The organism is Glycomyces paridis, assembly GCF_004912155.1.
GTDB classification, from domain to species: Bacteria; Actinomycetota; Actinomycetes; order Mycobacteriales; family Micromonosporaceae; genus Glycomyces; species Glycomyces paridis.
The window spans coordinates 57,412-105,674 of the sequence record NZ_STGX01000023.1; the positions used below are offsets into that span (position 1 = coordinate 57,412).

Consider the following 48,263-nt stretch of genomic DNA (forward strand, 5'->3'; position numbering starts at 1 on the left):
GAAGAACAGTTCGAGCCAGGTCGCGTGGCGGTCGGAGGTCATCTGCTCGGTCACGAACGGAGAACCTACCCCTCCCGCATCGCGGACCGCGGGAAGGCCTTGCGGGGGCGTCTAGGGGGTGTTTACAAGCCCCTAAGCGTCGGGGGCGGTGGAGCCGCGCACGACGACTCGGCATTGGACGGTGCGGGTGCCCTTGGCGTGGTCGGCGTCGAGGGCCTCGAAGAGGGTGCGGGCGGCGGCGCGGCCGAGTTCTTCGAGGTTCATGTCGACGCTGGTCAGGCGCGGCCGGGCGCCGGTGGTCATGACCTCCCAGTTGTCGAAGCCCATGACGGCGACGTCCTCGGGGACGCGGCGGCCGCGTTCGCGCAGCGTGTCGAGGACGCCGCGGGCGACCTGGTCGGAGCCGCACAGGACGGCGTCCACATCGGGGCGCCGGTCCAGGAGCATTCCTGCGGCGGCGCGTCCCCAGCCCTCTTCCCAAGTGCCGTAGGCGACCTCGCCGACGAGCGGGATGCCGGCCTCCTCCAGGGCGGCGAGGGCGCCGGTGACGCGGTCGCGGGCGGCGCTGTAGTGCCGGTCGCCGCTGATGTGGGCGATCCTGGTGCGCCCGCAGGCGATGAGGTGCTCCACGGCCATGCGGCCCGCGCCCACGTTGTCGGGCACGATCGAGAGGTCGTCGGGGGCTTCGGAGGGCGCGTACGCGTAGATGACCGGCACGTCGACCGAGTCGGCCAGGGGCGGGCGGGGGTCGGTGGAGGAGCCGACGACGATGAGGCCGTCCACGCGGCGCGACAGGAGGGCCCGGACGTGGTGGCGTTCGCGGATGGCGTCGCCGCGGGCGTCGCACAGGAACACCGAGACCTGGCCGGCGCCGAAGGCGTCCTCGGCGCCCATGAGGATCGGGAGGCTGAAGCGGCCCACCAGGTCCGAGGTGAGGAGGCCGACGGTGCCGGTGCGCCCGGCGAGGAGGCCGCGCGCGAGGGAGTTGGGGGAGAAGGAGAGCTGCGCGGCGGCCTGGAGCACGCGTTCGCGGGTCTGGGCGTGCACGTGGTTGCGGCCGTTGAGGGCCTTGGAGGCGGTGGCGACGGAGACGCCCGCCAGTCGGGCCACATCGGACAGTGTGGCGGCGCGGGTGCCGCGCGGGGCCGGGTTGCGGGCCACCTCGTCCTCCTTCGTCGTCCTTGCGTCCGTGATTGCGGACCGTGCCGCCCGTCGGTTTCGCCGCGGCGTTTCCGATGGGACCGTTCGACTGTAGCCGACCAGCCGAAACGCCGCAGCACCGGCTTTCGTGCGACGGAAGTCCAGCTCAAGCGTGCACTCTAGGATTCATGCTTGTCAATGCATTGACACCTCGCGGATGAGAGCCTTAACATCGTGGGCGACGAACGAACCGAAAAGGTTTTCGGTCGCTTTCGGAACTCCGGCCCCACCCGACAGTCCCGAGCCACCCCATCGGAGGCACCGCAATGAAGCACCGCCCCCCGGCCACCCGACTCCTCGCCACGGCCGCCGTCGCGGCCCTGACCGCGGGTCTGCTCGTCACCGGCGCGCCCGGCACCGCCGCCGCGCAGCAGACCATCGGCTACCCCGAGTTCACCGGCGGCGACGCCGTCCCCGACGAACCCGCGCCCTACACCACGCACGGCATGATGCCCGCGATGTTCGACGCCGAGTCCGACGGTACCGACTACTGGATGGACCGCCTCCTCGCCCGCGAAGGGGCCGACCCCGCCGGCGACCAGTGGCTCATGACCCGCGGCAGGGCGCTGCTCATGCGCGTCCACGACCCCGAGGTCATCGGCTTCGGCGGCCAGCTCGCCTACTACGACCCCTACTTCGACCGCGCCTCCAACACCGACGGCTTCACGATCGCGATCGGCGAGGGCGGCTTCGAAGAGGACGTCGACCGGCGCCGCCAGACCCCCAGCCACTGGACCAGCGTCCACGGCAACGGCACCCTCACCGCCGAGGTCGAGAAGTTCATCACCGACAACAACGTCGCCGTCGCCAACGTCACCGTGACCAACGACGGCGCCGACGCCTCGGTGCCCCTGCGCGTCGAGTCCGACTTCGCGCAGACCGCCGACGGCGCCGAGCTCACCGGCGTCCTCGACGTCCAGAACTCCCGCGGCGAGCGCCTCACCACCGTCTTCCCCCGCCTCTCCGGCACCGGCCTCGCCCCTGAGGACGGGGCCCTCACCGGCACCCTCGAACTCGCCCAAGGCGAATCGGCCACCTTCAAAGTCCAGCTCGGCATGATCACCGACGAGATCCCCGCCTCCGCGAGCGACTACGAGGCCTACCGCGACGCCGCCCCCGCCGACGCCTTCGCCGCCCACGTGCGCACCTACAACCAGTGGTGGGCCGACAACCTGCCCTACTTCGACGTCCCCGACGAGGCGCACAAGAAGTTCATCTACTACCGCTGGTGGCTGATGCGCTACAACTACCTCGACGCCGACATCCCGGGCAACGACTTCCAGTTCCCGACCTCCATCGAGGGCGTCACCGGCTACAACAACGCCATCGCGCTCACCGTCCCGATGTTCATCGACGACCTCAAGTACCTGCGCGACCCCGCGTACTCCTACGGCCCCTGGGTCTCCACCGGCGAGTCCTCCGAGGGCGGGCGCTTCATGGACAACCCCGGCGACCCCGAGAACTGGTCGAACTCCTACACCCAGTACATCGCCGAGGCCGCCTGGCGCTCCTACCAGATCCACGGTGGACCCACCGCGATCGCCGAGAACCTCGCCCGCTACGCCGAAGGCGACGTCGAGGGCCAGCTGGAGACCTTCGACTCCAACGGCAACCACCTCATCGAGTACGACTGGGGCGCGATGACCGGCAACGACGCCGACGCCGTCTCCTTCCACTGGAGGGACGGCGCCCTCGACCGCGCCGAATCCGCCTACCAGTACTCCGGCGCCCTCGCCGCCGCCGAGGCCTACGAGCTCGCCGGGAACGGCGCCAAGGCCGACGAGATGCGCGACCTCGCCGCGAACATCCAGGGCGCGATCACCGACGTCCTGTGGAACCCCGAGACCGAGCTGTTCGAGCACGTCCACGTCGAATCCGGCGACCACGTCCCGTGGAAGGAGATCAACAACTACTACCCGTTCGCCGTCGGCGCCGTCCCCGACGAGGCGCCCTACACCGACGCGCTCCGCCTCCTCGCCGACCCCGACGAGTACCCCGTCTTCCCCTTCTACACCGCCAACCAGGCCGACAAGGCCGAGGCCGCCGACGCCGGGAACCCCGGCTCCAACAACTTCTCCCAGATCAACTCCACCGTCCAGTTCCGGCTCTTCTCCTCGGTCCTGCGCGACTACGACCAGGACGCCGTCACCGCCGAGGACTACAAGAAGCTCCTGTACTGGAACGCCTGGTCCACCTTCATCGGCGGCGACACCGCCTGGCCCGACTCCAACGAGTTCTGGGCCGACTGGGACGGCGAGGAGATCGACTACCGCTCCTGGATCCACCACACCACCCTCGGCTCCAGCATCTGGACCTACGTGGAGGACGTGGCCGGGCTGCGCCCCCGCACCGACGACAAGATCGAGCTCTCCCCGATCGACATCGGCTGGGACCACTTCACCGTCACCGACCTGCGCTACCGCGACGCCGACCTCACCATCGTGTGGGACGAGCCCGGCGACGGCACCGTCCACTACCCCGGCGTCCCCGAGGGCTACTCCGTGTACCTCGACGGGCAGCGCGCCTTCACCGTCGACAGCCTCACCGCCACCGTCTGGGACCCCGACACCGGCAAGGTCCGCACCGACGACGGCCGCACCCTCTACAAGCGCAAGATGAAGGACCTCGCCGCCCCCGAGGACGTCGCCCTCGACGGCCGCGTCGCCGACGTCTTCGCCAAGGCCGGCGCCGACCTCTACGGCGACGCCGAGAACCTCGCCGAAGGCCGCGACACCAGCGCCTCCTTCACCGCCGAGGGCTCCGGCACCGCCGGGGCCGTGGACGGCACGACCATCAACGCCCCCTACTGGTCCAGCGAGGGCACGACCAGCGGCGCCGACTGGTACGAAGTGGACCTCGGCTCCCAGCGCGAGGTCGACGAGGTCCGCCTCTACTTCTACCGCGACCGCACCGCGGGCGGCCTCGCCGAACCCTCGGTCTACCAGGTCCAGTACCACGACGGCACCGACTGGGTCACCGTCGAGGACCAGGTCAAGACCCCCGCCGTGCCGCGCGCCAACTACAACCTGGTGCAGTTCCCCGAGGTGTCCACCGACCGGGTCCGCATCCTGCTCGACCACCAGGACGGCCACGCGACCGGCCTCAAGGAGGTCCAGGTCTTCCACACCGGCGAGGGCGCCGACCCGCCCGCCAACACCGCCCCGTACGCGCTCGCCCGGCAGGACCTCGCCTTCCGCCAGCCGATGCAGGCGCTGCTCACCGGCACCGTGAAGGACGACGGGCTGCCGCTGTCCGGAAGCCTCAGCGCCGCATGGGAAGTCGTGGACGGGCCCGGCACGGTCGTCTTCGCCGACGCCGGCGCCTCCAGCACCGTCGCCACCTTCACCGAGGCGGGCGCGTACACGCTGCGCCTGACCCCGGGCGACGGCGACGCCACGAGCACCTCCACAGTGGAAGTCGTCGTGGAGGCGCCCGACGACCGGACCAACGCCGCGCTCTTCGCCGAACCCACCGCCTCGTACACCTCCCCGTGGGAGAACACCACCGCGATCAACGACGGCATCGAACCGCCGCGCTCCAACGACGGGAACAACCCCCGCTGGGGCACCTGGCCCGAGACCGGCGAGCAGTGGGTGCGCCTGGACTGGGACACGCCCGTCCGCCTCGACGCCTCCGAGCTGTACTTCCTCGACGACGGCGGCGGCGTGCGCGTCCCGGCGAGCTGGAGGATCCAGTACCTCGACGGCGACCAGTGGACCGACGTGGACGCTGCGGGCGCCTACGGCACCGAACCCGACCGGTACAACGAGGTCGCCTTCGACCCCGTCACCACCACCGCCGTCCGCGCGGTCCTCCAGAGCGGCGCCGGCAGCGTCGGCGTCCTCGAATGGAAGGTCTTCGCCGAAGCGCCCGAACAGGTCCGCGCCGTCCACCAGCCGACGCTCGTCGGCGAGGTCCCCGCCCTGCCCTCCACCGTCGCCTGCGTCTACGCCGACGGCACCCGCCTCGACCTGCCCGTGGTCTGGGGGCCGGTCACCGCCGAGGACGTGGCCGAGCCCGCCACCGCCGTGGAGGTCGCGGGCCTCGTCACCGGCCTCGCCCTCCCCGCCCAGGCGACCGTCCACGTCAGACTCACGAACGCGGTCGAGATCACCGCGATCGAGACGGAGGAGGTCGCCACGGCGGCCGGGGCCGCGCCGCAACTGCCGGCCACCGTCACCGCCGTCTACAACGACGGGTCCAAGGACAACGTCGGCGCCGCCGTCTCCTGGGACCCCATCGACCCCGCCGACTACGCCGCGCCCGGGACCTTCACCGTCCAGGGCACCCTCGCGGGCACGGTGCTGCGCGCCGAAGCCCTCGTCCACGTCACCGCAAGCTGAACTCCCACCGGCACCAGGAGCAAGCCATGCAACGCAACGCAACCGCACCGATGAGACGAACCGCCGCCGCGCTCGCCGCGGCCCTGACCGGAGCCCTGCTCCTCGTCGCCTCCCCCGCGCAGGCGCAGCAGGCGAACGTCGCCCGCTCGGCGACGCCCAGCGCCTCCTACACCTCCTCGTGGGAGACCGTGAACGCGGTCAACGACGGGATCGAGCCGCCCCGGTCCAACGACGCGGCGAACCCGCGCTGGGGCACCTGGCCCGAGACCGGCTCCCAATGGGTGCAGCTCACCTGGAGCAGCCCCGTCACCGTGTCCTCTTCGGACCTGTACTTCTTCGACGACTCCGCGGACAACGGCCCCGGCGGCGTCCGCGTCCCCGCGAGCTGGCGCATCGAGTACCTCGCCGGTTCCGTCTGGACCCCCGTGAGCGGCGCGAGCGCATACGGCGTCAACGCGAACCAGTACAACCACACCGCTTTCGACGCCGTCACGACCACGGCGGTGCGGGCGGTCCTCGCCAGCGGCGCCGCCAGCGTCGGCGTCCTCGAATGGAAGGTGTGGGGCGAGGGCTCGGCCTCCCAGGCGGGCAACCCGATCGTCACCGACATCTACACCGCCGACCCGGCCACGCTCGTCGTCGGCGACACCTTCTACATCTTCAGCGGCCGTGACGAGGCCGCCGCGGGCCAGGACGCGTTCGTCATGGACGAGTGGCACGCCTTCTCCTCCACCGCGCCCGAGAGCGACCCTGCCGCCTGGACCGACCACGGCGCGCGGCTCTCCCTCGACGTCTTCGACTGGGCAGGGGCGAACGCCTGGGCCTCCGAAGTGGTCGAAGGACCCGACGGGCGCTACTACTGGTTCGTTTCCGTCGACGGCGCGACCGACAACGGCTGGATGAACATCGGCGTCGCCGTCGCCGACGACCCGCTGGGCCCCTATGAGGACGCCATCGGCGGCCCGCTCGTCTCCGACTCGACCCCGAACTCCTCGGCGCTCAACATCGACCCGACCGTGTTCATCGACGACGACGGCCAGATCTACCTCTACTGGGGCTCGTACTGGCAGCCGCGCATGGCGAAGCTCAACCAGGACATGACCTCCCTCGCGGGCGCGGTCACGACCCCCTCGGGCCTTACCGACTTCTGGGAGGCCCCCTGGCTGTTCGAGCGCGACGGCGTCTACTACATGGCCTACGCCTCCAACGGCGGCTCGGGCTGCGTCACCAGCTCCGCCTACGCCTGCATCAGGTACGCCACCGCGTCGAGCCCGGCCGGGCCGTGGACCCACCGCGGCGTCGTCCTCGGCCAGGTCACCTCCACCACCAACCACCCGGCGATCGAGGAGTTCGACGGCCGGTGGTGGATGGTCTACCACACCGCCGACGCGCCCGGCGGCGGGAACTTCCGCCGGTCGGTCGCCATCGACCCGGTCCACTTCAACGCGGACGGCACCATGCAGCAGGTCGTCCAGACCACCGGAGCCGCCTGATGCGCCTCAACCGTCGCAACGCACTCCGCTTGGGCGCCTTGGCGTCCGCGGCCCCCGCCGGGTTCCTTCTCCAGGGCCCGGCGGGGGCCGCCCCGGCGGCGCCCGCCGCCTGGGACGTCCGCCCCTTCGGCCTCGACCGGGTCGCCCTCGGCGAGGGGATCTTCGCCGAGAAGCGCGACCGGATGCTCCGCTACGCGAGCGGCTACGGGGCCGACCGCGGCGAGCTCGCCGGACCCGACCGGATGCTCTACAACTTCCGCGCCAACGCCGGGCTCCCCAATCCCGACGGCACCGCCCCGCCCGGCAGCTGGGACGACGCCAACGGCTACCTGCGCGGCCACTACTCCGGGCACTTCCTCTCCATGCTCGCCCAGGCGCACGCGGGCACCGGCGAGGACCTGTACCGCCGCAAGGCCGACCACCTCGTGGCCGGACTCGGCGAATGCCGCGCGGCCCTGGCGGACGCCGCCGCCCGGCCCACGCCGCGCGTCCCCGGGCGCACCGGCACCGCACTGCGCCTGACGGGTTCCCCGCTCGGCCACGCCGAACACGTGTCCCTCCCCAGTGGACTCCTCGACGGCCTGACCGAACTCACCGTCGCCGCCTGGATCAACCTCGCACCGGTCGACCGCACCCGCCTGCCCGACCCGAACCAGGACCCCGCGCCGCTCGCCAACGGCGCCAAGGTCTTCTCCTTCGGCGCCGACGCCGACCGCCAGATGCACCTGACGGTGCGCGCCGACAACGCGAACCCGTACCCGCGTTTCGCCGCCACCGCCTCCGGCGCGGCGGGGGAGCAGCGCGTGACCGCGACCGCGCCGCTGCCGACCGGCACCTGGACCCACGTGGCCGTCGCCCTCGGCGGCGGCACCGCGACCCTGTACGTCGACGGGGCGCCCGTCGCCTCCGGCCCGGTCGCCCTCACTCCGGCGGACCTCGGCGCCACCACCGCGAACTGGATCGGCCGCGGCCAGTACCCGCAGGGGAGCGTCCAGTACCTCGGCGCCGACCTCGACGAGTTCCACGTCCACTCCACCGCCCTGGACGCCGACCAGGTCGCCGCCCTGGCGGCCGGCACGGGGCCGACCGGCGACGTCGCCGCCTACCGCTTCGACGAGGACCCGGGGCCGGTGTGCGCCGACGCCTCCGGGAACGGGCGCGACGCGCACGTCCTCGCCCCCACCGACGGCCGCCGCCACCCCGGGTTCCTCGCCGCCTACCCCGAGACGCAGTTCCTGCGCCTGGAGGAGTTCGCGACCTACGGCGGCAACGCCGGGATCTGGGCGCCGTACTACACGACGCACAAGATCATGGCCGGGCTCCTCGACGCCCACCGCCTCACCGGCAACACCGACGCGCGCGACCTCGCCACCGGCATCGGCGAGTGGATCCACTCGCGACTGTCCGTCCTCGACCGCGACCGCCTCGACCGCATGTGGTCGATCTACATCGCGGGCGAGTACGGCGGCGTCAACGAGTCCCTCGCGAACCTCGCCGCCCTCCACCCCGACCGGCCCGAGTTCCTCGACACCGCGCGGCTGTTCGACAACACCGCGCTCCTGGCCGCGACCGTCGCGGGGGAGGACCGGCTCGACGGCAGGCACGCCAACCAGCACATCCCGCAGTTCACCGGCTACCTGCGGATGCACGAGCAGGGCGCGGGAGAGGACTACCTGACCGCGGCGGCGAACTTCTGGGACATGGCGATCCCGCACCGCGCCTACGCGCACGGCGGCACCGGCGTCGGCGAGATATTCCGCGCCCGCGGCGCGATCGCCGCCTCCCTGTGGCAGTACCCGAACGACCCCAACCACGCCGAGACCTGCTGCGTCTACAACCTGATCAAGCTCGCTCGGAACCTCTTCCTCCACACTCGCGACCCGAAGTACATGGAGTACTGCGAGCGGGCCCTGTTCAACCAGATCCTTGCCTCCCGCAAGGACGCCGACAGCACCGAGGACCCCGAGGTCACCTACTTCGCGCCCGTGCGGCCCGGGCGCGGGCGCGACTACGGCAACACCGGCACCTGCTGCGGCGGCACCGGCATGGAGAACCACACCAAGCACCAGGAGTCGGTCTACTTCGCCGACGACGACGGCCTGTACGTCAACCTCTACATCGACTCGGCCCTCGACTGGTCCGAGCGGCGCACCGAGATCCGCCTGACCACCGCCCTCCCCTTCGAAGGGGCGAGCCGCCTCGCCGTGAGCGGGCGCGGCGGCCGGTTCGACCTGCGCCTGCGCGTGCCCTCCTGGGCGAGCGAGTACACCGTCGCCGTCAACGGCCGCAGGCAGCGCATCGAGGCCGAACCGGGCACCTACGCCACCGTCTCCCGCCGCTGGCGCGACGGCGACACCGTCGACATCGCGATGCCACTGCGCCTGCACACCGAAGCGGCACTGGACGACCCCGAGATCCAGTCCGTCTACTTCGGCCCGACGGTCCTGGCGATCAAGCACGAACCCGTCGGCGACGACCTCGCCACCGGCCTGGTCGACCTCGCCGTGGGCGAGGACCTCGAAGCGGCGTTCGAGCCGACCGGCGAGCCCCTGTGCTTCACCGCGGACGGGTACGCGTTCGCACCCCTGCACCTCGGCGACGAGGACCCGTACCACCTCTACTGGCGGCGGCGATAGCCGTCCGCCCCAACCCCTCACGAAGAAGGAGCAGACCGATGAGATTCCCGAGACGCCGAGCGGCGGTGGTCCTCGCCGCCGCCACGGCACTGGTCGCGGCCGCCTGCAACGGCGGCGGAGGCGCCGCCGACCAGGAGGTCGTCCTCGAAGGCGTGGACGACGGCACCACGCTGACGATGTGGACCCGGGCGGCCACCGAGGCCCAGTCGCAGCGGCTCGTGGACGCCTACAACGCGAGCCACGAGAACCAGGTCGAACTGACCGTGATCCCCACCGACGACTACCAGACCCGCGTCGGCACTGCCGCGGGCAACCAGGAGCTGCCCGACCTGTTCGCCCTCGACGTGGTGTTCGCCCCGAACTTCACCACCGCCGGGGCCTACCTCGACATCACCGACAGGATCGCGGCCCTCGACTTCGCCGACGCGCTCGCCCCCTCCCACCTGGAGGTCGGCAGCGTCGACGGCCGGCAGTACCTCGTGCCGCACACCCTCGACCTGTCGGTCCTGTTCTACAACAAGGACCTGTACGAGCAGGCGGGCCTCGACCCCGAGGCGCCGCCGACCACGCTCGCCGAGTTCGCCGAGCAGGCCCGCGCCGTCGACGCCCTCGGCGGGGACGTCAGCGGCACCTTCTTCGGCGGCAACTGCGGCGGCTGCTTCGTCTTCACCTGGTGGCCCACGATCTGGGCCTCCGGCGCGGAGGTCATGAACGAGGACGGCACCGAGTCCCTTCTGGACTCGCCTGAGGCCCAAGAGGTCTTCGCGACCTACAGGGGCCTCGTGGAGGACGACGCCGTGGCCCCCGGCCACAACGAGGAGACCGGCGCGACCTGGGTGTCGTACTTCCCCGAAGGGAACATCGGGGTCATGCCCATGCCCTCGACCATGCTCGGGCTCATGCCCGAGGACCTCAACCTCGGCGTCGCCCCGATCCCGGGCATCGACGGCGGGCAGTCCACGTTCGTCGGCGGCGACTCGATCGGCATCAGCGCCAACTCCGAGCACCCCAACCAGGCGTGGGACTTCCTCCGCTGGAGCCTGGAGGAGGAGCAGCAGGTCGGGCTCATGGCCGCCAACGGCGACGTCATGGCCCGCACCGACCTCGGCGACAACGAGTACTACGCCTCGAACCCCAACGCGGTCATCATGAACGACCTCGTCGCGGTCGGGCGCACCCCGTACTCGCTCAACTTCGGCCAGACCTTCAACGACCCGCAGGGCCCCTGGCTCCCGCTCGTCCGCGAGGCGGTCTACGGCGACGCGAACGCCGACCTGGCCGCGCTGAACGACGACGTGACGGCCTCCCTCGCCGGATAGACGGGACGAAACTCCATATGCGACATTCGCGCAAGCTGGCCGGAGCCGCGTACGCCGCCCCCGTGGCGCTGTTCGTGCTGGTCTTCTTCGTCGCGCCGCTGCTGCTGGTCGGACGCATGTCCGCGTCCGACTGGCCGCTGCTGGCCGGCTACCGGGGCCTCAACCTGCCCGAGAACTACGAGGGCATCGGCGACGACCCGCTGTTCTGGCCCGCGGTCGGTTTCACGCTCAAGTACACCGGCATCGTGGTCGTCATCCTCATCGGACTCTCGTTGCTGCTGGCCCTCATCGTCGCCGACCGACGCCGCGGCACCGGGTTCTTCCGGACCGCGTACTTCCTGCCGACCACGCTCGGCCTCGCCTCGGCCTCGCTGCTGTTCTTCGGCTTCTACAGCCCCGCCATCGGCCCGCTCGACCCGATGCTGGAGGCCCTCGGCCTCGGACCGGTCTCGTGGCTGGGCACCCCCACCGCGGCACTTTGGTCCACAGTGGTCCTCATCGTGTGGAAGTTCGCCGGGTTTTTCATGATCATCCTGCTCGTCGGCCTCCAGTCGATCCCGCCCGACGTCTACGAGGCCGCCCGCCTCGACGGCGCGAACCGCTGGCAGTCCTTCGCGCACATCACCGTCCCGCTCCTGCGCCCCGCCCTCGGCCTCGTCCTCATCCTCTCGGTCACCGGCTCCCTCCTCGCCTTCGACCAGTTCTTCATCCTCACCAAGGGCGGCCCCGACAACTCCACCGTCACCGTCGTCCAGCTCATCTACCGCGAGGCCTTCCAGCGCTTCGACCTCGGCGCCGCCGCCGCGATCTCCGTGGTCGTGCTCGCCGCGCTCCTGGTGCTCAACATCGCCCAGTTCCGGGCCCTGCGAAAGGACCATTGATGCGCACGCGCCTGTGGACCACCTCGTACTACGCGCTCGCGGGGGGCCTGTCGGTCCTGTTCCTGTTCCCGCTCGTGTGGACCGGCTACGCCTCGGTCGCCCCCCACGGGGCCACTCACCAGCAGGACGGCTTCGGGTTCGGCAACTACACCGCCCTCCTCGACTACGACGCCGGGCTCCTGCGGTACCTGTGGAACAGCACCTTCGTCTCGCTCCTCACCGTCGCCTTCACGCTCGCCCTGTCGATCCTCGGCGGCTACGCGTTCGCCCGCTTCACCTTCCGCGGCCGCGACACCCTCTTCGTGCTCACCCTCGCCATCCTCATGGTCCCCTACTCGACGCTCCTCATCCCGCTCTACTCGATGCTCGGGGACCTCGGGATGCGCGGCAGCCTCGTCGGGCTCTCGCTCGTCCTCACCCTCTACCAGCTGCCGTTCGCGGTGTTCATGATGCGCATCTCCTTCGAGGCCGTGCCCAAGGAGATCGAGGAGTCCGCCATGTGCGACGGCGCCGGCACCTTCGGCGTACTCACCCGCATCATGCTCTTCGCCGTGTGGCCCGGCCTCGTCACCGTGGGCCTGTTCTCGTTCCTGGCCGCCTGGAACGACTTCATCGCCCCGCTCATTCTCGTCAGCGAGGCCGACAAGGCCGTGCTGCCGGTGGCCATCGCCAACCTCCGCCAGCAGTCGATGGGCGCCATCGACTTCGGTGCGACACAGGCCGGCGTGGTCGTCATGGCGCTGCCGTGCCTGGTGCTCTTCGCACTGCTCCAGCGCCACTACGTCCGAGGATTCATGTCAGGAGCGATCAAGGGATGACCACGTCCACACCCGTACTGCCGCCCACCGGGACGCTGCGCCCGCTGGGCCTCGACGAGGTCCGCATCACCGGCGGGCACTGGGGCGAGCGGCAGGCGGTCAACGCCGGGGCCACCATCGGCCACTGCCTCCACTGGCTCGAGGCCCTCGGCTGGATCGGCAACTTCGACCGCGCCGCCGAGGGCGCGCCCTTCGAGCGGGCCGGCCGCGAGTTCGCCGACTCGGAGGTCTACAAGCTCGCCGAGGCCATGGCCTGGGAGATCGGCCGCACCGGCGACCCCGCGCTCGAAGCCGAGTTCGTCCGCCTCACCGAAAGGATCGGCGCCGCCCAGCACGCCGACGGCTACCTCAACACCAGGTTCGGGGGCCCCGGCCAGGAGCCTCGGTACGCGAACCTCGAATGGGGCCACGAGCTCTACTGCTACGGGCACCTCATCCAGGCCGCCGTCGCCCGCCTGCGCACCCGCGGCGAGGACGCGTTCACCGCGATCGCCCGCCGCGCCGCCGACCACGTGTGCGAGGTCTTCGGTCCCGGCGGCGTCGAGCGCATCTGCGGCCACGCCGAGATCGAGGTGGCGCTGGCCGAGTTCGCCCGCGCCACCGGCGAGGCGCGCTACCTGGAGCAGGCCCGGCTGTTCGTCGAGCGGCACGGCGCCAAGACCCTGCCCGAGGCCGGGTTCTACTACCAGGACGACGTCGCGGTGCGCGACGCCGAGGTCCTGCGCGGCCACGCCGTGCGCGCCCTGTACCTCTCCTCGGGAGCGATCGACGTCGCCGTGGACACCGGCGACACGGCCCTGCTGGAGGCCGTACGCCGCCAATGGGACCGCACCCTCGCGCGCCGCACCCACCTCACCGGCGGCATGGGCTCGCAGTACCAGGACGAGGCGTTCGGCCGGGACTTCGCGCTCGGCCCCGACCGGGCCTACGCCGAGTCCTGCGCCGGGATCGGCGCGGTCATGACCGCCTGGCGGCTGCTCCTGGCGACCGGCGAGGCCTCCTGCGCCGACCTCATCGAGCGCGTCAGCTGGAACGTCCTCGCGGGCGCGGTCGCCCCCGACGGGCGGTCGTTCTTCTACGCCAACCCGCTCCACCAGCGCACCGCCGACGCCGACCCGCCGCCCGACGCGGCGCTCCCGCACGTGCGGGCCGGGGGTCGCCGCGCCCCCTGGTTCGACGTCTCCTGCTGCCCCACGAACCTGGCGCGCACCTTCGCCCAGTACGCGGTGTACCTCGCGACCGCCGACGACCGCGGCGTGCAGCTCCACCAGTACGCCCCCGCCGCGATCGACACCGAGGTCGCCGGGAAGCGCCTGGCGCTCTCGGTCGCGACCGCCTACCCCGAGGACGGGGCCGTGACGGTCCGAGTCGAGGCCAACGGCGGCGGCGAGCGCACCGTGTCGCTGCGCGTCCCGGCCTGGGCCGAGGGTGCCCGCGTCACCGGCCCGGACGGCACCGCGCGCCCCGCCGCGCCCGGGACGTACGCCGAGGTCACCGCCGCATTCGCGCCGGGCGACGAGATCCGCCTCGACCTGCCCGTGGCACCGCGCTGGAGCCTGCCGGACCCGCGCGTCGACGCGGTGCGCGGCTGCGCCGCCGTCGAACGCGGACCGGTGGTCTACTGCGCCGAGTCGCTCGACCTCCCCGGCGGCGACCTCGACGAGCTCACCGTCGACGCCGCGACCGCCCCGATCGAGCGCGGGGGCCGCGTCCTGGTGGCCGCCACCGTCCACGACCGGCCCGACGGCTGGCCCTACGGGCCGGCCGCCCCCGAAGGCGAGGGCAAGCCCGTCGAGCTCGTCCTCGTCCCGTTCCACCTGCGGGCCACCAGGGGCCCCGCCGCGATGCGGGTGTGGCTGCCGCAGGAGTGAGGGAGGCGGGGCCGGCGCGCGCCGCGATCCGGCGCGGGCCGGCCCCGTGTCTTGAAGGCCCTGTGTCTTGACGGCCCGGTGTTGACGGCCCAGTGCTGATGGGCCCGTGTCGTCACCGTGACCCGACTTCCTTCGAGAATCGCACCGGGAGTCCAAGGGCCGCTTGGTCTTGCACCTTTAGGATGAGGTCCGTCGGGTGGGTCAGACGGAGACGAGGAACAGAATAATGAGCGATCTGCTGGAATTCCTGGGCACGGCCGAGCAGGCGGTCGAGGCGGCGGTGGCGACGATCCGGTCGGGGATCGGACGGGAGCGCTCGATCAGCGGCAAGGGCGACCGCGACTTCGCCACCGATCTCGACTACGCCGTGGAAGACCAGATCAGGGCCTTCCTCGACCAGGAGACCCCCGGCATCCCGCTGCTGGGGGAGGAGCGCGGCCGCACCGGCGACGCCGAGTCGCACTACGAATGGGTGCTCGACCCCATCGACGGCACCGTCAACTTCGCCCACCGGTCGCCGCTGTTCGGCGTCTCGCTCGCGCTCACCCGCAACGGGATGCCCGTCGTCGGCGTCGTCCAGGCCCCCCTGGCCGACGAGCGCTTCAGCGCCGCGCTCGGCCACGGCGCGGCCCTGAACAAGCAGACCCTCACCACCACCGGACCCGGCGACCTCGCCGACGCGGTCGTCGCCGTCGCCGACTTCCCGTTCGGGCCCGACGCCGAACGGCGCACCCAGCGGCGGTTCGCGCTGCTCCAGCGCCTGGTCCCCAAGGTCCAGCGCGTCAGGATGCTCGGCACCGCCGCCCTCGACCTGTGCTGGCTCGCCTCCGGCCGCGTCGACGCGGTCCTCCACGACCGCATCAACCTGTGGGACGTCGCCGCGGGCACCGTCATCGCCCGCGAGGCAGGCGCCCTGGTCACCGACCTCGACGGCGTCGACTACGGCTCCGGCGCCATGTCCGTGCTCGCGGGAGGCCCCGCGGTGCACCGCGCCCTCCTCGCCGAGATCGCCTGAGCGCCTAGGCGGCCAGCGCCTGGTCGTAGGCCCGCCGTGCCTCGATGATGTCCGGCTGGTGCCGTTCGGCCCAGGCGAGCAGGCCCGTCAGGTGCCCGTAAAGCTCCCGCGCGCTCTCGGTCGCGCGGTACTCGACCTTCGGCGGGACGGTCGGGTAGACGGTCCTGGTCAGCAGGCCGTCCCGTTCGAGGTTCCGCAGCGTCAGCGTGAGCATCCGGCGGCTGATGCCGGGGATCGAGCGCTCGAGCTCGGTGTAGCGCACGGGCTCGCGGATGGCCGCGACCAGGATCGACACCGACCACTTCCCGGCCACCCGGTCGATGATCTGCACGATCGGGCAGGCCTCGGCCTGGACGTCGGACAGCGGGGTCTCGCAGTCGTCGCTCATCGGTGTGCCTCGAATCACTCTGGTCTCGGATGCCGTTCGACCTGGACGGGAACATCCATGTCCCCCCAGGCACATGAAAGTGCCTTCTTACGGATTCCTTCATTGGAACACATGATGGCTCCAGGAACAAATAGTTCCCCGTTGAACGAAGGAGCCCCCGAATGCCGACCGCGACGCAGGCGAGCCTCAGCCGCCGCTGGCTCACCGTCATGGTCCTGCTCGCCGCGCAGGTCATGATCATCCTCGACCAGAACATCGTCACCATCGCCCTCCCCGCCATCCGCGACGACCTCGGCTTCTCCCAGTCGAACCTCGTGTGGACCGTCAACGCCTACGTCATCCCCTTCGGCGGCCTGCTCCTCCTCGCCGGCCGCCTCGGCGACCTCATCAGCCGCAAACGGGTCTTCCTCGCCGGCCTCGCGCTGTTCACCCTCGCCTCGGCCGCCATCGGCTTCGCCGACACGCAGTCGCTCCTCCTCGCCGGGCGCTTCGTGCAGGGCATCGGCGGCGCCGTCGCCTCCGCCGGGCTCCTCGGCATGGTCGTCATGCTCCTGCCCGAACCCGCGCAGCAGGCCAAGGGCATCGGCGCCTTCGGCTTCGCCTCCGCCGGCGGCGGCGCACTCGGCAGCGTGATCGGCGGCCTCCTCACCGAGGCCGTCGGCTGGGAGTCGATCTTCTTCATCAACGTCCCGCTCGGCGTCGCCGTCGCCGTCCTCGCCTGGCGCCTGCTCGACGACGACCGCGGCATCGGCCTCAAGGCCGGGGCCGACATCGTCGGCGCCGTCCTCGTCACCGCCGGCGTCATGCTCGCCGTCTACACCCTCATCGAGGTCGAACACCAGGGCTGGAACTCCCCGCGCACCCTCGGCCTCGGCGCCCTCGCCGCGCTTCTCGTCGCCGGGTTCCTCCTGCGCCAGGCCAAGGCCGCCACCCCGCTCGTCCCGCTGCGCATCCTCTTCTCCCGCACCGTTGCCGGAGCCAACCTGACGCAGGCGCTCATGGTCGGCGCGGCCTTCGGGTTCATGTACTTCACCGTCCTCTACCTCCAGCAGGTCCTCGACTTCGCCCCCGCCGCCGCCGGCCTCGCGTTCCTGCCCGCGCCGCTGGTCATCGCCTCGGTGTCCATGTGGGTCGCCCCGCGCCTGCTCGCCCGGTTCGACCCGCGCCGCATCGCGATCACCGGCCTCGCCGTCATGATCGCCGGGTTCGCGCTCTTCGCCCAGATGCGCGCCGACGGCACCTACCTCGCCGACGTCCTGCCCGGCATGATCTCCGCCCCGCTCGGCTTCGGCCTCACCATGCCCGCCCTCATGACCCTCGGCATGGCCGGCTCCCGCCCCGAGGACGCCGGCGTCACCTCCGGCCTGTTCAACACCGCCCAGCAGGTCGGAGGCGCTGTCGGCCTCGCCGTCCTGAGCACCGTCGTCGCCGCCCGCACCGCGGGCCTCGCCGAAGGCGGCGCGAGCGAGGCCGAGGCGCTGGCGGGCGGCTTCCGGCTCGGCTACGGAGTCGCGGGGGTGTTCGTGGCGGTGGCGCTGGTGATCGCGGCGACGCTCATGCGCCCGCGCCGCGAGGCGCCCGTGGCGGAGCCGGTCCCGGCGGGCGTGGCGTAGCGCAGCGAAGGGGCCGCCGTCCGATCCGGACGGCGGCCCCTTCGGCGTCTGCGAGGTTAACGCCTGCTGCTGCGCGGCGACGATGACCTGGACGAGCTTCGCGACGTCCTCGGGGTTGCCGGCCTTGAGGTTCACCTTGCGCTGCTTGCCGCTCTGCTGGAGGCGCAGCACGTTCTGGCCGTCGAACCACAGGCGCTCGCCCTTGGGCGCGCCGTAGGTCCGGGCCCGGTAGCCGAAGAGGGCGTGCATGTACAGGCCGCCGGTCGTGAAGTCGAAGCTGTACACGGGCATCGTGAACGAGAGGACGCCGCCGACGGTGAACAGCGCGCCGAGGAAGAGGTAGAGCGAGAGGTAGCCGCCGACGAGGGCGATGAGGCCGATGACGAGGAACAGGGCCCCGGCGACGACGAAGAGGATCGAGTACAGGGACTTGTAGCGGACCTTCAGGATCGGCTGGGCGGGCGGCTGGGGCGCGGGCGGGTACATGAGGGCTCTCCTGGTGACGATGGGGCGAGGGGGTGCCGCCAGACTAGCAGCGGCCCGCTCACAGCTGCGTGAGCGCGAACACCAGCGCCAGCGCGGGCAGAATCCCCTGCTTGAGGGCGGCGGCGACCATGAAGCGGTTCGCCTTGTAGAGGATCAGTGCGGCGGCGACCATCGAGGCGCACGAGAAGACGATGAGGGTCCAGCCGACCTCGGGCTGCCAGCGCACGACCGCGACCCCGGCGATGGCGCCGACGGCGAGGAACAGGTTGTACCAGCCCTGGTTGTAGGCCCAGAGGCGGACCGCTCCGACGTCGGGCGTGGCGACCTTGAAGACCCAGCGGTGCACCCTCGGATCGGCGAACCGCAGGCTCTCCATGCCCCAGATGTACACGTGCACGAGCCCGGAGAGCGCGGCGAGGACCTGAACGACGACCAGCATGGTCGCATTCTCGCCGATCGGACGCCACTGAACCGGCAAATGCGTCGAAACACTCCGAAATCCTTCGATGCCGCCGGTCCCCTCGCGGGGACCGGCGGCGAAGGCTCACTCGTCGGGCGCGAACTCGCCCACGAGGTGGAGGATCTGGATCGCGGCCAGGCCCCACTGCGCCATGTCGTTCGTGCCGCCGTTGGGCCACCACTCGACGGTGTTGAGGGTGCCGGTGACGGTCTCGGTCTCCAGCGGCGAGTAGTCCGGCGCGTCCTTGGCGCCCCGGAACCGGTCCCAGGCCAGGCGGGCCTGCGACTCGTCGCCGGTGCGGGCGTAGACGAACGCGTTGGCGCGCGTGTAGGAGTAGAGGAACAGGTCGCCGAAGCGGCCGCCGTACTCGGCCTCCTGCTCCGCGCGGGTCGCGGTGTAGAAGCGCGAGTACTTGAGCCAGTCGGCCTCGAACGCGGGCATGTCGACCTGCTGGATGAGTTCGGCGCAGATCTCGATGCGGCCGAAGGAGTTGGAGAGGTTGCTCCGCTCGGTCACCGGCTCGGCCTCGATCGCGTACCGGCCGGTGTCCAGGTCGTAGTCGGCCGAGCCCTGCGCGAACCCGTTGGGCTGCGCGGCGATCGTCTCCATGGTGCCCAGGACCTTGTCGCGGCAGAACTCCCAGTCGGGGCCGCGCCGCTCCCACTCGGTGAGCCAGGCCGCCGCGAGGGCCGCCCAGCTCGTCCCGAACCCGATGCCCACGGCGTTGCGGTCGGGGTTCCACGGGTCGTCCTCGGCGCGGATCTTGCGGCCGGTGTCGAGGACGAGCGCGGTCTCCTCGCTGGAGGCGAGCGAGCGCAGCAGGTCGCCGGTGCGCTCGTCGGCGGTGAGGTAGTAGAAGTACCTGCGGTAGTTCGCGTTCGAGACGCGCACCTGCTTGGAGGAGTCGCCCCAGTGCTGGACGCCGTGCCTCGTGCCGAGCCCGGCCCAGTCGCCGGTGTGGTAGCAGTTGACCTCGCTGGTCTTGCGGGTCAGCGCCTCGGCGAAACGGAAGACGTCGGCGCGGTTGGTGTGCAGGTAGTGCATCCAGAACCACTGGTCGGGGGAGATCTCGGAGTTGTCCCACGCGTAGCCGCCGATGTCGTAGCGCCAGATGCGGCGGTCGACGTCCTTGGAGTGCATGAAGTCGCCGAAGTCCCAGAAGCCGTACCAGTGCCGCTGGTCCTGCTCGGTCCGGTAGTGCTCGAACAGGAAGTCGAGGGTGTCCTCCACTTCGGCCTTGACCGGGTGGGAACGGTCGACCGGCCCGAAGAGCCCGCCGAAGGCGCCCGCGGCGCTCATGTGCTCGGTCGGGGCGATGACCTGCGGCTGCGCCCGGACCGCGTCGGCCATGGCGCCGAGGCGCTCGGCCGTGGGCGTCGCCTCGACGGCCCAGAACTGGAGCTCGGTGGTGCGGGCGACGCCGTTCGGGGTGCCGAAGCCGGGCTCGTAGTCCTCGTAGGTGATCTCGAGGGCGTCGAGCTGCTCCGGGTAGGTGTCCTGGCCGAGGCCGTCGTGGTAGAAGCGCGTGTCCATCGGCTGCGCCTCGGGGGACCACATCCACACGGTCACGGTGGCCTCGTCGGTGTGGGCGTCGCGGATGTCGAGCCCGGTGGGGTGGCGCTGCCAGAAGTCCTTCATGCCGAACCCGAACCCGCCCGAAGGACCGCCGAGGTAGGCGAACCCGGAGGCGCGGCGGCCCTGGTCGACCGGAACCCACCCGTGCCCGGCCTTGGTGCGCTTGCGGATCGCGAAGCCCTCCGAGTTGAGCTGGGCCAGCGAGTAGTCGCCCCAGGCGGGAATCCAGTGCAGGCGCGTGGTGACGCGCTGGTCCCAGGTGGCCGGATCGGGGAGGGCCTGCCCGGCGATCTGCGCGTCGCGCACGGCCTGGCCGGGGTCGCGGCGCAGGCCGGTGATGCCGCGGACCGCCTCGGTGAGCTGGCCGTGGCCTTCGCCGACGAAGCGGATGTGGCGGTCGTAGAGCTCGTCGGTGAGCGCGACTTTGAAGCGCACGCCGAGGCCCGCGATGAAGGCGTCCTCGCCGTCGGAGTCGTACACGAAGGTGTGGACCATCCGGAAGGACTCGCCGCCGGCGTAGAAGTACAGGCGCACGGTGAACGGCAGCCAGGACTTGCCGCGGCCCTTGGTCCTGCGGTGGGTGCCGGTCACCTTGACGACCGCGCGCACCGGGCCGGTCTGCTCGACCTCGACGTCGTCGACCTCCGAGACGTACCGGTCCCGCGAGACCGAGCCGGTCTCGGGGTCGGGCGCCTCCTTCTGCGTGATGTTGACGAGCTGGCCGTCCTTGGCGATGGTGCGGCTGCCGCGCTTGACGTACTCGATGAGGTCGGTGCCGGACTTGGGGAGGCGGACGGTGATGACGCCGGTGTCGACGTCGACGTGCCGCTTCGTGTCGGAGACCGAGACGGCGAACGCGGGCGCGGCCGGCTCTCCCGCGGTGAGCGTGAAGGACTCCTGCCGCGCGGCCGGGCCCACGGCGTGGCCGGTCCACTTGAGCGAGCCGTCGGGCCAGTAGGCGAGGGGCCAGGTCTGGACGGGGACGGCCGCGCCGTCGTCGCCGGTGAGCTGGAAGGCCTGGTCGCCGGGGAAGCGACCCGGGCCCCAGGGCACGCCCCAGGTCGAGCCGGGCGATTCGGCGGGGGCGCCCTCCAGCCACGTGAGCTGGACGGAGTCGGGGCCGGGGTCGGCCCCGGTCGCGCCTTGGGCGCGGGCGGGGGCACCGTCGAGGAAGGCGGCGGCAGCGGCGACGCCCGCGGTGGTCGCGAGGACGCTGCGCCGCCGCACGCCGCCGGGGGCGGTGTCCTCGGCGGCGGTGTGGTGATGGGTGACGGGGGATTCGGGTACGGGGCCGGGCATGGTTCCTCCAGAGGATCGACGCCGGTAGGGGTTAAATCGTTTTAATGACGAGCGTCGTCAATATAGCCACGCGTCGATCGATCGTCAACCCTCGGCCCCGGATGCCGGGATCGGCGGGCGCGGACGAGAACGGCCGAGAACGCCGACCCAGCGCCCCGCACAGGCCGTCGCGTCAAGCCACGATCGACACTTTCGGCGCTTTGATAGCGCGTATTACCAGGTGAAATGAATCTTGTCATCTAGATTCGTCTATGTTTAGATATGTGGGTCGATGCGCCCTTCCGTGTTCGCCGGAGCGGCGCCCTCCGCCCCGCGGGCCGCCTCGCGTGCGCCCTGGCGGAGCGATTTCGGTTTGAACGATTCAATTCTCAAGTGCAGATCCCAGGATCGAGGCAAAGATGAAAACGTTTACGCGACTTCGAGTCGCCATCGCGGTGACCGGCCTCCTGGCCGGCGGCGGCGCCTTCGCCGTCAGCACCACGACCTCCCACGCCGAGGACCTCGGCGCGCAGCAGCTCGTGCGTCCGATGGAGGACCTCGGCCGCGGCGTTGTCGCGGTGCGCTCCAGCGCCACCGCCGTCCAGGTCGGCTGGCGCCTGCTGGGCCTGGACCCCGCGGGCACCGGCTTCAACGTCTACCGTTCCGCGGCCGGCGGCGCCTGGACCAAGCTCAACTCCCAGACCCTCACCGGCGGCACCAACTTCACCGACACGACCGCGAACCTCGCGCAGTCCAACGCCTACCGCGTCACCGCCGTCGTCAACGGTGCCGAACAGTCGCCCAGCGAGGCGTTCACCTTGAGCGCCGACCACGCCGAAGAGCCCGCCGTGCGCATCCCGCTGCGCGACGGCGGCGCCGTCAAGTTCGTGTGGACCGGCGACCTCGACGGCGACGGCGAGTTCGACTACGTGATCGACCGCCAGACCTCCCCGCAGTCCATCGAGGCCTACACCGGCAAGGGCGAGTTCCTGTGGGAGGTCGACCTCGGGCCCAACTCCACGAACCAGAACAACATCGAGCCCGGCTCGGCCACGATCGACGTCGGGCACAACGACGGCGTCACCGTCTACGACTTCAACTCCGACGGCTACGCCGAGGTGGCGCTGAAGATCGCCGACGGCGTGACCTTCGGCGACGGCCAGACCTGGACGCACGCGAACGACTCGCGCCAGTGGATGGCGATCCTCGACGGGCGCACCGGCGCGCTCCTGAACTACTCGAGCGTCCCCCAGGACTACCTCGGCGACGGCCCGATGGCCGCCCGCTTCGGCGTCGGCTACCTCGACGGCGTCACCCCGAGCCTGGTCGCCTACATGAAGAACCGGCGCGACGACGGCGGCTTCAACCTCATGATCGCCGCCTGGAAATGGAGCGGGCAGAGCCTCACCCAGCAGTGGAAGTGGCTGCGCGGCGGCACCGACGCCCCCGACGGGCACAACACGCGGATCATCGACGTGGACGGCGACGGCAGGGACGAGATCGCCGAGATCGGCTTCGTCCTCAACGGCGACGGCACCCTCCGCTACTCCCTCGCCGGGCAGGGCATCGTGCACGGCGACCGGTTCCACATCGCCGACATGGACCCGAGCCGCCCCGGCCTGGAAGGCTACGGCGTGCAGCAGAACAACGCCAGCGGCCTGCGCGAGTACTACTACGACGCCGACACCGGCGCGATGATCTGGCAGCACGTCCTCCCCGGCACCGGCGACATCGGCCGCGGCATGGCCGGGGACGTCGACCCGCGCTTCCCCGGCATGGAGGTCTGGTCCTTCGACGGGCTCTACAACGCCGCGTCCAACCAGCTCACCGAACCCGACACCTCCCTGCGGCCCTGGCCGCAGCTGGGCCTGTGGTGGGACGGCGACGCGACGATGGAACTGCTCAACTCCGGCAAGATCGAGAAGTGGAACCCCGCCGACCCCAGGCCCACCAACAGCCTGCCGCGCCTGGAGACGGTCGGGAACTTCGGCGCCGTGACCGCCGCGCAGGGCGGCCCGACCCTCGTCGCCGACCTCTTCGGCGACTGGCGCGAGGAGGCGGTCTACACCAACGCCGCCTTCGACGAGCTGATCATCTTCACCACCGACCGGCCCAGCGACATCCGGCTCTACACGCTCGCGCACAACCCGGCCTACCGCAACGCCATGACCCTCCACGGGTACATGCAGTCGCACCACGTCGACTACTTCCTCGGCGCGGGCATGAGCACCCCGTCCCGACCCGCCATCACCTACTGATCCGTTTTCCCAGCTCAGGCCTGCCGCGGCGGTCCGTCATACGGACCGCCGCGGCAAGGATGACGTTTGCCGACCCTCGATCCGGTGATAGCGTGTGCCACTGTGACTTCGCCGCTACGGGCCTTCGGCCCGCTCGAACCGACCCGCGACGGCTGGGAATCCGCAGCCCTCGCCCTGGCCCGACCGGCCGTCGACCTCGCGTTCGCCGGACCCGACGCCATGCCGGTGACGATGTCGAACCACTCCCACCCGGAGAACTGGTTCGAACTGCTGACCAGGCCCTTGTGGGGCCTCGCCCCCGCCGCCGACGCCGTCCCCGACGAGGTCTGGGCCGCCGTTCGCGGCGCCCTCGCCCGGGCCCTTGACCCCGACGACCCCTGGTACGTCGGCGACCCCGCCCATGCCAGCCAGCGCCTCGTGGAGGCCGCCGCGGTCGGATACGCCCTGGCCCTCGTCCCCGAACGACTATGGGAGCCCTTGGCCCCCAAAGCGAAAGACCAGATGTCGGCCTGGCTCTCGGCCGCCTACGCGACCGGCGTGGTCGACAGCAACTGGCACTACTTCCCGGTCTTCGCCGGCCACGGCCTCAAACGCCTCGGCATCGCCCACGACCCGGGCACGGCCGCCGCGCACCTCGACCGCATCGGCGAACTGACCCTCGACGACGCCGCCTTCGAGGACGGTCCGGGTGGTCGTGTGGACTACTACAATCCGTTCGCGTTCCACACCTACGCGCTCTTGCATTTCCGGCTCGGTGGTGACGACCGGTTCGTGGCGAATGCGGCCGCGTTCGCCCGCCGGTTCGGTGCCTGGTTCGGCGCCGACGGCGCCGCCGTCCCCTACGGGCGGAGCATGGGCTACCGGTTCGCCCAAGGGTCCCTGTGGTCCGCACTGGCCGCGGCCGACGTCGAAGCCGTCCCGTGGCCTGAGGCCGCCGGATACGCCCGCCGCCACCTCGAATGGTGGTGGGACAAGCCGATCCTCGACCCCGAAGGACGCCTGACCGTCGGCTACGGCTACCCCAACAACGCCGTGGTCGAGCAGTACCTCACCGCAGGCTCACCGTGGTGGGCGATGAAGCTGTTCACCGGTCTGCTCGCCGGACCCGAGCACCCGTTCTGGACCGCCACCCCCACCCTCCCCGGCCCTGTCGTCGCCCCGCACAAGGCCGCTCGCGCCGTCCACATCAGAGACGAGACCGGACACGTCACCCGCCTCAACGGCCAGTCGCGGCACGTCAAGATGCGCGGCAGCCGGGCGAGCTACGCGAAGTTCGCGTACTCGACCCTCGCGGGCTTCTCCCACGCCAACGCGGACCCGGGCCTGGAGGCCGCCGCGCCGGACGGCGAACTGGTGCTCTCCGAGGACGGCCTGCACTGGCGCGGGCGCGAGGGCGCCGGGGACGGCGCGGTGGACGAGTCAGGCACGGTCATTGTCGAGTGGCGGCCGTGGCCGGACGTGTCGATCACGACCACTCTCGAAGGCGCCGTGGACGGTTCGCACACCCGCGTCCACGTCGTCGAGACCGGTCGCACCCTCCACACCGGCGAAGGCGGCTGGTGCGTCCCGCTCCACGGGCGCCTCGCCGAGGCGGGGGAGGGTAGGGCGGTGGTGACCGCGGGCGGTATCCGCAGCGAGATCGCCGACCTGGACGGCGTCCGCGAGGCCGCGGTCATCGCGCCGATGCCCGGCACCCACCTGTACTGGCCGGGCACGCTCTTGCCGGTGCTGCGCGGCGTGATCGGACCGGGCCGCCACGTCCTGCGGACCCGCGTGTTCGCGGGCAGGGCGTAGCGCCCGCCGAAAAGGCGCGGCGGGACCTTGACAGTGCTGGAAAGCGCGTTCTAGGGTGATGCAACGAAAAGTTAAAACGATTTACCTCCCTGGTTCCGACGAATCGCCGCCGCTCGCGGCGACACGTCGGCCCCAGTCCGGTCCGGCGACGGTCCGACAACTGAATCGTTTCAGGTCGGCTCCGGCGCACCCCCGCGCCGGCGCCGACCCGAACCCGACGACCCGCGGACGCGGGACCCCTTGCACGAGAAGGAGCAATCAACGATGATGCGCGACCCCTACCGGCTCCGCCGCCGGTCCCTGCTCACCGGCGCCTCCGCCGCGGCCGTGGTCGGTGCGGCCGCCGCCTGCGGCGACGAGGGCCCCGCCGGCACCGCCGACGACCCGATCGAGATCAGCTTCGAGTGGTGGGGCGACGAGGCGCGGGCCGAGGTCACCCAGAAGGCCGTCGACCTGTTCCACGAGAAGAACGCCGGCATCAAGGTCACCACCAACTTCGCCGACTACCCCGCCTACTGGGAGAGCCTGACCGGCCGCATGGCCTCGCGCGACCTGCCCGACGTCTTCCAGATGGACTACCCGCGCCTGCGCCAGTTCGGCGGCTCCGGGATGCTCCTGCCCCTCGAAGGGGTGGTCGACACCGCCGACTTCCGCGACGGCGTCCTCGACACCGCCGTCCTCGACGGCGAGCTCGTCGCCGTCCCCGTGGGCACCAACGTCTTCGGCCTCATCTACCGCCCCGACTGGTTCGAGGAGGCGGCGATCGCCGTCCCCGAGGCCGGGTACACCTGGGACGACTACGCCGAACTCATCCGCACCCTCACCGGCACCCTCGGCGAGGGCCGCTGGGGCGGCGGCGACTGGACCGGCTCCTACCTGCTCGCCGAACTGTGGCTGCGCCAGCAGGGCGGCAGCTTCTACTCCGACGACGCCGCGGCCCTGAACTTCACCCGCGAGCAGCTCGTGGAGTGGTGGAGCATCGCCGCGCCCCTCGTGGAGGACGGCGCGGTCCCCTCGCCCGAGGAGGCCGCCGCCGAGAACGCGCCCGGCGTCGCCGCGGGCACCGTCGCCACCGAGATGCGCTGGGACACCGCGATCAACGGCTACTGGGCCACCGTGACCGACACCGGCGGCGAACTCGGGATCATCCCCCCGCCCACCGCCGACCCCGCCAACCTCGCCCTTCACCTGCGGCCCTCGATGCAGTTCGTCATCGCCGCGAACTCCGAGCAGGCCGAGGCCAGCGCCAAGCTCATCGAATTCCTCCTCGGCGACCCCGAGGCGGCCGTGATCCTCGGGACCAACCGCGGCATCCCCTCCACCAAGACGGCCCTGGCGAGCGTCGAACTCGACGAGCCCTCGCAGGTCGTCACCGACTACGAGGCCACCGTCGAGCAGCACCTCGCCGACGCCCCGGTGGTGCCGCCCGCGGCCGCCGGCGCGATCGAGGCCAAGTTCACCGAGATCTACGAGCAGGTCCAGTACGCCGCCATGACGCCCGCCGAGGCCGCCGACCTCTTCTTCACCGAAGCCGAGACGCTCTTCGCCTCGGAGCAGTGACCCCGCCCCCGTGAACGACGCGGGGTCGGCCGCCCGGCCGACCCCGCGTCGACGTTCCCGGGAACACCGGCGATCATTGTTTCTGTAACCGTTATACGTTTCGACCTAAGGCAGGCCACGTGGCGCGCAGAGCCGAGAAACCCTCCGGCGGGACGCGCCACGCCACCATCCGCGAGGTGGCCGAGCGCGCGGGCGTCTCCGTCGCCACGGTCTCGCGCATCCTCACCGGCAGCTATCCCGCGTCCCCGGCCACCCGTGCCAAGGTCATGCGGGCCGTCGAAGAGCTCGACTACGTCGCCAACGGCCACGCCCGCGCCCTCCAGGGCACCACCCGCAAGAGCATCGCCATCATCGTCAACTCGGTGATATCGCCCCACTACGCCCATGTGGCCCAAGGGGTCCAGACGCAGGCCGCCGAGGACAACCGGCTCTGCCAGATCGGCACCACCGGCGGCGACGCCGAACGCGAACTCGCCATGGTCCAGTTCATGCGCGAACAGCAGCCCGAGGCCGTCATCCTCGTCGGCAACGTCGCCGTGAACGACGAGTACCGCACCCGCATGGGCCGGTACGCCCACGCGCTCGCCGCGATCGGCTCGCGCCTCGTCCTCTGCGGCAGGCCCCCGCTCGGGCCCGAGATCCCCGCGGTCGTCGTGGAGTACGACAACGCCGGAGGCGCCTTCGCCGCCACCAGCCACCTCCTGTCGGCCGGGCACCGGCGCATCCTCTTCCTCGGCCGCCGCCCCGGCTACACGACCCCCGACGCCCGCGTCGAGGGCTACCGCCGCGCCCTCACCGCCCACGGCGTCCCGCTCGACCCCGACCTGGAGGTCGACGGCACCTTCGAGCGGTACGAGGGCTACCGGATGATGCGCGAGCGCCTCACCGCGGGCCTGGGCGACGCCACCGCCGTCTTCGCCGCCAACGACCAGATCGCCGCGGGCGCCCGCCAGGCCCTCCTCGAACACGGCCTGCGCATCCCCGAGGACGTCTCCATGGTCGGCTTCGACGACCTCCCCCCGGCCATGGACATCGACCTCACCACCGTCTCCCAGCCCCACGAGGAGCTCGGCCGCACCGCCGTGCGCCTCGCCCTCGGCCACGCCAAGCAGGGCGGCCCGCCCCCGCACACCGTCCTCGGCGCCCACCTCGTCATGCGCGGCTCGGTGCGCCCCATCGTGATCCGCTGAACCCGCGGCCCGGCACCGGGCCGATGTCGCCCCCCGGTGCCACAATGGCGCCCATGACGACGATCCCCACCGCCCACGCTGTCGCCCTCGCCGACGAGGCCGCCTACCTCGACGCCGTCGCGCGGGCCCGCACCGCCGCCGACGCCTACTACGGCTCCGGCGAGTCCGGCATGGACGACGACGCGTACGACCGGCTCGTGCGCGGCATCGCCGCCTGGGAGGAGGCGCACCCCGACGCGGTCGCCCCCGACTCCCCGACCCGCGAGGTCGCGGCCGGGGTCACCACCGGCGAGGTCGAGCACGTCGCGCGGATGCTCAGCCTCGGCAACGTCTTCTCCGACGAGGAGCTCACCGAATGGGCCGCCTCGGTTGAACGCCGCCTCGGCGGCCGCCCCGTAGAGGCCTGGGCCGTGGAGCCGAAACTCGACGGCGTCGCCCTCGCCGCCCGCTACCGCGACGGCGCACTCGTCCAACTCGTCACCCGCGGCGACGGCAGCACCGGCGAGGACGTCTCCCACACCATCGGCCACGTCGACGGCCTCCCGCTCAAGCTCACCGAACCCGTCACCGTCGAGGTCCGCGGCGAGGTCCTCATGACCGAGGCCCAGTTCGCCGACGCGAACCGGATGCGCGTCGAGCACGGCGGCCAGGCCTTCGCCAACCGCCGCAACGCCTCCTCGGGCTCCCTGCGCGCCAAGGACCGCCCCTACCAGGTCGAGCAGACGTTCCTCGCCTACGACGCCCTCACCGACCCCGAGCACACCAGCGAACCCGGCCTCGACGCCCTCACCCACACCGGCCTCATCGAACGCCTCGGCGAACTCGGCCTCGGCACCACCGCGGGCACCCCCGTCGCCACCCGCGCCTGCGCCACCCTCGCCGACGTCCTCGCCCGCGTCCACGAGATCGGCGCGCTGCGCGCGGGCCTGCCCTTCGAACTCGACGGCGCCGTCGTCAAGGCCGACGAGCGGGCCGACCGCGCCGCCGCGGGCGAGGGCTCGCGCTCCCCGCACTGGGCCACCGCCTACAAGTTCCCCGCCGCGCAGAAGATCACGGTCCTGCGCGACGTGGAGTGGAGCGTCGGCCGCACCGGCGTCGTCGCCCCCCGGGCCGTCCTCGAACCGGTCGCCGTCGGCGGCACCACCATCACCTACGCCACCCTCCACAACCCCGCCGACATCACCCGACGCGGCCTCATGATCGGCGACCACGTCACCGTCTACCGCGCCGGCGAGGTCATCCCGCGCGTCGAAGGCGCCGTCGCGAGCCTGCGCACCGGCGAGGAGCGGCCCATCGCCTTCCCCGAACAGTGCCCGCGCTGCGGCGCCGACATCGACCGCACCCAGGAGCGCTGGCGGTGCGTGCGCGGGCGCGCGTGCGGCCGGGTCGAGGCGATCGGCTACGCCGTCGCCCGCGACTGCCTCGACATCGACGGCCTGGGTGAGAAGATCGTGGTGCAGCTGGTCGAGCGCGGGCTCATCGAGGACTTCGCCGACCTGTTCTCACTCACCAAGGAGCAGTTCCTCACCCTGGACCGCATGGGGGACAAGAGCGCCGACAACCTCGTGGCCGCGATCGACCGGGCCAGGTCCAAGCCGCTGAACCGCGTCTTCTGCGCCCTCGGCGTCCTGGGCACCGGCCGCTCCATGTCGCTGCGCATCGCCACGGCCCTCGGCTCGATGCGGGCCGTGCAGGAGGCCGACGCCGCCGCGCTGGAACGCGTCGACGGCATCGGCGGCGAGAAGGCCCCCGTCATCGTCGCCGAACTCGCCGAGCTCGCGCCCGTCATCGACAAGCTCGTGGCCGCGGGCGTCAACATGGACCAGCCCGGCTACGTCCCGCCCGCCCCCGAGGACCTGGACCTCCAGGAGGCGGCCCAGGATCCTTCTGACCTGCCGCTCGCCGACCGGACCGTGGTCGTGACCGGCGGCATGACGGGGCCGCTGGAGTCCTACTCCCGCAACGAGATGAACGAGCTCATCGCCCGCGCCGGCGGCCGCGCCTCCTCCAGCGTCTCGAAGCGCACCGGCCTGGTCGTCGCCGGGGCGAACGCCGGGAGCAAGCTGGAGAAGGCGCAGACCCTCGGCATCCCCACGAGCACGCCCGAGGAGTTCGCCGAGCTCGTCGCCGACTACCTGTCGTTACAGCGGCGGCCAGGCGTTCACCATCAGCTGCTCGAACTGGGCCTGGAACCACGCGCCCGCGGGCGGCGAGTTCGGCAGGGACCCGAGTTCCGGGGCGCAGATCGAGCCGAAGCCCCCGTCGTTGTCGGCGTGGGGCCCGTCGGACTCGCCGGGCGGCTTGATCCAGACGTAGGCGTGCAGCCGGGGATCTCCTATCGGGTCGGCCTGCGGCCGCTCGCCGAGCCCGGCCCCGACCTGGTTGCAGCGGTGCTCTTGGTCTTGGCGGCGGTCGATCCTGGACTCGTTCACGTAGATGTTCGGATCGGTGCTGGCGCTCGTCCGGGTCGGCCGGTCCGGGCCGCCCCAGCCGTTGCGGGAGGTGTCCACGATGACGCCGAGGTCGGATGCGAAGCCCTCGGCCACGAGGCGGTCGCGGAAGTCGAGCGCGAACGGGGTTTCGTCCACGTAACCCCTGAAGTCGACCCAGAACGTCTGCGCCACCGGCACTCCGGAGACGACGTCGTCGGCGTCGAAGTACGGTTCCTCCAGGGGGCTGTAGTCTGCGGTGTTCACCGCGATGCCCTGGACGTCGCCGGGTTCGGCGCCGTGGTCGAAGATCGTGGCGTACAGCCGGGCGGCGTTGCCGAAGGTGTCGTAGAACGGGGTCGCGTCGGACCATCCGAGGAGGCCGTGGCCCCCCGCGTCGACGTAGTTGTGGACGCCCGCGTCGGCCAGCGCCGCGACCGCGTAGGCGACGCCCTCCTGATAGGAGCCCAGTGCCAGGACCTCGTCGCACTGCGGCGTCCCGCCGGGGTGCGGGCTGACGTGGTCGGGCAGGTAGGCCAGCGAGAAGGGCTCGATCACGGCGGTGACGCGCAGGTCGGCGTATTCGGGCCGGGCGATGATCGCGGCGATCGGGTCGACGAACTCGTACCGGTATCGGTCGATCTCGTCGGGCGCGAGCTCGCCGTTTGAATGGAGCGCCGCGCAGTCGCGGCCCGGCAGGTTGTAGAGGACGATCTGGACGACGAGTTCGCCGCTGGGTGCGGAGGCGCGCTGCTCCAGCGCTTCGTCGAGATGCTCGGCCAGGCCCATCCCGCCCGAGCCCTCGATCGCGCCGATGCTGTCGAGCCACACCGCCGTCCCCTGCCCGGCGAGGTCGGCCGGGGCGCCGCCCGCCAGCGCCGGGCCCGACCATTCGGGGTTGACGTAGAGGTCGGCGCCCGCGTAGGGGTTGCCTGCGTCCGCGGCGACGGCGCCTTCAGGGGCGGTGCCGAGGACGGTCAGGAGCGCGGCGGCGAGGGCCGCGACGGCGGTGAGCGCGGCCGCGCTGCGGCCCTTGGGTTTCGCGGTGGAAGGTGCGGTTCTGCGGTCTCGTGACATCGTCGACTCCAAAGTTGGCGAAGCGGTAGGGAGCGCTCCCAACCAGCGCGACCGAATCCACGGTAGACAGATATCCAACTATGTCAATGTATCCGTGCGTTGTCAACGCCTCACTCGGTGCCCGGATCGGAATCGCGACCGGCCTTCCGGCCCTGTCCACACTCGCACTTTATCGGTATAGTTGCGGCGCCGACCCACCCCCGAAGGGACACCCGCAGCCTCATGAAGACCTTCCCGCTCACCCAGGTCACGCTCCTCGAAGGCCCCTTCGCGCACGCCGTGCGCACCGACCTCGCCTACGTCCTCGCCCTCGACCCCGACCGCCTCCTCGCCCCGTTCCTGCGCGAAGCGGGCCTCGCGCACGGCCCGAGCTACGGCAACTGGGAGGACTCGGGTCTCGACGGCCACATCGGCGGGCACTGCCTCTCCGCGCTCGCCCTCCTCACCGCCGCCACCGGCGAGCCCGAACCCCGCGAGCGCCTCGACCACATGGTGTCCGAACTCGCCCGCGCCCAAGACCACCTCGGCACCGGCTACGTCGGCGGCGTCCCCGGCGGCGCGGCCCTCTTCGAGGGCCTGCGCGGAGGCACCGGCGTCCGCTCGCTCGCCTCCGGCGACCACTGGGTGCCCTGGTACAACCTCCACAAGACCTTCGCGGGCCTCCTCGACGCCCACCGCCTCCTCGGCCACCGCCGCGCCCTCGACGTCGTGCTCCGCCTCGCCGACTGGTGGCTCGACATCGCCGCCACCATGGACGACGACGCGTTCGAAGCCATGCTCGACACCGAGTTCGGCGGCATGAACGAGGCCTTCGCCGACCTCGCCGCGATCACCGGCCGCACCGACTACGCCGAAGCGGCCCGACGCTTCTCACACCGGGCGATCCTCGACCCCCTCCTGGCGGGCCGCGACGACCTCACCGGCCTTCACGCCAACACCCAGATCCCCAAGGCCGTCGGCTACGCCGCCGCCCGCGGTGACCGGGCCCTCATGGACGCCGCCCGCCACTTCTGGCACCGCGTCGTCGAGCACCGCTCCGTCGCGATCGGCGGCAACTCGGTCCGCGAGCACTTCCACGCCGCCGACGACTTCACCGCGATGATCGAGGACCGCGAAGGCCCCGAATCCTGCAACACCTACAACATGCTCAAGCTCACCCGCCGCCTCGCCGAGGACGCCCTCGACCCCGCCCACCTCGACTACGTCGAACGCGCCCTCTACAACCACCAGCTCGCCTCCCAGCACCCCGACCACGGCGGCCTCGTCTACTTCACCCCGATGCGCCCCGGCCACTACCGCGTCTACTCCCGACCCGAGTCCGGCATGTGGTGCTGCGTCGGCACCGGCATCGAAGCCCAGGCCGCGTACGGCGAATGGATCTTCGGCGAACACGAAGGCGCACTGGCGGTCAACCTCTACATCCCCGCAGTCCTCGACGCCCCCGAATTCTGCGCCCGCGTCCGCCTCGACACCGCCTTCCCCGCCGACGAGACCGTCACGATCACCCTCGACCTCGAAGCGCCCCGCGCCTTCCCCCTCCGCCTCCGCGTCCCCGCCCGGACCGAAGGCCTCTCCGACCTGACCGTCAACGGCGAAGCGGCCCAAGGCGAACCGGTCGACGGCGCGATCCTCGTCGAGCGCACCTGGCGCAAGGGCGATGTCGTCGTCTTCGGACTCCCGCTGCCGCTCTCCGCCGAACGCCTCCCGGACGGCTCCCCCTGGCAGGCCTACTTCGCCGGCCCGATCCTCCTCGCCGCCCGCACCGGCACCGACCGCCTCGACGGCCTCCTGGCCGACGACTCCCGCATGGGCCACATCGCCCACGGCCCCCTCCACGGCCTCGCCGACGCCCCGATCGTCGCCGACCTCCCCGCCTCCGACGTCCTCGAACGCCAAGGGCCCCTCCGCTACCGCCTCACCACCGCCGACTCCGGCCCGGTCGACCTGCTGCCCTTCTACGAACTCCACGACGCGCGGTACACCGTCTACTGGCCCGTCGCCGAATCCTCCCGCGTCAGTGAACGCCGCGCCGAACTCGCCGCCGCCGACCGCGACTCCCTCGCCCTCGACGCCCTCACCATCGACAAGATCGCCTTCGGCGAACAGCAGCCCGAGTCCGACCACGCCTTCACCGGCACCGACTCCACCGTCACCGTCGACCCCCACGGCCACCGCGCCCGCACCACCACCGCCTCCATCACCGCCGTCCTCAACGACCCCGACCACACCGCCCGCCGCCTCCGCATCGCCTACCGCCTCACCGACACCCCCACCGCCCTCACCGTCCACCTCGACAACACCCTCCTCGCCGAAGAATCCTGGCCCCCCGGCACCGCCCACCTCCACATCGACTACCCCCTGCCCCCCACCTCCGCCCCCACCCGAACCCTCAAACTCCGCGCCACCACCCCCCACCCCACCCCCGCCATAACCACCGCCCACCTCCTCCGCTGACCCCGGAAACCGAACATTCACGAAATCGCCACGGGCACCGCCACGAGACCCCTGGACGGGCCCTGAAACCAAGAACGGCACCTCCCGAAGGAGGTGCCGTTCAAGCAGGTCAACATAGGTTTCAAGCAGTAGCCCGGGCGGGGCTTGTCGCAGATCCACACTTTTTCGTCATCGACTGCGTTTCTTTGACTCTTTGGCCCGGCATTGCATTCCTCGATTAGTTCCTGTGCAGCGGAGAGCAGCGTACTTGAAATCCTCGCGGTGCAATAGAGCTGTCGTTTGCGAGGGTCGTACCGTATTTCGATGCGGAAGGCCTGAATGAGCCGACGGAGCAGGTCGATCGGTACCTGTGCTGATTTAAGCGATGCCGTGGGGAGACTCGCGACTACCGACGCGTCGGGTTGGTTCGCTATTTCCAGATTGAGCGTCACCAGCCGGTCTGTGATTTCGCTGCTCTCTCTTCCAAGTTGTTGGAACCGCTCGTTGACGCTTGTGATCAGTTCGGCTTCGAGATTGTCGGCGGCCTCCAGAACCTGGATGAGCTTCGAACGTCGGGCCTGGACTCCATCTAGTGCGGCGGTGAGCTGTGATTGCTCGGCTTCGCGGTCCGCGACGCCCTCGGCCTTTGCGGCGTCGATGATCCGCTGGAGGCGCCCTTCTCTGCCGGCCCCGAGGATGAACGAGTCGAGGAAGACGTCCATGGCCTGATCGACCTTCACCTCATTGAGATAGGTGGCGGCAGCATGGCCTTCGGGCCGAGCGTTGCGACGGGGATGGCACGAGTAGTAAATCCGGTTTTCTCTTCGTTTGCCGTACATGAGGAGGTCGCAGTGATCGCAGCGGACCGCTGACCGGTACCTGTACTCTTCGGCATTTTCGGTTTTGGACTTCTTGCTACGGACTCGTTCGGTGGTCTTTGCGATCTGCTGTGCTGCGGTGAACATGTCGGGACTGACGATCGCCTCGTGCACGGGCTCGGGCGACCACACCCAGTCGCTCATCGGGTTTGGCCGGTTGCCCTTCGGCGTCGAGGTCACGCGGTTCCATACCATGTAGCCGGTGTACTTGGGGTTCCTGAGGATCTCCCTGACCGAGGACGCGCACCAGCTCCCTCGGGCACGAGTTGGGTCAGGAGGAACTGGGGGAGGATTCAGCGCGAGGTCTTCGTTGAGGCGCTCGGCGATTGCCGCATAACCCAGGCGAAGCCGTATGCGAAAGTCGAAGATCCGCTTCACTACCGCGGCGCGGACCGGTTCGAGTTCGAGTACGGTCTTCCAGCGACCGTCGGCTCGCTTGGCCGGTACCGGGTGCGGGACCTGTTTCAAGATGTACCCGTACAGCGCTTTCCCGACGTTGAACCCCTGCTGAGCGTGCGCCTCGAAGCCCCCCCACGACTTCTCAAGGAGATCGAGGACGTACCACTCGCTAATTCCTTGTTTGACCCGGCGGGTGAGGACCGAGGTAGCGCTCTTGAGTTTGCGACGTGTCACAACGATCGGCTCATCAGCAGCCAGCAGGGCCACACCGTATTGTTCGAGCTCGTGCTCCAACCTCGTGGAGTAGTACGTGATGCGAGCGACACGGTCGATTGACTCGCACATCACCACATCGAAGCTTCGTTCGCGTCCGGAAGCTGCCTGCAGCAGGTCTTTGAGGCCGCCGGTCCGGGGCACGGGGATGTCGAACTTCTCGTGAGCGGTGCTGGTGCCGCGGACGCCGAGATCGCTCCTTCCGCTTTCGACGTCGTAGTAGTAGGCGACGATCTGCGCCCCTGGCGGCAGTGCTTTCCGGACCGCGCTGAGTTGCCGCGGGATTGAGATGGTCGGATCCTGCAGGTCGTCGGTTGAGGTTCGTCCCATGAATGCGACCCAAAGTATCTTTTCGTACGTCGCGCTCGTATCTACAGGAGGGACTTCCCCGGTCAGCCATGGTGGTGTTGCGACTTGAACCATTCCAGCACTTCCATAATCACATTGGCCTGTTCTGCTTCAAGCACTGATGCCTCGCGCGGATCGACATCCTTCACTTCCCAAAAGACATCGAAGTCGGTGGAGGATTCCGAGTGATTTGTCGGCTCTTTGCTAGCTGCACTCATGGAGCAAAGAACCGTTTCGCAAGGGGCATCAGATGCCTGCGATCGCGGTCATGCGCTGCTTTCACTAGATGCATCAGCCTGGTGATCGAATGAGCTGTGTGAAATGTCCAGCGCGACAATGGACCGCAATCACGAGGAAGGAAAATAGGCCCACTTCGGGGCACCGTCAAGCCAGTGACTGTCGTGATTGGATTGACTGGTATGTCAGATGGTGGGTGGGTCGGTACTGCCTTTGTTCGGCCTGGTGTCATCGGCTCTTCCTGAACACCAGGACGTCTTCGTGGGCGCGGACGATGCCGAGTTTCCCGGCTTCGACTTGCCTGCGGACGTTGCCGAGGTGGAAGAGCGTTACGTGCGGGTACAGGGTCTGGTCGGCCTCGTCCCAGCGGGCTAGGAGCGCGGCGTGCCGGTCGGTGTAGGCGAACCCGGCGTCCTCGGCGGCGGCGATCACGACGGCCGGGAAGTCGACCAGTTCGCCTTTGTCGGTGTACGGGCGGGCGGTGATGACCATGTGTCCGCCCCGGCGCAGGACGGTGTGGCAGCCGCCGAAGATCGAGGCCAGTCCGGTGCGGAGCCGCTTCTGCGAGGACCCGCGCGCGAGTTGGCCCGGGTGCGGTTTCCCGGTGGCGTACCGGTGGGCGCGCCGCACGATCTTCCCGCCGGTCTTGCGCGCGGTTTCGGGCAGGCCGTGCACTGCGGGCCCGTAGGGCGGGCTGGTGACCACCAGGTCGACGGGGAGTCCGCCGGGCTGGTCGGCGAGCGTCGCGGCAAGATTTCTGGCGTCCGCGCAGAACACTGTGCCGTCCGTACCCGGGTGCGTTCGTCGGGCTCTGGCCAGGTTCGCTCTGGCGACGTCGACCCATTCGGCTTCGCAGTCCACTCCGAGCGCGTGCCGCCTGGCCCGGACGGCTTCGATCAGGACCGTCCCGATCCCGCACATCGGGTCCAGCACTGCCTCCCCCGGAGAGGAGTAATGCTCGATCATGCTCTGGGCGATGCGGGGCCACATCTTCGCCGGGTGCACTGCCCCGGCCTGGTCGTAGAGGCCGTCGCGCTGGCGGCGTGGTTGCACCTGCCCGGTCGCCCAGATCGAGAGCTCACTTCTAGCCACGGCGACCACCGACTTCGGCCGGGCGCATCTTGCGCCAGATGACGATGTCGAAGTGCCGCGACGAGGCCGGGCAGGCGGCGGGGCCCGCACGTCGGGCTTCGGCGGCGAGGACGGCCGCGTCGAACACGGCGGCCGGTGCGGCGACCACGTGGCCGGCGAACGCGAGCCCGAGCAGCTCGGGCGTTTCCTCGTCGCTGCCGTCGGTGTCGGTCCGGGGGCGTGAGAGCCGGGCCAGACGGGCCTGTTCGGCCACGCCTTGTCCGATCACCGCCAGGTGCCCGCCTGAGCGCAGCGCGTTCGCCGCGGCGGCGAGGGCGCCGGTGCAGGTGAGGAGCCAGGCCGAGGCGATGACGAGGCCGCTCTGGCGTGCGACGGCCGCGAGCCGGGTACCGAGGCTGTGATCGCCGACCGGCTGGATGCGGACCAGGCCCTGCTTCGCGGCGGGCAGGCCGGCGAGTGCGCTGGCGGACGCGGCCTGGTCGCGGGTGAGGACGAGGGCGTGGCGGGCCGCCTTCGGAATCGCTTCCCAGCCGGGCACGTCCACGGTGATGATCGGGCCGCGCGCGGGTTTGAGCTCGGCGAGGAGCCCGGCGGTGAGGACGGCAGCGTCGGGGACCTGCCAGACGCTGAGCGGCACGTCCAGCGTGCCGTGGCGGCTGGCGGGCCGCCCGTGGTGGTTGCGGTGTTCGGTCAACGTGACGTCTCACCGGGCATTGACGAATCCAGGCTCTACTGGGTAAGAACATCGGGTAGTCGGCACTGGCGAGGCCGGTAGTCGTTGGTAATCGCCCGCTTCCGCGGGGGCCCAGAGGCGGGCCGGGATGTGGGAGAGTGAGCGGATGGCTGAAGCGCTGGTTTCGACGGTCCGGCGATTCCCCGCGCCGGTCGTGGTCGCTCTGCTGTGGGCGGCCGTAGCGGTTCTGGCTGGAGATGGGCCCGCGGCAGGGGCCGAGGCGCTCCGCGGGGCTGCGGCCGAAGCCGAACGGATCGCCGGGGAGGCCGGTGTCGTGCTGGCGGTGGCGCTGGTCCCGATCGCGGCCTATCCGGTTGGGCGCGGCTGTCTGGAGGCGCAAGCGTGGGTCCGGGGCTGGTTGCGGGCAACCGGTTCGCGGTGGCTGACGGGCATGGACGGGTTCGCCGACTGGCTGTTGGACCGCGCGACCCCCTCGGCCGGGTCGTGCAGGAGTGCATCGACTACCACACCGCCGCCCCTGGGCTCTTCCCTCGGCTTGGATTCCGCCACCCCGAGTACTACGAGTTGAGCGACGCCGACCGTAGCGGACTTGAGTGGGCGTTGCGCGGGGATGTGTTGTGGGTGGTCGAGGTCGAGGCGGCCGGGAGCCCGGAGACAAGTGGGGCGCGGCGGCGACGGCGCGGCCGGTACCTCACTGCAGTGGCCCTGCCCTTCGCCGCTCTCGTCGCGACCGTGATGGCCTCGGCGGGGACAGACTGGCTCCTGGGCGCGGTCATCGGCGTCGTCGTATGGCAGTGGCTGTACGCCATCGGCGTCGGAGACCAGTATCAGGGGCTGCGCGCGGTGCTGTTGGCCGCCAGCCGGGGAACGCTGCCACTGGAGCAGACTGCCGCATTCGGGAGGCGAACCTTCGGCCCGCCGCCGGAAGGTTACGACCCATACTCGCATGGCATGCCGACTGGTGCGGCACCGCTCGAGCGGACACGGTGACCGGTGCCCGCCCGGTCGCAGTTACTGCTTGACGTGCGCGCAGGTGCGCCCGATGCCAATGCCGACCGTGTCGATAGCGACGATTCTCACGGCGATCTAGTACTCCAGTTGGAGTTCGCCTCGTGAGCTGCGGTGGGGCTGCACCGGGACGAGGAACTGCCGACTTTGACGAGGTACCAGGGTTCGCGGCGGAGGCAGGAAAGTTGAGGAACCTGTCGATGATCATTATCCTCAGTTCTCCTTCGATCACCATGCCGTGTCGCGCGTTGCGCGTCGCGCATCACCGTGAGTCGGGCGTTCGGAATTCGCTTGGCGAGGGCTCGGGCGTGTTCGACCGAGGCGAGAGGGCGTCGCCGTGGAGCACCAGCGTCCGGGCGGTGATACGCGACAGATATTCGAGTGCGTCGTGGCGGCGACTCGCCTGGAAATGACGGGCGCGGGCGACCGGGTCACCTCCCATCACAAGCAGCTCGCCGGCTTGTTCGGGCTCAAGGCGACCCGAAAGGTGAGCAGCGGTCCGATGCGGTCTAGGTCGCCTGGACGAAGCGTGGCATCGGCGGCCGCCGCGTCGCGCTTCGGGCAGTGCATGTCGCCCGCCGAGTTGACGGCGAGCACCAGCCTCCCAACGCGCTCGGGGTGATCGATGCGAGCTGTTGCGCTACCGGTCCAGCCATGGAGTGGCCCACTTGGCCCGCCCGTTCCATGCCGGCGGCATCGAGCACGTGGACGACGTCATCCGCGAATCTCTTGGTTGAGAACCGGTCCGCTGCGACACTCCCGTTTACCCCGACGCTTCGATGGTCGAACATGACGAGTCGGCGCCCTTGCCCGAGCCGTACGGCGGCGAGCCGCCAAGAGGTGTGGTCGACCGCCTGTCCCGCGATCAGGAGCACGGCGGGCCTGCTCCTGAATTCGAATAGGCGATCGGCGTCCCATCGGCTGCTTGGGCGATTTCCTGCACGTGCCACAGTCTCCCGTGCCTGGAGTCGTGCGATCGCGGCTCCCGTCTGCGGTGGGTTGGAGTACATCGGGCACTGCCCGCTCCGTCCGATCGCGGCCACGTCGACGCTGGTTTCATGGAGTGTGGCGAGGCCGCTCAAGTGGCGGTTCTGGTCGTCGTGTGCGAACTGCGGTGGAAGCGGCGGCGCGAGGAGAAAGTCAGCCTCTGTCCGGTTGGCGTCGGGTCAGGAGTCCGGTCTTGGCCCATGGGCTGGTGCGGGGTGTCGCAAGGATGAACCGGCGGCGGGGCGGATGGGATGCGAGCGGCCGCCATGCCATCCCCGCATCCGCTGCGATGCTGCCCTGGCCTCGCAGTCCTACCAGGTTCTCGCTGCTGCGCAGATGGTGGCAGTACAGCGCCTGGCTGTGGGCGTCGACGATGCGCAGTTGCGGCGTCCACCCGTGGCCGGCGAGGTGGGCCAGGGTCTCTTCGGCGAAGCGGGCGTTGGCCTTGGAGGGGAACCACAGGAGCTCCTGGTCGGCGAGGTCGGTCCAGGACAGGGCGGCGCGTTCGACCAGCGGGTGGTTGGGGTGCAGCACCACACCCTGCGGTTCGTCGGCCAGAGTCATCTCGGCGAGGTCGTCGCTGGGGTGGAAGACGCGTATCACGGCGAAGGCCAGGGCGCCGGTTCGCAACCGGTCGAGGTGCCGCTGGGAGTCGTCCTCCTCGAATGAAACGTCGAGCGACCCGTCTCGAGTGAGGATCCGCTCGACGCGGGTCAGCAGGTGCTCCGGCACCGATCGGCAGACCCCCACGCGGACCAGGCGGCGCGCGTCGCGGGCTTGCACCAGCGACGACTCGATCTCGGCCAGGGCGCGGGTGGCGCTCGCGTACAGGATCCGGCCGCCCTCGGTCAGCTCCATCCCTTTGGGCCTGCGACGGAACAGCGGGGCGCCGACCCTCCGTTCCAGGGTGCTGATCTGCTGGCTAAGGCTCGGCTGCGCGATCCGCAGCACCCGCGCGGCTTCGGTCATCGTGCCTTCCTCGGCGACGGCGACGAAGTAGCGGAGATGGCGAAGTTCGACACCTTGGTGGTCGTGCATGTCCGCTCCTTGCTCTCGCGATAGGGCCGAGCCTATGTCGCGGCCCCGCGAAGCTATTGGCGTGGAGCGGATCTTGTGTGTTCACCTTGGGTCGAACCACTGATCCGCCGCAGCGGCATCGTGCATCTTCGAGAGGAAACGACCATGTACCAGTTCGCCGTCAGCTTCACCGTCCCCGCCGAGCATCGGGAGGACTTCATCGCCGCTGCCCTGGAGGACGCCCGCGGCTCACTGGCCGACGAGCCGGGGTGCCTGCGGTTCGAAGTCGTTGCCGACTCCGAAGACCCGTCGCTGATCCACCTGGTCGAGGCGTACCGGGACAAAGCGGCCGTGGACGACCACGTCGCAGGCGAACATTTCCAGCGGTTCATCAAGGCCGTCTCCGCATACGCTGAGGGCCCGGTGTCGCGCTTCACCGGGACGCGCGTGGAAGCCTCGGCCCAGTCGTGAGCAGTCACTATGACGTCGTCGTCCTCGGTGCCGGACCCGGCGGCTACACCGCGGCTGTCCGCGCGAGGCAACTGGGACTGCGCACCGCGATCGTCGAAGCCAAATACTGGGGCGGGGTCTGTCTGAACGTCGGATGCATCCCCTCCAAGGCCCTGCTGCACAACGCCGAACTGGCCCACACCATCACCAAGGAAGCCGACCTGTTCGGCATCCGCTCCGAGAGCCCCATCAGTCTCGACTACGGCGCGGCGTTGCAGCGCAGCCGCAACGTCGCCGACAGCAAGACCAAGGGCGTCCACTACCTGATGCGCAAGAACGGCATCACCGAATACGACGGCTGGGGCACCTTCGCCGACGACCGCACCCTGCACGTCGCGCTGTCGGATGGCGGTTCGGAGACGATCACCTTTGACCACTGCGTCATCGCCACCGGCGCGACGACCCGGCTGCTGCCCGGCACCAAGCGCAGCGATCGCGTCGTCACCTACGAGGAGCAGATCCTCGCCGAGGACCTGCCCGGAAGCGTCGTCATCGTCGGCGGCGGGGCGATCGGTGTCGAGTTCGCCTACCTGCTGCGCGCCTACGGCGTGGAGGTGACCATCGTCGAGTACCTGGACCGCGTGGTGCCGACCGAGGAAGCCGAGGTGTCCGCCGAACTCGCCAAGCAGTACCGAAGACTCGGCATCAACCTCCTGACCTCGACCCGGGTCGACTCCATTGACGACTCCGAAGGCCCGGCGGGCGTGCGAGTCACGATCACCCGCAATGGCGGCACCGAAGTACTGGTGGCTGACAAGGTGCTCCAAGCGATCGGGTTCACGCCCCGCGTCGAAGGCTACGGTCTGGAGAACACGGGGATCAAACTGACCGATACAGGCGCGATCGCAGTGGACGACCGCGGCCGCACCAGCGTGCCGCACCTCTTCGCCGTCGGCGACGTCACCGCCAAGCTGATGCTGGCCCACGCCGCCGAAGCGATGGCCATGGTCGCCGTCGAAACCATCGCCGGAGCCCAGACCCAGAAGGTCGACTTCTCGATGATTCCCCGGGCCACCTACTGCCGGCCCCAGATCGCTTCCTTCGGCTACACCGAGGCCCAAGCCCGAGCGGCGGGATTCGACATCACCGTCTCACGGTTCCCGTTCACCGCCAACGGCAAGGCACCCGGTCTCGGCAGGGCGTCGGGCTTCGTCAAGCTGATCAGCGACAACGCGCACGGTGAACTGCTAGGTGCCCACCTGATCGGGCCGGAGGTCACCGAACTCCTGCCGGAGCTGACGCTGGCGCGGATGTGGGATCTCACGGCGCATGAGATCGCCCGCAACATCCACGCGCACCCAACACTCGGGGAGGCAGTCAAAGAAGCAGTGCACGGCCTCGTCGGGCCGATGATCAACCTCTGAGAGCCGAGGGGGCAATCCATGACAACAGCAATGGACGCAGCACCATGCCCGAGGTGACGATCGTCGACGCGTGCGTGCGGCAAGGCCGGGGAGGCAGTCCGACAGCGGTCCTCAACGACGCGGCGTACACCGCCGCCGAACGACGCCGCATCCCCGCTGCGGCTGGCACTTCGCATGCCGTCTTCATCTCGGCGGGCGAGGATCGGGCGCGGCCGTCGTATCGGCTCCGGTTCTTCACCAGCGAAGGCGAGCTGCCCGCCTGCGGCCACGGCACCGTCGCCGCACTCGCGCTGCTCGCCCAGCGGCACGGCGGCGCTGACTACCAGGCGGCACTGCACACCACAACCCGCACCTTCGAAGGCTGGGCGAAGCGGGAACAAGCCCGCCTGATGGCCACGTTTGACCCGGGTCCCATCAAACTGCGCGACGTCAAGGAATTCGAACTGCAAGCGATCGCAACCAGCCTCCACCTGACTGACGGAACCCTCGCTGGCGGAGCCTGTGTGGCCTCACCCGGCCGACCGCGGCTTCTGCTGCCCGTGCGATCGCGCACCGCGCTGGCCGAGCTCCGCCCGGACTTCGCCGCACTGCGCCAAGCCTGTGACCGCTACGGCCTGCTGGGCTGCTACGCGTACTCGCTCCCGAACCGGGACGGCAAGGCGGCAGCCCGGATGTTCGCCCCTTCCATCGGCGTCCCCGAGGATGTCGCCAACGCCAACAGCACCGCATGTCTGGCCGCGCGTCTCGCAGATCAGGGCGTCACCAGTATCGCGATCGACATGGGCGATCGCATTGGCAGACCGTCCAGGATCACCGCCGAAGCGCGACGCAGCGCGTCCGGCGTCCTGGTCCGTCTGGGCGGCGCCGCGAGAGTCGCACGTGTCATCCGCCTTCCCTAGCGCGGAGCAAGTGGTGACCGAGCGAAGAGGCGACCCGTCCGATCGGCGCGTAGCGCTGGTCCGCCATACCGAAGCCAGCGCGTCATCAGTCCCAGCAGAGCACGACAACCAGGATCGAGAAGAGGCGAAGCAGTGAAAGACTCTGGCGCACGGCCGCTTGTCCCCTCCCTGATGTTCATCGCCCTGGTCGTGGCGGCAGTCGGCAGCCTTGGGGCGCCGCTGATCACCAGTGTGGCAACGACGTTCCACGTCTCATTGGACAGCGCACAGTGGACGATGACGATCGCGCTGCTCAGCGGTGCCGTCGTCACGCCCGTCCTCGGCCGCCTCGGATCCGGTCCTCACCGACGAGCCGCGATTCTTATCACGCTGGCGGTCGTCGTCGCCGGAAGCGCGCTCACCGTCCTGCCGCTGCCGTTCGCGTGGTTGTTGGTCGGTCGGGCGGCCCAGGGCATCGGGCTCGGCCTGACGGCGCTGATGATGGGCGTGGCCCGCGACCATCTCCCTGAGGGGCGCAGCGAGCCCACGATCGCCCTGATCTCAGTGGTCTCGATCATCGGTGTCGGTGTCGGCTACCCGCTCGCCGGGCTGCTCACCGAGTTCGGCGGGGTGCGGGTCGCCTACGGACTCGGCCTGCTCGTCACCGCCATCGCCTTCCTAGCAGCGTGGCGCTCCATACCCGAAGCCCCAGACGGCCGCTCCGCTCGCGTGGACGTTGCAGGTGCGCTCGTCCTGGCCGGTGCACTGTTCCTCCTCCTGTACCTCACGAGCCAGAAGAGCCTATGGAGCCATCACCGCACTGCGGCAGTGATCCTCGCGGCCCTCGCCGCGCTCCTGCTCTGCGTCTGGACCGTCTCTGAACTGCGCAGCAAGACCCCGCTGGTCGGCCTCCGGGCGGTACGGCACCCGGCGGTCGCCGGGGCGAACATCGCCATGTTCGTCGGCGGGATCGGCATGTACCTCCTGCTCACCCTCATCACGCGGTATGCACAGACACCGCACAGCGTCGGCTACGGCTTCGGGTTGACCACCTTCGTCGCCGGCCTGGTCCTGGTCCCGTTCTCGGTGCTGGGGTTCGTCGCGGGCAAGCTCACGCCGCGGGTCCGCGAACGGATCGAAGCCCCCACACTCCTGGCGATGAGCGCCGCCATCGTAGGCGGAGGCTTCATGCTGTTCGCGGCGGCCCGGTCCAACCTGGCTGAACTACTCGTGGCCATGGGCGTGCTGGGCTTCGGCGTCGGCAGCTTCTCGGCCGCCATGCCCGGCGTCATCCTGGCTGCCACCCCACAGAGCGAGACATCGAGCGCCATGAGCTTCAACTACGTCGTCCGCAGCGTCGGGTACTCCCTGGGCAGCGCCGTAGGCGGCCTGGCCCTGGCAGCGGGCACCGACCCCGGCGACCTCTTCCCGAGCGACGGCGCCTACACCACGGCAGCGCTGGTTGGCATCGTCGCGATGGCCATCACGACGATGACCAGCCTCGCCATTGGCCGCCTACGCCGAGTCAGGGCCGACCGAGCCGATGACCGGCTCGCCAGAGCGACGGCCGAAGCAAGAGCGAAGAAAACAGCCGACGCACGGCACAAGTCGCCCAAGCGCGACGTGATCGGCCCATCAGCCCCGAGTCTTGTCACAGATGCCGCCAGAACAGGCGCCGTCGATGCCGAAGGACGCACTCGCGCCTTCGGCGCCGACAACGGCCTGATCCGCGATCACCGGCACACCTCGACCGATCCAACCGAAAGCTGAGGACCCGCATGCAGTTTCCGCACGCGGCAGCTCGCAACGCCGTGACACTTGCGCTAGCCGAAGATGCAGCCGCTGACGACGTCACCACTCGCTGGAGCGTCGCACCGCGGCAATGGGCGACGGCGGCCATCATCACCCGCCAACCGGGCGTGGCCGCCGGGGTGCCTCTGGCCGCCGAGGTCTACGCCCGCGTCGGCGGCGCAACGCAGATCGACGAATCAGTGCCCGACGGCACTCGACTCGAGGCCGGCGACGTCCTGGCGAGGATCACCGGCCCTGCGCACCAGATCATCACCGGCGAACGAACCGTACTGAACTTCCTCCAGCGCCTGTGCGACATCGCCACACTCACCGATCGGTATGTGGCCGCCGTGCGCCATCTGCCAGTCCGCGTCCTGGACACCCGCAAGACCGCCCCCGGACTTCGCCTGCTGGAAAAGTACGCGGTCGCTGCGGGCGGCGGGCACAACCACCGACTGAACCTCGGCGCCATGGTGCTGCTCAAGGAGAACCACCTCCCGGCCGCGGGCGGCATCAGCGCCGCCATCGACAACGTCCGCAAGAACATGTCGTCCGAGGGCCGGGCCATGGCCATCGAAGTCGAAGTCGCCACGATCCCCCAATTCCGTGAGGCGCTGCAGGCGGAGCCCTCATGGATCATGCTCGACAACATGACCGTGCCGCTCGTGGCCGAGGCCGTCCGCCTGCGACGCGAACTGGCCGCGGTGTGAGGTGGGAAGCCTCAGGCACGACCTTGACGGTCTGCGCGCCGTCGCAGAGACCGGTGTGGAGGCCGTCTCCGTCGGCACGCTGACCCACAGCGCACCAGCCCTGGATCTGAGCATGCTGCTGAGCATCACCCGACCTTGAAACCACCCGCATCGACGATCGCTGCAGTCTCCCCGACGCCAAACCGATGGACGCGCAGGATGCCGGCCCGCGCAAGCTCCGAACCACTCCAGCGACCGCCGCCGGGTGCGATCGATCTCAACTGAACATTCGAAGTCAGATGTCCCCACACCAACACTGGAGGTTCCATGACCAAGGCCTACTGGGTCAGCGTCTACCGCACCATTGCAGACCCCGAGAAGCTGGCCGCCTACGACAACCTGGCCGCTCCGGCCGTCCGAGCCGGGGGCGGGCGGCTCCTCTCCCGAGGCCTTCGGAACGCCACATACGACGCCGGCATCGCCGAGCGCATCGTCCTGATCGAATTCGAAAACTTCGAACAGGCCGTCGCTACACGCGAAAGCGAGGCCTACCAGGAGGCGCTGACCGTCCTCGCCGACGCCGTCGAGCGCGACTTCCACATCATCGAGGGCATCGACTGACAGTCGGCGACCGGCCCGGCGTCCAGCTCGGATCGCCTCAGCCACAACCCGATTTCACCTACCGGGGCGGCGCGGTCACCCCAATGTAACTGACCGCCCCTGGCCGCCAGGAAGGTTAGTGTGCAGGTCGAGAGCTGTGTCGCGACGGTCGAGTCCGGCGCGCCTGAGGTGCTGGCCGATGAGCAGACGCGCCAGGTGAAAACAGCGCTGCCGCGCGACCAAGTCGAGATCCACCCCGCGCTGTTGCAGGCCAGGCGTCAGGCTTGATCGGTCGGCATAGGTCGGCTATGCGGCGAGAATGAGCTGCCGGGCGAAATGCAGCCGCTTCGCGACGGCTTGGTGGCGTCGTCGCCAGGTCGACCAGCGGAGGCGGTGCTCCCAGCTGATGCGTGGCATTGTCGCGCTGACCATGAGGTGGCGGATCTCGTTGCAGGTCAAGGGGATCATGTCCGGCTCAGTTTCGGTGGTCTCGGTGGCGCGGGTGATGGCGAGGAAGGCGTAGGCGAGCATGGCGAGGGTGACCCATCGGTGCCAGGAGGTCCAGGTGCGGACCTGGTGTTCGGCGAGCGCGGTGAGTTCCTTGGCGCCTTGGAAGGTCTCCTCGATTCTCCAGCGCATCCCGGCGACGGTGACCAGCATCTGGAGCGGGACCGGGGCCGGGGTCCAGGTCAGGTAGTAGGCGATCTTGCCGGTCGTTCGGTTGCGGCGGGCCAAGAGACCGGCGTGCCCGCCGCCTTCAGGCTCGAGATCGGCCCAGGCCCAGCCATAGAGCCGCAGTCCTTTCGCGCCGTCTCCGGCCGAACGGTGCTGCCACGCGGCCCCAGGCACCTGGTCGAGCGCCGTCTCCGCGGTGGCCTTGCCGGTGCCGAGCATGACCGGGGTGGTGCGGGCGATGGCCAGGACATAGGACAGTCGCCGCTGCTGGAGGCGCGCCCGCAGGACAGGGTTGATGCCATACGCCTCGTCACCGGTCGCGAAATCCGCGTCCACTCCCGCATCGAGCGCGGCCTCGATCATGCCGGCGGCCAGCTCAGGCTTGGTCGCGAACGCGACTTCCTCGGGAACTCCGGTGCTCTCGCGCCGGCCAGGATCATCGGCCCATACTTTCGGCAGGTAGAGGCGGACGTCGATCGCGGCATGCCCAGCGGGCGTGGCGGGGGCGAGGTAGACGGCCAGCTGGCAGTTCTCGATCCGGCCCGCGGTTCCCGAGTACTGCCGCTGGACACCGACTGTCGCTGTGCCTTTCTTGACATCGCCGGTCTCATCGACTGCGAGGACCCGCAGACCGCTTTCTGCGCCCAGATGCTCGGAAACATAGTCGCGGACCTCGGCCCGGACCTGGGTGATTTTTACGGTCTGG

General features: G+C 70.3%; 35 protein-coding genes and 3 pseudogenes (1 of these 38 running past the window's edge). 24 read left to right on the top strand and 14 right to left on the bottom strand.

The window, feature by feature from the left end; genetic code table 11:
• Together E9998_RS23510 and E9998_RS23515 are read right to left on the bottom strand one after the other, a co-directional pair.
• A protein-coding gene (locus E9998_RS23510; RefSeq protein ID WP_136532187.1) for a low temperature requirement protein A crosses the window boundary here: on the bottom strand, positions 1-54 show its 5' portion. 1,080 nt of this gene lie to the left of the window's left edge; only the first 54 of its 1,134 coding nucleotides appear in the window; its start codon is at positions 52-54; its stop codon lies off the left edge, out of view.
• Positions 55-132: 78 nt separating this feature from the next.
• The gene (locus E9998_RS23515) at positions 133-1,161 is read right to left on the bottom strand and encodes a LacI family DNA-binding transcriptional regulator (RefSeq protein ID WP_136532188.1); all 1,029 of its coding nucleotides are present in this window, start codon (positions 1,159-1,161) and stop codon (positions 133-135) included.
• 305 nt (positions 1,162-1,466) lie between these two features.
• On the opposite strand from E9998_RS23515, the gene E9998_RS23520 reads away from it, so the two are divergent.
• From E9998_RS23520 to E9998_RS23555, 8 genes are all read left to right on the top strand, one after another.
• Entirely contained in the window at positions 1,467-5,543 is a 4,077-nt protein-coding gene (locus E9998_RS23520) for an Ig-like domain-containing protein (protein ID WP_136532189.1), read from the top strand.
• 26 nt (positions 5,544-5,569) lie between these two features.
• The gene (locus tag E9998_RS23525; RefSeq protein ID WP_204745620.1) at positions 5,570-7,036 is read left to right on the top strand and encodes a family 43 glycosylhydrolase; all 1,467 of its coding nucleotides are present in this window, start codon (positions 5,570-5,572) and stop codon (positions 7,034-7,036) included.
• Positions 7,036-9,672, top strand: coding sequence for a beta-L-arabinofuranosidase domain-containing protein (locus E9998_RS25995; protein ID WP_204745621.1), 2,637 nt, complete (start codon positions 7,036-7,038; stop codon positions 9,670-9,672). Before E9998_RS23525 ends, E9998_RS25995 begins: the two co-directional genes overlap by 1 nt.
• A gap of 38 nt (positions 9,673-9,710) precedes the next feature.
• Positions 9,711-10,991: an ABC transporter substrate-binding protein gene (locus tag E9998_RS23535; RefSeq protein ID WP_136532190.1), complete on the top strand. Its 1,281-nt coding sequence runs from the start codon at positions 9,711-9,713 to the stop codon at positions 10,989-10,991.
• 17 nt (positions 10,992-11,008) lie between these two features.
• The gene (locus tag E9998_RS23540; protein ID WP_136532191.1) at positions 11,009-11,872 is read left to right on the top strand and encodes a carbohydrate ABC transporter permease; all 864 of its coding nucleotides are present in this window, start codon (positions 11,009-11,011) and stop codon (positions 11,870-11,872) included.
• Positions 11,872-12,690 (top strand): carbohydrate ABC transporter permease, encoded by an 819-nt coding sequence (locus E9998_RS23545; protein WP_136532192.1) that lies wholly within the window; start codon positions 11,872-11,874, stop codon positions 12,688-12,690. Before E9998_RS23540 ends, E9998_RS23545 begins: the two co-directional genes overlap by 1 nt.
• Positions 12,687-14,561: a glycoside hydrolase family 127 protein gene (locus E9998_RS23550; RefSeq protein WP_136532193.1), complete on the top strand. Its 1,875-nt coding sequence runs from the start codon at positions 12,687-12,689 to the stop codon at positions 14,559-14,561. The genes E9998_RS23545 and E9998_RS23550 overlap by 4 nt, the downstream gene beginning before the upstream one ends.
• Positions 14,562-14,787: 226 nt before the next feature.
• A complete protein-coding gene (locus tag E9998_RS23555; RefSeq protein WP_136532194.1) occupies positions 14,788-15,576 on the top strand; it encodes an inositol monophosphatase family protein in 789 nt (262 codons plus the stop codon).
• Positions 15,577-15,580: 4 nt separating this feature from the next.
• Here E9998_RS23555 and E9998_RS23560 read toward each other — a convergent pair whose 3' ends face one another.
• Complete coding sequence (locus E9998_RS23560; RefSeq protein ID WP_192907141.1) at positions 15,581-15,964, bottom strand: winged helix-turn-helix transcriptional regulator; 384 nt, start codon at positions 15,962-15,964, stop codon at positions 15,581-15,583.
• Between the two features lie 161 nt (positions 15,965-16,125).
• On the opposite strand from E9998_RS23560, the gene E9998_RS23565 reads away from it, so the two are divergent.
• On the top strand, positions 16,126-17,577 hold the full coding sequence (locus E9998_RS23565; RefSeq protein WP_136532195.1) for an MFS transporter: 1,452 nt from the start codon (positions 16,126-16,128) through the stop codon (positions 17,575-17,577).
• 544 nt (positions 17,578-18,121) lie between these two features.
• On the opposite strand, the gene E9998_RS23570 is transcribed toward E9998_RS23565, so the two are convergent.
• Together E9998_RS23570 and E9998_RS23575 are read right to left on the bottom strand one after the other, a co-directional pair.
• The gene (locus E9998_RS23570) at positions 18,122-18,502 is read right to left on the bottom strand and encodes a DUF1304 domain-containing protein (protein WP_136532196.1); all 381 of its coding nucleotides are present in this window, start codon (positions 18,500-18,502) and stop codon (positions 18,122-18,124) included.
• A gap of 105 nt (positions 18,503-18,607) precedes the next feature.
• Positions 18,608-21,397, bottom strand: a complete 2,790-nt coding sequence (locus E9998_RS23575) for an exo-rhamnogalacturonan lyase family protein (RefSeq protein ID WP_204745622.1) — start codon at positions 21,395-21,397, stop codon at positions 18,608-18,610.
• A 398-nt stretch (positions 21,398-21,795) separates the two neighbouring features.
• Between E9998_RS23575 and E9998_RS23580 the strand changes: the two genes are divergently transcribed.
• The 5 genes and pseudogenes from E9998_RS23580 to ligA form a co-directional block, all read left to right on the top strand.
• Positions 21,796-23,634, top strand: coding sequence for a rhamnogalacturonan lyase family protein (locus tag E9998_RS23580; protein ID WP_158299959.1), 1,839 nt, complete (start codon positions 21,796-21,798; stop codon positions 23,632-23,634).
• A 102-nt stretch (positions 23,635-23,736) separates the two neighbouring features.
• Positions 23,737-25,428 carry a DUF2264 domain-containing protein gene (locus E9998_RS23585; protein WP_158299960.1) on the top strand — a complete coding sequence of 564 codons (1,692 nt, stop codon included), beginning with the start codon at positions 23,737-23,739 and terminating at the stop codon, positions 25,426-25,428.
• Between the two features lie 264 nt (positions 25,429-25,692).
• Positions 25,693-26,988, top strand: coding sequence for an ABC transporter substrate-binding protein (locus E9998_RS23590; RefSeq protein ID WP_136532198.1), 1,296 nt, complete (start codon positions 25,693-25,695; stop codon positions 26,986-26,988).
• A gap of 119 nt (positions 26,989-27,107) precedes the next feature.
• A complete protein-coding gene (locus E9998_RS23595) occupies positions 27,108-28,178 on the top strand; it encodes a LacI family DNA-binding transcriptional regulator (protein WP_136532199.1) in 1,071 nt (356 codons plus the stop codon).
• 53 nt (positions 28,179-28,231) lie between these two features.
• Positions 28,232-30,289: pseudogene (gene ligA, locus E9998_RS23600) on the top strand (NAD-dependent DNA ligase LigA); the annotation flags it as partial.
• Between the two features lie 30 nt (positions 30,290-30,319).
• On the opposite strand, the gene E9998_RS27200 reads toward ligA, so the two are convergent.
• On the bottom strand, positions 30,320-31,684 hold the full coding sequence (locus E9998_RS27200; RefSeq protein ID WP_136532220.1) for a glycoside hydrolase family 6 protein: 1,365 nt from the start codon (positions 31,682-31,684) through the stop codon (positions 30,320-30,322).
• Positions 31,685-31,906: 222 nt separating this feature from the next.
• On the opposite strand from E9998_RS27200, the gene E9998_RS23610 reads away from it, so the two are divergent.
• A complete protein-coding gene (locus tag E9998_RS23610) occupies positions 31,907-34,138 on the top strand; it encodes a glycoside hydrolase family 127 protein (RefSeq protein WP_158299961.1) in 2,232 nt (743 codons plus the stop codon).
• Between the two features lie 17 nt (positions 34,139-34,155).
• Here the strand turns inward: E9998_RS23610 and E9998_RS23625 are convergent, their stop codons facing one another.
• The 4 genes from E9998_RS23625 to E9998_RS23635 all read right to left on the bottom strand — a co-directional run bounded on the left by E9998_RS23625 (position 34,156) and on the right by E9998_RS23635 (position 38,038).
• Complete coding sequence (locus E9998_RS23625; RefSeq protein ID WP_158299962.1) at positions 34,156-35,997, bottom strand: recombinase family protein; 1,842 nt, start codon at positions 35,995-35,997, stop codon at positions 34,156-34,158.
• A 62-nt stretch (positions 35,998-36,059) separates the two neighbouring features.
• On the bottom strand, positions 36,060-36,233 hold the full coding sequence (locus E9998_RS25600) for a hypothetical protein (protein ID WP_158299963.1): 174 nt from the start codon (positions 36,231-36,233) through the stop codon (positions 36,060-36,062).
• Between the two features lie 247 nt (positions 36,234-36,480).
• A complete protein-coding gene (locus E9998_RS23630) occupies positions 36,481-37,344 on the bottom strand; it encodes a TRM11 family SAM-dependent methyltransferase (RefSeq protein ID WP_158299964.1) in 864 nt (287 codons plus the stop codon).
• The gene (locus tag E9998_RS23635) at positions 37,337-38,038 is read right to left on the bottom strand and encodes a hypothetical protein (RefSeq protein WP_136532202.1); all 702 of its coding nucleotides are present in this window, start codon (positions 38,036-38,038) and stop codon (positions 37,337-37,339) included. Before E9998_RS23635 ends, E9998_RS23630 begins: the two co-directional genes overlap by 8 nt.
• Before the next feature lie 699 nt (positions 38,039-38,737).
• On the opposite strand from E9998_RS23635, the gene E9998_RS23640 reads away from it, so the two are divergent.
• Positions 38,738-39,028 (top strand): hypothetical protein, encoded by a 291-nt coding sequence (locus tag E9998_RS23640; protein WP_136532203.1) that lies wholly within the window; start codon positions 38,738-38,740, stop codon positions 39,026-39,028.
• Positions 39,029-39,487: 459 nt separating this feature from the next.
• Here the strand turns inward: E9998_RS23640 and E9998_RS25605 are convergent, their stop codons facing one another.
• The 3 genes and pseudogenes from E9998_RS25605 to E9998_RS23645 all read right to left on the bottom strand — a co-directional run bounded on the left by E9998_RS25605 (position 39,488) and on the right by E9998_RS23645 (position 41,071).
• The gene (locus E9998_RS25605; RefSeq protein ID WP_158299965.1) at positions 39,488-39,643 is read right to left on the bottom strand and encodes a hypothetical protein; all 156 of its coding nucleotides are present in this window, start codon (positions 39,641-39,643) and stop codon (positions 39,488-39,490) included.
• Between the two features lie 26 nt (positions 39,644-39,669).
• Positions 39,670-40,056, bottom strand: a pseudogene (locus tag E9998_RS27205) (alpha/beta fold hydrolase); the annotation flags it as partial.
• 130 nt (positions 40,057-40,186) lie between these two features.
• Positions 40,187-41,071, bottom strand: a complete 885-nt coding sequence (locus E9998_RS23645) for a LysR family transcriptional regulator (protein WP_136532204.1) — start codon at positions 41,069-41,071, stop codon at positions 40,187-40,189.
• Positions 41,072-41,215: 144 nt separating this feature from the next.
• On the opposite strand from E9998_RS23645, the gene E9998_RS23650 reads away from it, so the two are divergent.
• The 8 genes and pseudogenes from E9998_RS23650 (at position 41,216) to E9998_RS25610 (ending at position 47,170) form a co-directional block, all read left to right on the top strand.
• Positions 41,216-41,521, top strand: coding sequence for a putative quinol monooxygenase (locus tag E9998_RS23650; protein WP_136532205.1), 306 nt, complete (start codon positions 41,216-41,218; stop codon positions 41,519-41,521).
• Positions 41,518-42,924: a dihydrolipoyl dehydrogenase gene (gene lpdA / locus E9998_RS23655; protein WP_136532206.1), complete on the top strand. Its 1,407-nt coding sequence runs from the start codon at positions 41,518-41,520 to the stop codon at positions 42,922-42,924. The genes E9998_RS23650 and lpdA overlap by 4 nt, the downstream gene beginning before the upstream one ends.
• Before the next feature lie 44 nt (positions 42,925-42,968).
• Positions 42,969-43,823: a PhzF family phenazine biosynthesis protein gene (locus E9998_RS23660; RefSeq protein ID WP_136532207.1), complete on the top strand. Its 855-nt coding sequence runs from the start codon at positions 42,969-42,971 to the stop codon at positions 43,821-43,823.
• Positions 43,824-43,994: 171 nt separating this feature from the next.
• Positions 43,995-45,323 (top strand): annotated as a pseudogene (locus tag E9998_RS23665) (MFS transporter); the annotation flags it as partial.
• Positions 45,324-45,580: 257 nt separating this feature from the next.
• On the top strand, positions 45,581-46,303 hold the full coding sequence (nadC, locus tag E9998_RS23670) for a carboxylating nicotinate-nucleotide diphosphorylase (protein ID WP_136532208.1): 723 nt from the start codon (positions 45,581-45,583) through the stop codon (positions 46,301-46,303).
• 55 nt (positions 46,304-46,358) lie between these two features.
• Entirely contained in the window at positions 46,359-46,442 is an 84-nt protein-coding gene (locus tag E9998_RS27210) for a hypothetical protein (protein WP_420842463.1), read from the top strand.
• Between the two features lie 167 nt (positions 46,443-46,609).
• A complete protein-coding gene (locus tag E9998_RS23680) occupies positions 46,610-46,903 on the top strand; it encodes a DUF1330 domain-containing protein (protein WP_136532210.1) in 294 nt (97 codons plus the stop codon).
• Between the two features lie 120 nt (positions 46,904-47,023).
• Entirely contained in the window at positions 47,024-47,170 is a 147-nt protein-coding gene (locus E9998_RS25610) for a hypothetical protein (RefSeq protein WP_158299966.1), read from the top strand.
• A gap of 18 nt (positions 47,171-47,188) precedes the next feature.
• On the opposite strand, the gene E9998_RS23685 is transcribed toward E9998_RS25610, so the two are convergent.
• Positions 47,189-48,263: IS701 family transposase (locus E9998_RS23685; protein WP_136532211.1), on the bottom strand; the 1,075-nt coding region annotated here is incomplete at its 5' end.

Bases quoted from the DNA above. Each gene is read 5' to 3' on its own strand.
- E9998_RS23570 (WP_136532196.1), bottom strand. From the start codon at position 18,502: ATGCTGGTCGTCGTTCAGGTCCTCGCCGCGCTCTCCGGGCTCGTGCAC.
- E9998_RS23555 (WP_136532194.1), top strand. From the start codon at position 14,788: ATGAGCGATCTGCTGGAATTCCTGGGCACGGCCGAGCAGGCGGTCGAG.
- E9998_RS23610 (WP_158299961.1), top strand. From the start codon at position 31,907: ATGAAGACCTTCCCGCTCACCCAGGTCACGCTCCTCGAAGGCCCCTTC.
- E9998_RS27200 (WP_136532220.1), bottom strand. From the start codon at position 31,684: ATGTCACGAGACCGCAGAACCGCACCTTCCACCGCGAAACCCAAGGGC.
- E9998_RS23625 (WP_158299962.1), bottom strand. From the start codon at position 35,997: ATGGGACGAACCTCAACCGACGACCTGCAGGATCCGACCATCTCAATC.
- E9998_RS23650 (WP_136532205.1), top strand. From the start codon at position 41,216: ATGTACCAGTTCGCCGTCAGCTTCACCGTCCCCGCCGAGCATCGGGAG.
- E9998_RS23565 (WP_136532195.1), top strand. From the start codon at position 16,126: ATGCCGACCGCGACGCAGGCGAGCCTCAGCCGCCGCTGGCTCACCGTC.
- E9998_RS23575 (WP_204745622.1), bottom strand. From the start codon at position 21,397: ATGCCCGGCCCCGTACCCGAATCCCCCGTCACCCATCACCACACCGCC.
- E9998_RS23545 (WP_136532192.1), top strand. From the start codon at position 11,872: ATGCGCACGCGCCTGTGGACCACCTCGTACTACGCGCTCGCGGGGGGC.
- E9998_RS23560 (WP_192907141.1), bottom strand. From the start codon at position 15,964: ATGAGCGACGACTGCGAGACCCCGCTGTCCGACGTCCAGGCCGAGGCC.
- E9998_RS23550 (WP_136532193.1), top strand. From the start codon at position 12,687: ATGACCACGTCCACACCCGTACTGCCGCCCACCGGGACGCTGCGCCCG.
- E9998_RS23580 (WP_158299959.1), top strand. From the start codon at position 21,796: ATGAAAACGTTTACGCGACTTCGAGTCGCCATCGCGGTGACCGGCCTC.
- E9998_RS23525 (WP_204745620.1), top strand. From the start codon at position 5,570: ATGCAACGCAACGCAACCGCACCGATGAGACGAACCGCCGCCGCGCTC.
- E9998_RS25995 (WP_204745621.1), top strand. From the start codon at position 7,036: ATGCGCCTCAACCGTCGCAACGCACTCCGCTTGGGCGCCTTGGCGTCC.
- E9998_RS23660 (WP_136532207.1), top strand. From the start codon at position 42,969: ATGCCCGAGGTGACGATCGTCGACGCGTGCGTGCGGCAAGGCCGGGGA.
- nadC (WP_136532208.1), top strand. From the start codon at position 45,581: ATGCAGTTTCCGCACGCGGCAGCTCGCAACGCCGTGACACTTGCGCTA.
- E9998_RS25600 (WP_158299963.1), bottom strand. From the start codon at position 36,233: ATGAGTGCAGCTAGCAAAGAGCCGACAAATCACTCGGAATCCTCCACC.
- E9998_RS23540 (WP_136532191.1), top strand. From the start codon at position 11,009: ATGCGACATTCGCGCAAGCTGGCCGGAGCCGCGTACGCCGCCCCCGTG.
- E9998_RS23535 (WP_136532190.1), top strand. From the start codon at position 9,711: ATGAGATTCCCGAGACGCCGAGCGGCGGTGGTCCTCGCCGCCGCCACG.
- E9998_RS23590 (WP_136532198.1), top strand. From the start codon at position 25,693: ATGATGCGCGACCCCTACCGGCTCCGCCGCCGGTCCCTGCTCACCGGC.
- E9998_RS23645 (WP_136532204.1), bottom strand. From the start codon at position 41,071: ATGCACGACCACCAAGGTGTCGAACTTCGCCATCTCCGCTACTTCGTC.
- E9998_RS23520 (WP_136532189.1), top strand. From the start codon at position 1,467: ATGAAGCACCGCCCCCCGGCCACCCGACTCCTCGCCACGGCCGCCGTC.
- E9998_RS23680 (WP_136532210.1), top strand. From the start codon at position 46,610: ATGACCAAGGCCTACTGGGTCAGCGTCTACCGCACCATTGCAGACCCC.